Genomic DNA, 57,671 nt, shown 5'->3' on the forward strand with positions numbered 1-57,671 from the left:
GAGCATTGCTCCGAGGAGTTATTGACATACCATTCTTCCTCTTTAGGCTGACTAAAATTTATGCGTAATATTTTCTTTCCCCACTATTTATCGGGTGAGCCCAGATGGTTTTTATATCATCGTTGACCAATCATTTCACATCGTAAAACTGCATTCTCAGACTGTGTTGTTGCCTTATGACAATTTCAGTTCGCAGTTTAGTTTACAGCCATGCTTGCGCGGCCGTTCATGCTGACAGGTTCGTATATGTTATTTATACCGATTACAGGTTTTTCACATTAGTAGTTCGAATGCTGGCACCATTTAAGGTTAAGCTCGTTCGACATTTTTGTGCTAAAGTTCTTATTCCAAGCAGCATGTTTGTAAAAAACACACCTTATTTAAGGAATATTTATCTTAAAACTTTTCAATTGCAAAAATAACAATAAGTAATTACAAAGGACCCCTCTTAGCGTTAAAAATCATTAATCAGGCACTTTTTCTCAATAAAAAGTTTTGGTGTCAGAAATATACTTTTTTGCCTTAAATACAGGGAAATGCAGGCATCAGGCAAGAAAAAAATACTTACATACATCAAGCATAGCCAACAAAAATATATCATCACGCACATTTTCGGCTTGCGTAAGCATATGCAGCAACAGAATGACATAATGAAAGGATATTAGAACATACGCTTACAATGTGATTCAGGCTGACGTTCTCATACTGAAGTATTCAGAAATTAAAATCATCCGGCCGCAAAAACGGGCAGTTTTCGTGTGCAAGCGCAACGCCCTACGGCATAAGGCGTTACGCCGGATAAAGGCAATGTGTGCAATGTTTTTTGTCCCAATTAGGACAAAAAAGCCATTATTTCAATAAAAAAACAGGGTGGTTTCAGGGTCTGAAACGGCCTGTTTTTGACGCAAAAGTGGCCGAGTTATTCAGAAAAAGCTGCCCGTTTGGACATAAATGTAAATATTGTTTACCAAAACACGGCCATGCATGGCTCATCATTTTCTATTTCGTCAGAAAATCCGTACAAAAACGAAATGACACTTTGGCATGTAAAAGAGCAAATTATAAAGCAAGACAACACACACCACGAGCCCGAAGGGCTGCACCTCAGTAACCGTGGGTGGTACACCCACGGATGCAGCAACGCAAGAGGCATCACCCGAAGCGGTGATACTTAATTAAATGAATGAAGAGGCATGCAAGATGAAACCAGCCGGAACTGAACAGCCGGAACAAACGGGACAAACAAAACATATATGCATAATATAAAGTACACGCGGGCGCGCATACTTTCGCCCCGGCACATCGGACATGACATAATTTAACTTGCCGAGCTGAAAAATATAAGGCCATTTATTTTGCTTTACCGCTGATTTTAGGTAACTTTGCCAAAAGTTTAACCTGAATAAAGACATAATTTTTAATTTTTTCACCATGGCTTATACACGCATAACTGCTGCCGAAGCTGCGGCAATGATTAAGAACGGAGAGAACATAGGTCTGAGCGGATTTACGCCCGCAGGCACCGCCAAGGCCGTAACCAAGGAGCTGGCCAAGATAGCTCAGGCTGAGCACGAGGCCGGCAGAGAGTTTAAGGTAGGACTGTTCACCGGCGCCTCTACAGGACAGAGCACCGACGGCGACCTGTCTAACGCGCAGGCTATAAAATACCGCGCGCCCTACACCACCAACTCTGACTTCCGCAAGCACGTAAACGCAGGCGAGATAGCCTACAACGACATCCACCTGAGCCACATGGCACAGGAGCTGCGCTACGGCTTTATGGGAGAGGTTGACTGGGCGATAATTGAGGTGTGCGACATCGAGGAAGGCGCCGACACATGCAAGGCTTACCTGACAGCTGCCGGAGGCATCAGCCCCACAGTGGCACGCCTGGCAAAGCACGTGGTGCTGGAGCTTAACAGATTCCACAGCCCCGAGGCAAAATATCTGCACGACGTATACGAGCCGCTCGACCCGCCGTGCCGCCAGCCGATACCTATCACACACGTGAACGACCGCATAGGCACACCCTATGTAGAGATAGACGCCAAGAAGATTGTGGGCGTTGTAGAATGTAACATAGCCGACGAGGCAAGAGCCTTCAAGGATGCCGACCCGATAACTGACCAGATTGGACACAACGTGGCACAGTTCCTCATCAGCGACATGAAGAGGGGCATCATACCGCAGTCGTTCCTGCCGCTGCAGAGCGGCGTAGGCAGCACTGCCAACGCCATACTGGGCGCACTGGGACACGACGAGAGCGTGCCTAACTTCAACATCTACACCGAGGTGCTGCAGGACAGCGTGGTGGGCATGATGCTCGAGGGACGCATCAAGGACGCGTCTACATGCTCGCTGACAGTGTCTAACGAATGTCTGAAGCAAATCTACGACAACATGGACTACTTCAAGCAGCACCTGACGCTGCGTCCAAGCGAGATTTCAAACTCGCCTGAGGTTATCAGACGACTGGGCGTCATTGCCATCAACACTGCCATCGAGGTTGACATCTACGGCAACGCCAATTCTACACACATCAGCGGAACGAAGATGATGAACGGTATTGGCGGAAGCGGCGACTTTGAGCGCAACGCATACATAAGCATCTTCACCTGTCCGTCAACTGCCAAGGGCGGTCTTATCAGCTCTATCGTACCGATGGTAAGCCATCAGGATCACTCTGAGCACGATGTAAACATCATCGTTACAGAGCAGGGTGTGGCCGACCTGAGAGGCAAGAGCCCAATAGAGCGTGCACACCTCATCATAGAGAACTGTGCTCATCCTGACTACCGTCCGCTGCTGCGCGACTATCTGAAGATTGCCAAGATGGGACAGACACGCCACTGCCTGACAGCTGCCTTCGCCATGCACGACACTCTGATGCGCAAGGGCGACATGCATCTGACAGACTTTGCTGAGTATGTTAAGTAATTATTTTAGAAGTTAGAGGGAGTCAAGACATATGGTCTTGTGGGTATGCGGGCTATCATTCTTATCAGTCTCATTACTCCCATAAAATAAGGGGCTAAGGCGTTTCGCCTTAGCCCCTGTTTCATGGGATGGGAATTATGGGCGGAATGAGAGTGATAAGACTAATAAGGCTGATGAGCCCCATACAGGCCAGAACAATACCATAAAGGCATTTGTCTTAACTCCTTAACTCCCCAAACTCCTTAACTTCTAAAGATATCATTCAATAAACCTCACTTTAGCCTCATTTCTCGGCTTAGCCTCGGGAGCCTCGTCGGGATAGCCGAAGGCTATGCAGTAGAGCAGCTCGTAGCCCTTGCTGAACTCGAGTTTCTTAAGATATTCGGCAGCCTCGGGCGTGCGCATGAAGCGGGCCGGACCGCCAAGACAGCATGAGCCTATGCCCATCGACTGGGCTGCCAGAATCATGTTGCCGCCAAGCAGTCCGCAGTCTATCTGCGAGCAGTCATACGAAGGGTCGTTGGCTATGAACACCACGGTGGGCGCATTGCGGAACATATTCTTGAACGACGCATCTGCCGCTGCCTCCGGATTATACTTCTTGTAGATAGCCGTAATGCCGTCGATAAACTCAGGATTGTCAACCACGCGCACCTCCCACGACTGCTTGTTCATGCCGTTGGGCGCGTTGATGCCACACTTCAGTATCATCTGCATCGTGTCGCGGTTAACCGGCTGCGGCTTATACTTACGTATACTGCGGCGCTCCATTATCGTTGATATCACGGCCTCAGAGCGGTTTGCGACAGTGTCGGCTGCTGCTGCGACAGCATCGCTTTTGGGTGAATTGGCACTGCAGCCAAAGGCCGCACAGGCAAAGGCTATGCCCAGAAAAAGATTTAAAGGTTTCATAATCATTCGGTTTTAAATGTTTGTCGTTAATTTAAAATTATCGGCAACACAGACTGCACGCAATCTGCACAACCACTGACAAAACTAACGAAATATTTTAATAATACATGCTAACGCCTGTGTTTTTTCATGTTTTATAACATGCGGCGGCATGCCCAAACAGCCACAAAACTATGTTTTAAAGACTTTAATAACAACAACTTGCGCAATTGTGCCGGATTTTTTAGTAACTTTGTGGCCTGAAATCGAAGCAACATCCTATAAATGAAAAAAATACTCATAACGGGCGCAAGCGGATTCATAGGCAGCTTCATTGTCGAGGAGGCGCTGAAAAGAGGATTCGAGACATGGGCAGCCGTAAGGAAAAGCAGCTCAAGGAAGTATCTAAACGACAGCAGAATACATTTTATAGAGCTCGACCTGGGCAACCTGGACAAGCTGGAGAAGCAGCTAAGCGGACAGCAGTTTGACTATGTTGTGCATGCGGCAGGCGTAACAAAATGCCTGCACAGCAGCGACTTCTTCAAGGTGAACACCGAAGGCACGGCCAACCTGGCGCTGGCGCTGCGCAGACAGAACACGGGGCTGAGGCGCTTTGTCTATCTGAGCAGTCTGAGTGTGATGGGTCCGGCGCGCGAGCAGGAGCCTCACACCGAGATAACGGCAGCCGACGAGGCACGCCCCGACACGGCCTACGGCAAGAGCAAGCTGGAGAGCGAGCAAAGGCTCGAGGCCATAAAGGGATTTCCGTTTATAGTGCTGCGCCCCACGGGCGTCTACGGCCCGCGCGAGAAAGACTACTTCATGATGGCGCAGAGCATAAGCAGGCATGTTGACTTCGCCGTAGGCTACAGACCTCAGCATCTTACGTTCATATATGTCATGGACGTGGTGCAGGCCGTATTCCTTGCCCTCGACCACGGCACCGTAGGTTCAAGATACTTCATAAGCGACGGCCGCGTGTACTCGTCGCGCACGTTCAGCGACCTGATAAGCAACGAGCTAGGCAATCCCTGGCTGCTGCGCATAAAGGCGCCGCTGTGGCTGCTGCGCATAATATCCTTTGCCGGCGAATGGACAGCCCGCATTACGGGCAAGATATCGGCACTGAACAACGACAAGTATAACATAATGAAACAGCGCAACTGGATGTGCGACATCAAGCCGGCCGAGAACGAGCTCGGCTACAAGCCGCAATACGACCTGAAGCGCGGCGTGGCGGCAACAATAAAATGGTATAAAGACAACGGATGGCTGTAAAGGAAATTATAAGGATAATTGGAGAGATGAGACTAATGAGAAAAATGAGATTAATGAGACTGATGAGAGAAATGGGGCGCATGGCTCACATAAGTCCTATTAGTCCCACATCTCCAATCTCTCCCGTTCTCTCCCATCCCCTCTTCCACCACTAACAATCTCTTAAAATGATAAAATTCATCAAGCAGCTTTTCACAATAGAGAAGCAACCCAAGAAGGGGCTGTTTGCCCTCGAGTGGGTGGTGCTGGCATATCTCGTGCTCACACTGCTCATAGTGTTCTTCACATACACCAAGGCGGCCAACCCCGACGCCATGATATGGGGGCGCATACGCATTGCCGTCATCACGGTGGCGCTGTGGGGCGTCTACCGCATGCTGCCGTGCCGGCTTACACGCCTGGCACGCGTGGTGGTGCAGATGGCGCTGCTGGGCTGGTGGTATCCCGACACCTACGAGATCAACCGCATGCTGCCCAACCTCGACCACGTGTTTGCCCAATGGGAGCAGGACATGTTCGGCTGCCAGCCGGCCCTGCTGTTCTGCAAGGCCATGCCGTGGCCCGTGGTGAGCGAGCTTATGGACATGGGCTATGCCTCCTACTATCCGATGATAGCGCTCGTGGTGCTCTATTACTTCGTCTTCCGCTACCACGAGTTCGAGCGTGCCTCGTTCGTGGTGCTCACGGCCTTCTTCATCTATTATGTGGTGTTCGTTCTCGTGCCCGTAACAGGCCCTACGTTCTACTACAAGGCTGCCGGACTGACCAATATAGCCAACGGCGTGTTCCCCAACGTTCACGACTATTTCAACTATTATCAGGACTGTCTGCCCAGTCCCGGATACAAGGACGGCATATTCTATCACTTTGTTGAAGACGCCAAGGCGGCCGGCGAAAGGCCCACGGCAGCCTTCCCGAGCAGCCATGTGGGCATAAGCACCGTGCTGATGCTGCTTACATGGCACAGCGGCAACCGCCGCCTGCTCTATGTGCTGCTGCCCTTCTACGTCCTGCTGTGCCTCGCCACGGTCTACATACAGGCCCATTATGCCATAGACGCACTGGCCGGACTGGTGAGCGGCGCACTGCTCTACGTGGCGCTCATGGCTGTTTCAAAAAAGATGGTAACAAGACAATAAGACTGTCAGGGCAGGCATACCGCAGTAAAAGCGATATGTCTGCCCTGTTTTTTAACTGCCGGAAAACTTCTTTAACTAACATAACTTCGGCAACTTGCATAAAATAACTATTTTTGCAACCGTGACAAGACTTAGAATATTCATAACGGCTCTGATGGCACTGATGCTCGCGGCCACGGCTACGGCACAGGACAAGAAAGGCGACAATCCCGAGGACAACGAGGTTGACATGGACAACCCTACGTTTGTGCCTATGGTCAAGGTGGGCAAGGTGCTCATTGACGGCGACAGCATACAGTATGTTGAGCTAAACAACGTGTATGTATACCCGCAGCCGGTGTTCAAGAACGCCAGGCAGCGCGCCGCCTACAACCGTCTGGTGTATAACGTAAAGAAGGTGCTGCCCATAGCCAAGGAGGTGAACAGGGTTATCATCGAGACTTACGAATATCTGCAGACGCTGCCAAACAAGAAAGCGCGCGACGAGCACATGAAGCGCGTGGAGGAAGACATCAAGAAGAGATACACGCCAAGAATGAAAAAGCTGTCGTACTCGCAGGGCAAGCTGCTCATAAAGCTAGTCTACCGCGAGTGCAACTCATCGGCCTACGACCTTATACGCTCGTTCATCAGCCCCATAAGGGCAGGCTTCTATCAGGCCTTCGCCTGGGCTTTCGGCGCCAGTCTGACAAAGAAATATGACCCCGAAAAGACCGACCGCCTGACAGAGCGCGTTGTGCTGATGGTTGAGTCGGGACAGCTGTAATTAAGAATGCGACTAATGGGAAAAATGATACTTATAAAATTAATTGGAAGAACGGGAGCTATGGGACTTATGAGATTAATATGACTCATGGCTCTTATAAGTCTCATCTTTCCCATTATCCTCATCCCCACAATAAAATAGGCACAGCCGCATGGCCGTGCCTATTTTATTATTATATTACTGTCTTATGGTTTCTCTGAATAAAGCACCTGAATAACAGTCTGGCCTACGGCCTGAAGAGTGTTCTTGTCGATATATTCCATCGTGTCGTTAATCGTGTGCCATGTAGGACCGAAGCTGCTCTGCTGGCAGTCGGGATAATATGGAACGATGTCTATCGTAGGAATCTTTGCCACATCATTCACAGGCACATGGTCGTCGGTAACCATCACGCCGTCTGTCGACGGGAAATAGCTGCCAAAGCCCACTGCCTCTGCCGCAGCCCAAACCTTGTCGACAATACCCTGGGCATACTGCTTTGACAATCCTTCCTGAGAGAACTTCGAGCCTTGGCCTCCTACCATGTCGAGCAGGATGCCGAAACGTGCCTCATATCCCGGCTTATGCGGATTGGCAGCCCAATGCTGCGCACCCAAAGCCCACGAGTCGCCTTTGTCGGGAACTGTGCTCCAGCGCGGCACGCCGCGGTCTTCGGCGTCAAAGCACACAAAGTCGATGCCAAGATTAAGTTTCGTCGTGTCGCTTGCCAGCAGACGCGCTATCTCAAGCATCACAGCCACACCGCTGGCACCGTCGTTGGCACCCATCACAGGCTTGCGCCAGTTGGCCGAATCCGGGTCGTTGTCGGCCCACGGACGGCTGTCCCAGTGGGCACATAACAGGATGCGGGTGGTAAGCTCCGGACGGTAGCTCGCCACGATGTTGGTACATTTGAGCGGAGTGCCGTCGAAACCGGTGAGCGTAACGTTCTGCGGTATCACCGTAAGGCCATACTGACGGAACTTGCCAATAATCCACTCGCCGCACTTGTCGTGCGCCTCGCTGTTCATCGTGCGCGGTCCGAAATCACACTGAGCCTTGCAGTAAGCATAGGCCGAATCGGCATTAAACGAAGGACCAACCGGCTGCTGCGCAGCCATATCGGCATCAGAAGCCGCCTTCTTGTTGCCTCCGCAAGACGCCATAAGCATAAAAGCAGATAACAATAAAGAATATTTTAAAACATTCATCATATATATTTTTAATTAAAAAGAGACAGTTTCATATTTAGAAACCTTAAGGTTAAAACCTTCCTTCTTCGCCATACGTCTAACTTGCTCCATTGACCTCTGATAAGTTCTCAGCAGCTTGCCTTCTGATGTCACTACCCTAAAATCACCGGGTGTTTCAGCACTTGCTTTATGGCGCACACCATCCTTATAAGTTTCTTTTGCCTTCGACTCCCATTTGTCATACATTGTCTGATAATAGCTTCTGCTCTTTCCTGAAGGAACGTTGCCGTCTACAGCCTCATCGCCACCGACAGCGGAAGAAGCACCGCCACCCTTGATATCGTTGACCATAGTGGCAACGGTGAGGCCTGCCTGCGCAAAATTCTCTGCAGCAGCAAACAACTGTTCACGCATTATTCTGTTCTGTTCCTTGTTTGAAGCACGAAACGAAGCTATATCGGCATTTGCTGTCTGTGAATTCTTGAAGGCAGAAAACTTTCCTTCGCTCCAGCGTCCTACCTCCCATACATCAGGTGCATAGAAGATCATGCCTATACCCTGGCGCACACCGTCCTTCATAGAGCCATAGACAATCTCGCCGCTCTCGCTTAATGTCAGTCCGAAGCCGTCTTGGCTGTCGCCCGACATCTCTCCGAGATAAAGGTTATTGTCTATATCCTTAATAACAAACGAACGGCTTTTACTGTCGGCAGAAGACTTTTCTGAAGGCTTATCATTCACAAACTTACCGTTATAAACCACTTTTCCGGATGCATCATAACAAACTCCGCGGCCGCTTTTCTTTCCTTCGCGCCAGTTACCCACATAGACATAAGCACCATCAACGTTAGATATCTCCTTTTTCAGTGAGATAAGCATGCCACGACCGGAAATCTCATTCTCGACAAAATCGCCTACATAGACGGCTCCATTTTTATAACGTTCAATGCCAAAGCCGTTTTTACGCTTGCCATTGTAGTTATACTGGCCCATATAATCTTCTTTGTTATTCTGGCCAAAGAGGATGTCTGAAATTTCCTGAGCATTGGCCGCAGCACACATACTAAACAGCAGGGCTGCAATAACAAACAATCTACTTGCCATTATAGACAAAGTCTTCGTTCTTTGTATACTTATCATCCTTCAGCGCCTTTTTAAGAAGTTTAGCACCATCCTTCTCGTCAAGATTTTCAATATAGAAATTACGCTTTAATGAAGCGTTTACAATCACATAATATGTCTCGCCGTCCTCTAGATTCAGATTCATTTCCGCATGATAAGTTCCGCGGGCAGAAGGACAGTCAACGGCTACTACATAACTGTCGGGATTATTGAAGACAACCTTACGCATAACCTTGTTATACATCGTAGCCCCGCCCATGCCACTTACGGCTTTTCCTTCGGGAATCAGAGAGAAGGCTTCCTTTCCGTTAAGAGTGAACTTATATTCGCTGTTCCAGAACTTGAAGTCAATAAAGAAATAGACCGTACTTTCAGCCTTAACGTTTTGCACAGCAGCAAGAATCAATACAAATATCAATGCTGCTTTTTTAATAAATGTCTTCATAGCCTTTTGATATTTTGTGGTCTCCAGTCCCTAAAGACCGTTTAATATAAATGGAAGAAGTGTGGCACTGATATGCGAACCCCAAGCTGCCGCCATGCGGCTGTTGGTTCGGCATAACACTTCTTTTTTATAAACACTCTCTTATTTGCTCTGCACCTGAGCCATGACCCTGAGCCAGTTGCCGCCCCAGATGCGGGCGATGTCGCGCTCGCTGTACCTGCGGCGCAGAAGATGCAGGGTGAAGTTGATAAGCTCTGACGAGTCTGCCAAACCTCTTATGCCTCCGTCGCCGTCGAAGTCGGTGCCCAGTCCTACGTGCTCTATGCCCATAATGCTGATGGCATGCTCAAGATGAGCTATGGCATCCATGACCGTGGCCTCCTGGCTGTCGTTGCGCAGAAAGCCGTGATAGAGCGTGATGTGGGCCACTCCGCCATGCTTGGCAAGAGTCCTGAGCTGGTCGTCGGTAAGGTTGCGCGGCACGTCGCACAGCGCCTTGCAGTTGCTGTGGCTGCACACGATGGGCTTACTGCTTATGCTAAGCGCGTCGTAGAAGCTCTTTTCGCCGGCATGACTGAGGTCTACCATTATGCCGCATCGGTTCATTTCCTTGATTACCTGCTCGCCAAAGCGGCTCACTCCGCCATGAGTGTTGCAGCCGCGGGCACTGTCGCAGATGTCGTTGTCGCCGTTGTGACAGAGCGTGATGTAGACAACGCCGCGCCTTGCGAAATATCTTACGTTGGATATGTCGTGGTTAAGCGCCAGTCCGTTCTCTATGCCGAGCATTATGGAGCGGCGCCCCTTGCGCTTGTCTTCATACAGGTCGGAAGGCGTGCGCGCTATGCTCAGGTAGCGGTTGTTGGCGTTTACTATCTCCTCTATCTTGTCGAAGATAAGGTCGGCATACTGAAGCGGCCCGTCAACCTTAAATGCCACCTTCGACGAGAATGTCTCGCCGAGCTTGGGCTGTGGCAGATATGCCGCCATGATGACAGCGTCCTGATGTCCTTCGGCCATCTTGTGCATGTCGACGAGAATGCGCGGGTCGCGCTGGTCGAAGTGTATGCCCTGCGGAAAGAACATAGGCGTGTCGCAATGGGTGTCGAGCGTAAGCATGCGGCGGTGAAGGTCTTTGGCCGTATAGAAGTCGCGTGCACGGTCTACAAGCCATCTGAACAGCACCTGTCCGCTCTCGCCGAGCCACTCGGGATGCCACTGCACGCCGATAAACGGCTTGAACTCGCTGCTCTCTATGGCCTCAATCACGCCGTCGGGTGCCTTTGCGCTGACGCTGAAGCGCCTGCCTGAAGCCCTTACGGCCTGATGGTGTATGGAGTTGACAGCAAGCGTCTCCGTCTTATACAACGAATAGAGCACCGACTCGCGGCTTATCCTCACCGTATGGGTGGGCTCGCTCCGGTCGGCGTCCTGGCTGTGCTTTATCAGGCTGTGGCCTGCTGCCGCGGCAGCGCGGCCTGCCCCGTGTGCGGCGGCAAAGCTCTCGGCTATGTCCTGGTCAACCTCGCCGTCGAGGGCCGTAACGAGCGTCTGTATGCCACGGCATATTCCGAGCATAGGTATCTGGCGGTTGTATGCCAGCCTTACGGTCAGCAACTCGGCCTTGTCGCGCATGTGGTTGATGCCGTGCAGGCGCGGCGAAGGCTCCTCACCGGCCCACAGCGGATTGATGTCGCCGCCTCCGGTGAGCACCAGTCCGTCTATCTTGTCGAGCGTGTTGATTATCACGTCCTTGTCGGCAACGGGCGGAATTATCACCGGCGTGCCTCCGGCTCTCACCACGGACATGTAATACTGCTCGCACAGACGCGCGTCGCCGTCGGCAAAATTGCCTGTGAGGCCAATCACCGGCTGGCGAGTGGCCTCAGGATAACGGGCGTATATGTCGTCGAGACTGCTCTGAATATCAAACGATTTCATTGCTCCAGCCTCACACTATCTGCTTTCTCCCTGCGGAACGGGCACTTCTCTCTTGATGCTCTGCTCTAAAGAAATAAGGGTTTCGGTTGCAACTACGCCGGGGATGCCCTGCATCTGGTTGTTAAGCAGGTCCATGAGCTGTTCGTTGTCGCGTGCGTAGAGCTTTACGAGCATGGTGTAAGGACCAGTGGTGAAGTGGCACTCAACGATTTCGGGTATGTGGTCAAGGCGCTCAACTACCGACTTATACATGTTTCCGCGCTCAAGCGTTATGCCCACGTATGTGCATGTTGTGTAGCCAAGACTTTTGGGATTTACGTCGAATCCGCTGCCTGTGATGACGCCACCCTCGATAAGATGCTGTACACGCTGATGTATGGCTGCGCGCGATACGCCGCACTCTGCTGCTACATCCTTAAACGGAATTCTGGCATTCTTTGACAGAATGCTCAAAATCTTTTTATCAAGACTATCAATCTTTTCCATTTTATAATGTTATTAGTTTTATTTTTTAAGTTATATTCTCTTTTGGTTTCCAGTATGTTTGATGCGAGCAAATTTACATATTAAAAATGAGTTATACAACATTTTGACATAAAAAATAGCGCATTTTATGCAGAATGAAATAAAAAAAGGGAGACCTTGGCCGGTCTCCCATGCTTTTTTATGACAAATGAACACTATTTCTTTGTCTTGGCTGTTTTCTTTGCGGCAGTCTTCGCTGCTGTCTTCTTGCTGTCAGCACCCTTTGCGGCAGCCTCGGCCTCGGGCTTCTTAGCCTTCTCTACCGAAACCATCTCGACGGTGAATATCAGCGTGCTGTAAGGATTGATGGCTCCTGCCTTGCGGTCGCCGTAGGCCAGATTCTGCGGTATGTACAGTTCCCACTTGCTGCCAACAGGCATCATTGTGAGGGCCTCTGTCCATCCCTTGATAACCTGGTTGGGGCGGAACTTGGCTGTTTCGCCGGGACGCTTGTAGCTGCTGTCGAACACTGTGCCGTCTATCAGTCGTCCTTCATACTTCACGGTTACTTCGTCGTCTACTGAAGGAATCTCTCCGTTGCCCTTTACGAGCACCTTATACTGAAGTCCGCTGGGAAGCGCAACCACGCCTTCCTTGGTCTTGTTGGCAGCCAGGAAGTCTTCGCCGGCCTTGCGTGTTGCCTCGTTGCGCGCGTCGACAGCCTGCTTGAAGGCCTTGTCGAAATAGTCTTTTGCAGCAGAGTCTGTCATCAGCGTGTAGTCTTTCTTCAGCGCGCTGACAAATCCCTTGTTGAAGAGTGCCTCGCTGATAGAGTCGCTCTGGCCCTTGAACTCGTCCTTCAGGAAGGGCAGCATGCGCTGGCTTACCATCAGGGCTATCTGCTCTCCGGCGAAGTATGCCTTTGTCTTTTCGTCGATGCCCCTTGCCACGGCGTCTTCATATCCCTTGATGAAGTCGGCCATGTAGGCTGTGTCAACGCCGAAGCCCTGCTTAAGGTAGGGCACAAGGCCGTCGGTGCGCACCATGCCGGCTGAATAGCTGAGCGAGTCAGACTTGGTTATCAGACTAATCTTTGCAGGCTCCTCTACGGCCTTCTTGTCTTTCTTCTTCTTTGCGGCAGCGTCTGCCGTATTGAAAGAAGCACTCACCAGAATGGCGAGTGCTGCTAAAATTATTTTCTTCATTTAATTATTTGTTACCTAAACTGATAAGTTCTATTTTGAAGATAAGCACAGAGAAAGGCTTGATGTCTTTCTGCTCACGGTCGCCATAAGCGAGGTTCTGAGGTATTACAACCTCCCAAACGCTTCCGGCAGGCATGTGTGTCAGGGCTGTGGTCCATCCCGGGATTACCTGGTTGGCGCGCAGCGTTACAGGCTCCTTACGCTCGTAAGAGCTGTCGAACACCTTGCCGTCGATTGTCTTTCCTTCGTAGTGAACTTTTACGGTAGATGTATCTGTAGGCATCTCGCCCTTGCCTTCCTTGATAACTCTGTAGAGCACGCCGCCCTCGAGCTTCTTCACTCCGGCCTTCTTGGCATAGTCAGCAAGATATTTCTCGCCAGCCTTCTTGTTGGCGCCATACTGCTCCTCGATGGCCTTGCTTCTGATGGCCTGCATCTTGAGCTGAGCCACGCGCTGAGCCTGCTCAACGGTCATGAGTCCGTTCTTGCCGGTTGTACCGCTGATGAAGCCTGCCATGAAGTTCTTCAGAGATATAGTCTTTGTTGAGTCGCTGCCGAAGAGTTCGTGGTTGATGCCCTTAACCATCTGGTTAGATATCTGCTGGCCGATCTGTATACCTGCGTAGTAAGCGGCCTTCTTCTTGTCGTCGCCTGCGTTGGCTCCTTCGTTAAGTCCCTTGAAGAACTCGTCCATGTATGCTGTGTCTACTCCGAGTCCTCTTACCAGATAGTCCTTCAGGCCCTGTGTCTGTGCCATACCTATGGCATAGCTCACTGTGTCGACATCGTTTTTCAGGTCTGCCTTAGGTGTTGAATTGCCGCAAGAAACCAATGATGCGGCTGCTACAGCCCAAACGGCTGCGAATGTAAGCTTTTTCATCTTTGTTTTTATTCGTTATTGTTTTATTTATTCTTTACTTTAACGGCTCCTGCCGCCATGCCGGGCTGCCCGCTTAGAGCACCTCGAGCAGCTCAACGTCGAATATCAGCGCTGCGTATGGAGGTATTGAAGCTCCTGCGCCGCCCTCGCCGTAGCCGAGGATGTAGGGAATGAAGAAGCGGTACTTGGCGCCTTCCTGCATCAGCTGCAAGCCTTCTGTCCATCCTGCTATAACCTGGTTGAGGGGGAACACTGCCGGCTCGCCACGCTGTATGCTGCTGTCGAACACGGTGCCGTCGATGAGGAATCCCTCATAGTGGCACTTCACCTGGTCGGTAGCCTTCGGCTTCTTGCCGTTGCCTTCCTTCAGCACCATATATTGCAGTCCGCTGGGAAGCGTAACCACGCCTTCTTTCTTGGCGTTCTCGGCCAGATATTTCTCGCCTTCAGCCTTGGCAACCTTTCCTTTCTCGGCGCGCTCGGCGTTGAGTTTCTCTTCCTGCTTGCGGAAGTAATCCTGTACTATTGTTTGCGCTTCACGGTTAGATACCTTGAGCTCGTTGCCCGCGATAACGTCCTTGATCGCCGCAGCGAAATCATCAATATTCAGCTCTGACGCACCCATCTGTGCCAGCTGGCGGCCGATGCCCAATCCTAAAGCGTAACTTACTTTATCCATTTTCTTTGTCTATTTGTTTATGATTACTACCTTAATAAAATCGTGCAAAGGTAGCATTTTTATCTGATTACGGAATTATTATTGAAGAAAAATCACTAATTTTGTGCATTGTTAACAGTCTTTTGGCCGGGCGGCGGCGCGCTGATGTGCCAACTGCAGGCGCCAGCCGCATCAAGCCGCACCACTAATGGCGGCGGAACGGCCCGGGAAAGGACTGCCGGATAACCTTTTAACTATAGAAAAGTGATGAAGAAAATTGTTGTTCTTACTGGTGCCGGGATGTCGGTTGAGAGCGGGCTGAGCACGTTCAGGGACGCCGACGGACTGTGGGAGAACTATCCCGTGGCGCGCGTGGCCACACATGAGGCGTGGGAGACCGACCCCGTGTATGTAAATAACTTCTACAACATGCTGCGCAAGAAGCTGCAGGCTGCCAGGCCAAACGAGGGGCACAGGCTCGTGGCGGCGCTCGAAGAGAAGTATGACGTAACGGTGGTTACGCAGAACGTGGACAACCTGCACGAGGAGGCAGGCAGCTCGAAGGTGATACATCTGCACGGCGAGCTGATGAAGGTGTGCTCGAGCCGCGACGTAGACAACCCCCACTTCATCAAGACGCTCACGCCCGACAGCCTTGAGGTGAAGCCCGGCGAGAAGGCCGGCGACGGCTCGCTGCTGCGCCCCTACATAGTGTTCTTCGGCGAGGCGGTGCCCAACATCGAGAAGGCGGCCGAAGAGGCCATGGGCGCCGACATCTTCGTAATCATAGGTACGTCGCTCAACGTCTATCCGGCGGCAGGCCTCGTGCAGTATGTAAGGCCCGGCGTGCCCGTATATCTCATCGACCCCAAGCCCGTGATGGCTGCCGGACGCCACGACGTGAAGCAGATAACGGCAGGAGCATCTGAAGGCATGCGCCAGCTGTCGGACATACTCATGAAGTGATGCCGGGGGCACGGCGCCGTGTCCGTCAGGGGTAATCATATCGGCAAATGTAACGCGTTGTATTACAGACAGTTACATACACCCGTGCAAAACATGGCTTTTTAGGCTCTAAAAGGCCACGTTTTAGCGTGCAAAAGGCCACCTTTCGCAGTGTGAAAGGTGGCCTTTTGCAAACCTGCCCCGCAACGGCTGGCGGCAGAAGTGCCCGAAACCATGCGGAACTATTGCAAACAAAAACTAAACAAAAAGCATTTTTTGCTATGTTGTTGTCATATTTTAATTAAATTTGCAGCTGCAAACATCAGCGGACCTTGGCGCCGCCTGCACCTCACGCGCTCACAGGGCGCATGGCCGGCGCCGGCGCCGGGCTGAATCGTATATGAAAATTAACAACTACAAAAGTCTTATGAACATTTCAAAACTAACGCTGTGCGCACTCATGCTGCTCGCCGTTGGCACGGCCGCAAAGGCACAGATGTCGGCCCACGACTACAACAGTCCGGTGGGCTGGGGCACTGTCGGCGACACCATAACGGGCGGAAACGACGAGGGCGCCATCAAGGTGACCACCATGAGCGAGCTGAAAACGGCGCTCGTAGGCACCTACAAGCACACTATCTACATTGAGGGAGAGATTGACATAACAGGCCTTGTAAGCATGGAGAACGTGCAGAACAAGACCATCTACGGACTGCCGGGCTCGGCCCTGGTAAACAGCATCCACTCTACCGACGTCAAGAAGAGCGGCATACTGTCATTCAAGAACAGCAAGAACATAATAATACGCAACGTAACGTTCAAGAGTGCGGGCGCCTTCGACATCGACGGCAACGACAACCTTAACCTTACCAACTGCAGCTACGTGTGGGTTGACCACTGCGACTTTCAGGACGGAGTGGACGGCAACTTCGACTGCAACAACGGCTCCGACCATATCAGCATATCATGGTGCCGCTTCCGCTATCTGAAAGAGCCCTGGGAGGGAGGTTCAGGCGGATCGGACGACCACCGCTACAGCAATCTCTGGGGCGGAAGCGACAGCGAGACAGCAAGCGAGGGCAAGCTGCGCACCACATTCTACAGCTGCTGGTGGGACGAGGGATGCCGCGAGCGCATGCCTCGCATACGCTTCGGACAGGTGCATCTGCTCAACTGCCTCTACTCGTCGTCGCTCACCAACTACTGCATCGGAACAGGCTACAAGTGCAACGCATACGTTGAAAAGTGCGTGTTCGACGACGTTAAGAACCCATGGAAGAACTACGCCACAAGCGGAAAATACACCGACTACAACATAACGCTGACCGGAAACATCGGCGCTGAGGACGAGCAGAAGCGCTCGGGCAGCATAGAATACTTCATACCTGCTGACCACTATCAGCTCGAAGGCTACGACGCAAGCCTCGTGAAAGACGAGGTGAAGGCATACGCCGGAGCCACTCTCAACGTTGAATACGGCCAGGGCGTAACCACAGCAATAGCCAACCCGGGCGCAGCCGCAGCCGAGACGCTGTCGGTAACCTACTTCTCGCCGTCGGGCATGCAGCTGTCGCAGCCGCAAAAGGGCCTCAACATCGTTGTCAGAAAGACGGCCGACGGCAGGGTTATGACATCGAAAGTGATGATAAAATAAACCTTAAAAAAACAATAAAGCACAATGGAAAACGAAATTAAAGACAACATCAAGTTGCCCGACAACGCCTTCACCGAGTTGAAGGAGGGCGAGGAATACCAGCCCGTGATGAGCCCCGACAAGGCTTATCCCGAAGTTAACGGCTGGTCGGTTACGTGGGGCGTGCTCATGGCCATACTGTTCTCGGCCGCAGCCGCTTACCTTGGCCTGCGCGTAGGCCAGGTGTTCGAGGCCGCCATACCTATAGCCATCATAGCCGTGGGCGTGTCAACGGCAGCCAAGCGCCGCAACCCGCTGGGCGAGAACGTCATCATACAGAGCATCGGAGCATGCTCGGGTGCGGTGGTGGCAGGTGCCATATTCACCCTTCCCGCCATCTACATCCTCAAGGACAAGTATCCCGAGATGAGCGCCTCATTCATCAACATCCTGCTCAGCTCGCTGCTGGGAGGCATCCTGGGCATACTGTTCCTCATACCGTTCCGCAAATACTTCGTTAAGGACATGCACGGCAAGTATCCCTTCCCCGAGGCTACGGCCACCACACAGGTGCTCGTCAGCGGAGCCAAGGGCGGCAAGCAGGCCAAGCCGCTGCTGCTCGCCGGACTGGTGGGCGGTCTCTACGACTTCATCGTGGCAACGTTCGGATGGTGGAACGAGAACTTCACCACACGCGTGTTCGGCTGGGGCGAGATGCTCGCCGATAAGGCCAAGCTCGTGTTCAAGGTCAACACGGGAGCCGCCCTGCTGGGCCTCGGCTACATCGTCGGCCTCAAGTATGCCTTCATCATCTGCGTAGGCTCGCTGGCTGTGTGGTGGCTCATAGTGCCCGCCATGGCGCTCATGTATCCCGACACGGTGCTCAACCAGTGGGATCCGTCAATAAGCACAGCCGTAGGAGCAATGGCGCCTGAAGACATCTTCAACGCTTACGGCAAGTATATCGGCATCGGCGGCATAGCCATGGCCGGCATCATAGGCATCATCAAGTCGTGGGGCATCATCAAGCAGGCCGTAGGTCTTGCCGCAAAGGAGATGAAGGGCAACAAGACTGCAGCCGAGAAGCTGCCCCGCACACAGCGCGACATCCCTTTCAAGATTATCGCCATAGGCTCGATAGCCACGATAATAATCACCTTCATATTCTTCTGGGCCGGCGTAATGGAGGGCAACCTGCTCTTCGCCGTTGTGGGCATAGTGCTCGTTGCCGTAATAGCCTTCCTCTTCACCACGGTGGCTGCCAACGCCATCGCCATCGTAGGCTCTAACCCTGTGTCGGGCATGACGCTCATGACGCTCATCCTTGCCTCTGTGGTTATGGTGGCAGTAGGCCTTAAGGGCACGGGCGGCATGGTGGCTGCACTCATCATGGGCGGCGTGGTATGTACGGCGCTGTCGGTTGCAGGCTCGTTCATCACCGACCTTAAGATAGGCTACTGGCTCGGCTCTACGCCGCGCAAGCAGGAGACATGGAAGTTCCTCGGCACTCTGGTTTCGGCTGCAACCGTCGGCGGAGTGATGATTCTGCTCGACAAGACCTACGGATTTGCCAGCGGACAGCTTGCCGCTCCTCAGGCCAACGCAATGGCGGCAGTGATCGATCCGCTCATGAACGGTATCGACGCACCGTGGGTTCTCTATGCCATCGGAGCCGTCATAGCCATCGTGCTGACATGGCTCAAGGTGCCTGCACTGGCCTTCGCCCTCGGTATGTTTATCCCAATACAGCTCAACATACCGCTGCTCATCGGCGGAGCCATCAACTGGTATGTTACAACACGCTCTAAGAACGAGGAAGTAAACAGGGAGCGCGGCGAGAAGGGAACGCTCATTGCCAGCGGATTCATTGCCGGAGGAGCGCTCATGGGCGTTGTAAGCGCACTGCTGCGCTTTGCCGAAGTTGACGTGCTCAACACCGAATGGCTGGCCAACCCGCTGTCTGAGATATGCTCGCTCGTGGCTTATGCCCTGCTCATCGTTTATCTGATAAAGAGCACAAAGAAGGCTTAAAGCCGGGCTGAAGCACGATTTAAAGAAACAAAATGAGGCCTGCAACAGGGCCATGACATATAGATCCGGACTTATGCGACATCGTAAAGATGCATAAGTCCGGATTTTTTATTGCCCGCCGCAACGTCATCCGGCGCACATACTGCTGTAGGCATAAGGCCGTATGCAGCGCGGCCTCAACCCGTAAGGCTGTCTGAACGGAAATAAAATGAAGATAACGGCAAATTAAAGGGACGGCTAACGATGACGCGCAGAACAGAGAAGGCTGAACGGAAGACGGATTAAGACAAGATGGAAGGTGGATTAAGACAGAATGGAATGCAGACTAAAGCTGAATTAAATGCAGATTAAGGCAGAATAAGACGAACTTAAAAGACAGGCAGGAACAATAAAAAAGCAGGACGGCGGCTGCCGTCCTGCTGTGTATTTGTCATTGCTTGAACTCTCTGTAAGGATGATTCAGGTCTAGATAATGGAAGTTGTGCTGGCGCTGGGCGCTGTGTTTTGGTATGGTCATGTAGTCGCCATACTTGTTAGACAGATATGTGTCATAGTCTGCCACGCCCATCACCTTGGTGTCTTCAAAGGTGTATGGCACCGGCGTTCCCAGTATCTTCTTGTCCATTGCGCCCTTTGAGCCGTCGTCGTAGTCGGCCACCAGACGGCACTTGTCGTAGCTGTAGCGGTGGAGCAGGCGGCTGATGCGCTGCTGAACTCCTGCAAGCGTGTACATGCGGCGGCACAGCAGGGGCACCCACGAACTTGGTCCGTGGCCGTGCTTGTAGGGGTCGCGGAAGAGCAGATAGAGCACTCGCTTGTAATATTCGTAGCGTGCGAAGTGGAGCTTGCGTGCCACTGCGCCCTCGGGCACTCCGTCGATGGGGAACACGTCGAGATAAATGCCGCCCAGATACTTAAGGTGCATGCGCTCTATGAGCGTGGTGTCGGCATCCTGAATCTTGGCAAACGGCAGCGGATAGACGCCGTCGTTCTCGGCGCAGACCATCTCATAGGGCTTAGGCAGCCACTCTGCAGCATGCTCAATGAGGCGGTCGTAGTCAGGGCGCGGCATGGCAATGTCGAGGTCGTCGTCCCAAGGAATGAAGCCCTTGTGCCTCACAGCCCCTATCATTGTGCCTGCCCAGATGTAGTAGCGCAGGTTGTGCTCGCGGCAGACGTTGTCTACAGCCTTTAGCGTTTCGAGTATTCTGAGCTGCAGCTCACGTATGTTGTATTCAGCCATAACAGCTTTTTGTTTTATGTATGATGATTGTCGGCCTTCTGACGGCATGTGTCAGAACAGCTCACGGGGTATCAGTTGTGAAGCCTGATTAAAGTCTTCAACGGTGTCGAGCTCTATAGAGAAGAGGTCGGAGGTGTCCACCACGCTGAACTTGTGGCCCTGCGGGATGAGTCGCTCGAAGGCTCTCTCATAGAATATGTCCACAAGATGCTCGCCCTCAATCATGCGGTCGAGCTCGCTGAACAGCGCCTCTGAATAGTCGGCGCATATCTTCTCTATGCCGATAGACTCGCCTATGGCCTTGTCTATGCTGCATGTCTTGCTTATCTCGCTCACCTTTCCGTCTTCGTCGGTTATCACCTTAATCTCCTCTTCGCCCAGCTTGTGGCTGTTGAGCGCAAGGGTTGTGTCGGGCGCTGCAAGCACACGCTCCACTATGCGGCCGTCGAAGAGGATGTCGCTGTCGAGCAGCATAAACTCGCGTCCGGCGACATAGGGCTTTGTGAGCCACAGAGAATATATGTTGTTGGTGGTCTTGAAGTCGGCGTTCTCAATGAAGTGGAAGTCGATATCGGGATAGTTGCCCTCGAGAAACAGGCGTATCATGCCTCCGCGATAGCCCGTAACCACCACTATCTGCCTTATTCCGGCAGCCACAAGACTGTCTACCGTGCGCTGCAGTATGCACTTGCTGCCCACGCGCAGCAGGCACTTCGGGCGGTCGTCTGTGAGCGGACGCAGCCGCGACGCCATTCCGGCGGCTAATATTACGGCTATCATCGCTTTGCAACTTTTAGTATTATGTCGGCCACCATGCGGTTCTGCTCCCTGCGTCCGAGGGTTATTCGCATGTGCGAGTTGATGTCAGGCTCGTCCATAAACTTCACTTTATAGCTCTGTCCGGCAAATTCCTGCTGCAGGGCGGCCTTCAGTTCGATAGGATATTTAATGAGGATGAAGTTAGCCATCGACTTATACACCTTAAATCCGGGCAGCGAGCCTATCTCGTCGGTGTACATGCGGCGCGCCTCGTCCATCACGCGGGCTATCTCGCGGTAGTGAGCGTCCGACTTAAGGGCGGCAATGCCGATCTCCTCCGACAGGCGGTCGTATCCCAGATACTTGTTGGCATAGCGGCTGAAGCGCTCCATCGTCTCGCCCTTGCCTATGAACCCGAAGCCAAGGCGCAGGCCCGGCAGTCCGTAGAACTTAGACAGCGTGCGGCAGAATATTATGTTGGGATATTTTGCTATGAGGTTTCTTATGTAAGATATGTCTTCGGTTACATACGAAGCATAGGCCTCGTCGACGAGCACAACGGTAGTGGCAGGCACCATGCCCACCAGCTGCTCGAGCTCATCGGGCGTTAGTCCGTTGCCCGTAGGATTGTTGGGCGACGCCACGAGCAGTATCTTCGGGTTCTCCTCAGCTATCATGCGGCGCAGCCCGTCGAAGTCGTATGCAAACGAGTCTTCGGTCTCATACACAGGATATTGCAGCGTGCGGCCGTCAACCTCGTCGGCTATCGACTTGTAATACCACCACGAAAACTTGGGTATCAGCATGGTCTTGTTGCCGTCGCTGCCCGTAAGGAAGTAGTGAACGGCCATCTTCAGCAGGTCCTCTGCGCCGTAGCCCAGCACAATCTGCTTCTCGTCGATGCTGTATTGTTCTGAAAGGAATACCGAGAATATGCTCTTCTTCCCCTGATCATAGATACGTGTGTAAAAACAGAGCTTGTTAAGATCAAAATTCTTAATTGCGTCCTTTACCTCTTGAGAAGGCTCGAAATTAAATTCGTTCCTGTCAAGATAATTTAATTCTGTTTTCATATATATTTATATTTGATTGCAAAGGTAAATATATTTTATATAAAATTCTAATTTTAGCGCTAATTATTTGTCTTTCAGGAGTGTTTTATGGCGGTCGGTCTGAATTATAGACCATATCATCGGTTATAACGGCACAAACTGCCGACAGGCAGGCACGGCAGAGCGGCACCCGAGGAGGCGTTTTGCGAAAGCATACCTTTCGCCTTGCAAAAGGTATGCTTTCGGCACGTAAAAGGCCGTCTTTTAGCGTGTAAAAGACGGCCTTTTGCAATACGTTGAATGTCAGTATGTTACGAAGGCTTTGCCGACTGGCTTCATGACGGGGCTTAAACCTGACCTGAATGATATGCCTGAAGCCTTCGGACCAGCTTAATACGTGAGCAGCTATAGCGGCTTTCAGCCGGCTGCGTTGGCTGCGCGGTCGCTCTCGATGAGCTTCAGCAGCTTGTCAACGGCTTCGACCTCGGGTATGTTCTTCTCCACGCATTCCTTTCTGCGGTAGAGCGATATCTTGCCGCGTCCGGCGCCCACATATCCGTAGTCGGCATCGGCCATCTCGCCCGGACCGTTCACTATGCAGCCCATTATGCCTATCTTGAGGCCCTTCATATCCTTGGTGGCCTCCTTGATGCGGGCTATCGTAGAACGCAGGTCGTAGAGCGTGCGGCCGCATCCGGGACAGCTGATGTATTCGGTCTTCGACGTTCTCAGTCGTGCAGCCTGCAGTATGCCGAACGCCGTGGCGTCAATATCGGATGCCGAGAGCGTGCCGTCGTTCATGAGCCACAGTCCGTCGGTCAGTCCGTCGAACATCAGAGCGCCCATGTCGGCTGCCGCCTCAAGCTGGAAGTCGCCCTTCTCGTCCTGCGAGTGGCGGTACATCTGGCAGAATACAACGGGATTGGTGAGTCCTGCCGACATCATGTCGTGCAGCAGGGCGCGCTGCTCGCCGAGGCGGTTCTGATGGTTGCTGACGCATATCACCACCACTTCGGGGTGCGACTTGAGGCAGGCCGTGTATTCGTCGGTGTCGACGCCAAACTGGAGTACAAGGAATTTCAGCGGCGCGTCTACTGAAGATATCAGCGGCACGGCGTTATATGGGAATATGGGATATACGCCGGTCTTGTCTTCGAGGTCAGCATACACGCCGAAGTCTACGATGTAGCGCTGTCCGGCAACGCGCTCTGCGGGCAGAGTCTGACCTGTGTATATATAGTCGGGCGTCATGTCCTTGCCTGCAGCATCGGCCGGAGCGGCGTCGCTGCCGAGGCGTGATGATATCACAACGGGCACGTTATCGCCTCCGATATTCATCACGGCGCGTGTCTTGCGGCGCTCGGGCGATGTCCAGCAGAAGCCTTCAAAGGCCTTGCCCGGTATGAGCATGTGGCCCTGTTTCTTGCCGACATAGTCTACAAGATGGCGCGCCACGGGTATCTCAGCCTCCGGCTCCTCGCTCAGCGACACGCGTATGGTGTCGCCAATGCCGTCAGACAGCAGCGCTCCGATGCCCACGGCACTCTTTATGCGGCCGTCTTCGCCCTCGCCGGCCTCGGTTACTCCGAGGTGCAAGGGATACTTCATGCCTTCCTTGTCCATGGCCTCGACGAGCAGGCGAACCGACTGCACCATGACAACCGTGTTGCTGGCCTTTATCGAGATTACCACATCCGTGAAGTTCTCACGCTTGCATATACGCAGAAACTCCATGCAGCTCTCCACTATTCCGGCAGGAGTGTCGCCGTAGCGGCTCATTATGCGGTCGGAGAGCGAACCGTGGTTTACGCCTATGCGTATGGCCGTGTGGTTCTCGCGGCAGATGTTGAGGAAGGGCACAAACTGCTTCTCTATCTTCTGCAGCTCTGCGGCATATTCCTCGTCGGTATATTCAAGTTTCTTGAACGTGCGCGCCGGGTCGACATAGTTGCCCGGATTTATCCTCACCTTCTCGGCATACAGCGCTGCCACATCGGCCACGTGAGGATTAAAGTGGACGTCGGCCACGAGCGGAGTGTTATATCCCCTGCTCCTCAGTCCGGCATTGATGTTCTTCAGGTTTTCGGCCTCGCGCACGCCCTGCGTGGTGAGTCTCACATACTCTCCTCCGGCTTCAATTATGCGTATGGCCTGTTCCACGCTTCCCTCGGTGTCGTTGGTCGACGTGGTTGTCATCGACTGTATCCTCACCGGATTGTCTCCTCCCAGCGGAGTTGCGCCCACATTGACAACCGAACTATCCCTTCGGGTGTAATTAAAGATGTCCATGACTTGTACTTTTTTAGGAGTTAAAGTAGTTAAAGAAGTTATCGCTCACGGCGTGAGCTGAGTAGTTAAAGTCATATGTCATGATGATGTCTTCGTCAACGCCTGTCGTCCTGCACTAAAGCAGGGCCGTTAAAGAGAAACATCTTAACTGTCATATATCTCAGAATGCTGCATAGCAATGTTTGCCTACACAGATTTCCACTAAGCAAAGCACAGAAATGACATGCACTAACTTTGCCTGCCATAACAGACAAGGCATTTGACTTTAACTACTCAGCTCACGCCGTGAGCGATAACTTCTTTAACTACTTTAACTCCTGAATTATAAATCAGTTTGTCTTATACTCATACTTCACCTCAGCGAGGTCTTTGTTGGCCTTCTCGATTTTGGCTCCCAGTCCTGCCTTATAGTCAGCAAGGCGTGCGGCAACCTCTTCGTCGGCCAGCGCAATCATCTCTACGGCCAGTATGGCAGCGTTCATTGCGCCGTTTACGCCAACCGTAGCAACAGGTATTCCCGGGGGCATCTGTATGATGCTAAGCATGGCGTCGAGACCGTCGAGCATACCCTTGATGGGCACTCCGATAACCGGCAGAGTGGTAGACGCTGCTATCACGCCCGGCAGGGCGGCAGCCATTCCGGCTCCGGCTATTATCACCTTGATGCCGCGCTCCTTGGCTCCTTTGGCAAAAGCCTCAACAGCGTCGGGCGTGCGGTGGGCCGACAGGGCGTTAACCTCAAACGGGATGTGCATCTCGTCGAGAAACTTACATGCCTTCTCCATAACGGGCAGGTCGCTCGTGCTGCCCATGATGATACTTACTAATGGTTTCATATTAAGCTTGTTTTATTTTAAATATACATTATCTGGTCGAAACTTTTACGGCTTGCGGCCACAACACTGAGCGCCGCAGGCACAAAGACGCACTGCTCAGAACAGCAGCACAGACACAAACGAGCATGCCACGCCTGCCAGAAAGCCCAGCACCACCTGGCGCAGAGAATGCTGACGCAGAATCATGCGGCTCGTGCCTACCATGCCGGCGAGCAGCAGCACAATGCAGAGCCACCACACCGGATTGAACGAAAATATAACTGAAAAAGCCAGCAACGCACCGGTAACGCCGCCGATGGCTGCCGTATGGGTGGATATCTTGATGAAAAGATTTATGATGGCGCAGGCCACCTGTATCACAAGGGCTGCTATAAGGATGCTCCCCATGAAGTGGGGCACATGGGTGGCAGCCATTATGTAATAGCACAGAAGATAAGAAAAAATGGATATCACATAAGGAATGGCGCGTCTCTCGCGGCTGCCCAGCTCTATGAGCGTCCAGCCCTGATAGCGCCGGTAGAAACGGATAAGGGCCGTAGGAAGAAATACCGTGAACAGATAGAACATCAACAGCAGGAACAGCTTGTAGGTCAGGGGCAACAGGCTGAGGTAACTGAAGATGAAAAGAATCAAAAGGCCTAATATCGGAAGATAGAAAGGCGTGAACAGAACGCTCAGCACCTTGGCCGTAAAAATAATCTCTTTCTCTTTCATTTCTTTCTTAGTCGGGCGACGGGGATGCCCAGCTGCTCGCGATATTTTGCTATCGTGCGGCGTGCCACGGGGTATCCGCTCTCGTTCATCTTATCCTTTATGGCGTCGTCGCTTAGCGGGCGGCGCTTGTCTTCGTTGTCAATTATGTCCTTAAGGGCGGCCTTTATCTTGCGCGTCGACATCTCCTCGCCGCTTTCTGTCTTGACGCTGTCGCTGAAGAAGTGGCGCAATTTGAACGTGCCCCAGCGTGTCTGGGCATACTTCATGTTGCTTACGCGCGATATGGTGGATATGTCGAGGCCGGTCTTGTCGGCCACATCCTTGAGTATCATGGGCTTCAGGTCGCTCTCGTCGCCGTCCTGAAAGTATGCCTTCTGTATGTCTATTATGGCCTTCATGGTGACATACAGCGTGTGGCGGCGCTGCTTTATGGCGTCGATAAAGCCCTGGGCGCGCTCCACCTTCTCCTTGGCGTAGAGCAGGGCTTCCTTCTCGCTGCGGCTCATCTTGCTCTTGTTTTTCTGGTAACTCTTCACCATGTCGGTGAAGGAGTCTGACACATAGAGGTCGGGCACGTTGCCGCTGTTGATATAGAACGACACTGTGCCGTCGTCGGCCGTGTCTACTATAAAGTCGGGAGTTATCTGCTGGATGTTGCGTCCCTCGGTCTCGCCGAGCGAAGAGCCTGGCTTCGGGTTTAGCTTCAGCAGTTCGTTGTGAACCGTCTTCACGGTGTCGGTGTCGATGCCGAGCTGCGATGCTATCTTGTCCCAGCGCTTGTTCATGAACTCGTCGAAGCATTCTGTTATCACACGCTCCATCATCGAGCGCATCTCCGACTTGTCCCTGCGCCTTATCTGCAGCAGGAGACACTCGCGCAGGTTGCGTGCACCTATGCCGGCAGGGTCGAACGTCTGCAGCACATGCAGCACATGCTCTATCTCATGCTCGCTTGCATCTATGTTATGGTATATGGCCAGCTCGTCGCTCAGCGTGGCAATGTCCTTGCGCAGAAGTCCGTCGCCGTCGAGCGAACCGATGAGATACTCCATTATCTCGTGCTCGCGGGGCGTGAGCTCCACGTCTACCATCTGCTCCTTGAGCCTGTCGTAGAACGACACCTGGTCGCCGTAGGTTATCTCCTCATAGTCAGCATTCTGGTTGTTGCTTGCCACATACTGCGCGGCCTCAGGCATCTCGTCGTCCATTCCGATGCCCGAAAGGGCCTGGTCGAGCGCCGACTCGCGCTCCTCACGCTCGTTGACGGTGTCAAAGTCGTCGTCTTCGTCTGAACCGGAAACGCTCTCATGCATGTCGTCGGCAGGCTGAACGTCGTCTGGCCCGGCAACTTCAAGGGCTGGATTGTCGTCAATCTCGGCCGCCACGCTGTGCTCCAGTTCTGTCAACGGCATTTCAAGCAGATGCACCACGAGCATCTGCTGCTGAGTGAGGCGCTGTGTCTGAACCTGTTTCTGCGCCTGTGTCTGAATGAGATTTTGTGCCATAACGCTGCAAAATTAATATTTTTCCGTGAAGAAGAGTAATTAATACTGAATATTTTTCCTTACGGCCCCAAAAGGTTCTGCTCACCATAAGCGGTGTGCCGGCTGCGCTTATCACAGCCTGCCGCACGGCCATACGGGGCAGTCTGCCAAGGCCTGCGTAACACGCTGTTATCCAGCTATTTGCAATATGCCGTCTTTTAGGTTGTAAAAGATGGCATATCAGGAGCTAAAAGGTGGCCTTTTGCAACCTGAAAGGGCACATATTGCATCACCGCCACTAATTCTTATACGTGTCGAGCTTGTCAAGATAGTATTTCTTAAAGTCGCTCCAGCGATAATAAGGCGCGCAGTCGGTCTTTACGGGGAGCGTCGCCTCGTTCTCGTTGAGCAGCACCTTTACAAGCACGTCTTTGTCGTTGCGGTTGCGGCGATAGAACACCAGCTGTATGTTGGCGCCCATCGGGAACACTTTATAGTTGATCCATCCCTTGCTCTCAAGACTGTCGAGACTTGATATCTGACGGTCGTATCCGTTGATTCCCAACAGACATGTCAGCGGCAGCACCATCGTCTCGTGGCCGAAGCGCAGCGTTGCGCCGGGCCTGTCGAGGGCTATGCAGCTATCGGCCTGATGTATTATGTTGCGCAGGAGGTTGCGCTGCGAGAAGGGCTGAGTGGCTCCGTTGAGCGGACATGCGCCGTAGTTGATATACCACCACGTGTTCTCCATTTGCCAGTTGGCGTAGAGCTCGTCGTCGGTGAATATGTCGTAGAGCGTAATCTTGTGGCGAAGCTCCGAGCTCTGCAGGTTTGACGCTAGCGAGAAGAGCTTATAGTTGAGGTCGGAAGCGTCCACTTCATACTTTACATAGTCGCTGTCGCTGAACAGACTTAGCATAAGCCGCTCAGGATTTACGCGGCGGCTGCAATATTCTTTCCACATAACTTCGGCACGGCGGGGCATCTTCTGCGCATAAAGTTCAGGGTCGCTCTGGTTCATATAATACATGTCGTGCATGCTCGCGTCGTGCTTTATCGTCAGTTTGGGGTTCATCAGGAGCAGCTGCTGCATCTCGTTCTCCATCGACAGGATGCAACGTATCACCACGGTGCTCTTTGCATCTACCACGACATTGCCCTTGAACACCTCGGGAAAGCGCTCATACATGCGGCGGGCTATCTGCCTGTGCTGCTCGGCTCCAAGCTCGGTGAGCTCTCCCAGGCGGCCTGCTGCCTCGTCGCGGAGCATCTTCACGCGTCTGAGCACATCCTTTCCGAGCGGCGTAAGCTTTCCGAGGCTGTCGGCACGGGCAAGGACACGCACCGGGACATCATAGTCGTCAGGACTTATCAGATAGCGCGAGCCGTGGCGGCCGTAATGACTTATATAAAAAGGACTGTAACCTTTGGGGGCGGGCGTCAGCTTTTTCTGAGACGGACCGGGATAAGCCAGATAGTTGCTGGCCGAAAGACACACATTGTTTCTTATCTCATCACGGGCTGTCTGTGCTTCAAGCGGAGACTGAAAAAGTAAAAAAGACAGGACTAAAAGCAATAATTTATCCATAAAACAACTGTTTTTTTATTTCTTTACCGCAAAGATACTTAAAAAATGACGTTATTATTCATTATTCCAAAGAAAAATGATAATTTTGCAGCCCGAAATTATCTGAATGAAATGAAAATAGGCGTTGGCCTATAACAAACAACCTCCTGCATATTGACTATTATTTTAATTACACAGAAACTATTTTAGGATATTCTGTGCAAGGATTGTCTGTGCAATAAGATTTAGCATAATGAAATCGCTATCATGACATATCCTGAATTACGGCCGGAATGCCGGCAAGTTTTATAAGACGACATAGCATGTAATAAAAAATAATAATTAATAAAAGAAATGGGAAGAAACAAAAGACAAGACTATGACCACACAGACGAATCGGAGGTATTTAAGAAAAAGAGTCTGATGGCCGCCAAGAACCGCAAGAGAATGTCTAAGATCGTGTTTGCGGTAATGTGCCTGCTTGCAGCGTTCGTCGTTGCAGCATGTATGCTCAGCTATTTTTTCAACTTTGTCTGACCTGCAAGCGCCTTGAGGCAACGCTTCTGCTGCCGCCGGGGCCGTGTCTTGAAACAAGAAAAGCGCGGAAAGCCTTAACAGATGCTTTCCGCGCTTTTTATATCCGACTGTGAATTAATCGTCTTCTTCTACTGAGAATTCGTCCTTACCAACTCCGCATAGAGGGCAAACCCAATCTTCTGGAAGGTCCTCAAATGCTGTTCCGGGCTGTATGCCGTTATCAGGATCGCCTACTTCGGGGTCATATACATAACCGCAAGTGTCACAAATGTACTTTTTCATAATGCTTACTTTTTAATTAATAAATTAGATATTAACTGATAGTTTATTTTCTGCCGCACATCACGAACTCAGCCCTTGCAGCTATCTGTTCGGGCGAAATGTTCTTGAGGCACGAGTAGTCGCCTCTGATGCAGGGCTTGTTTCCGAATATGCTGCATGGCCGGCAGGGCAAGTCTATCTGCACCGCGTTCTCCATGCTCTGTCCCCAGCCCATGAATCCGGCAAAGGGATGCGTTGCGCCCCATACGCTGACCACCGGCGTGGCTGTAAGCGATGCCATGTGCATGTTGGCGCTGTCCATTGAAATCATGAGGTCGAGATGGCTCATCAGGACAAGTTCGAGACTTATGCCGTCGAGCTTTTCGGCCACGCTTTCACACTGTTTGTATTTTGAGCACCACTCACCGAAGTATTCTGTCTCGCGCTGTCCCTTGCCGAAGAGGAATATGCGGCAGTCGGGATGGCGCTCTGTCAGGAGCCTTATGACCTGCTCCATGAGCCGCGGAGGATACACTTTGCCCTCGTGGGCGGCAAACGGGGCTATGCCAATCCACTTCTCCGTGAACTCGCCGCTGCGCCTGATGCTCTCCGGCAGCAGGCTGATGTCGCCTCCGCCTTCGGGGAATATCGACTTGAAGTCGAGCTTTATGGGGTAGCCCAGGCGTGCAAGCACATCGGCATAGTTGCTGAACGGCGACGGCTGCTGCACGAGTTTCTTGTCCGACATGGCCACGAGCTGCCTGCGGCCGCTGCGGTGCTTGTCGATGTGAGCCACCTTATAGCGGTCTATGTTGAAGCGCATGCGCAGATAGTCGGAGCGCAGCACGCTGTGGAAGTCGGCTATGGCGGTGAAGTTCTTTGCCGTGAGTCGGCGGTAGAGAGCGTTGAGCCCTTTCACTCCGTCATACTCATCCTTGATGTCAGCCTCCATGAAGCTCACGTTGGACGGCATGCGCTCGAAGAACGGGCGCGCAAAGGGCTTGCTCAGCATGGTTATCCTCACGTCGGGATACTGCCTTGCGAGCGAATAGACCACGGGCACGGTCATGGCCACGTCTCCCATGGCCGAGAATCTCATTATGAGTATGTGCTCTGTCCTCATTTATTATTTTTGGCGTATAACACCGGGTTTGTGGCCGGGTCGTTATACATTTTCATCTGCTTGTAAACCTTCATGTACTTTCTGCCGGCCTCGATGTCGTCGAGCAGCTGGTCGATGGCTGTCCCGAGGTCAACCTGCTGCTGCATCAGCACATCCAGCTTGGCCCTGCACCTTTCGCGGTGTTCAGGGTCGGCGTCGGCGCGCTCTGTCTGCTCCTTCATGTGGTATATCTTCAGCGCGAGTATCGACAGGCGGTCGATGGCCCATGCCGGGCTCTCGGTGTTTATGCGTGCATCGGGCATTACCTTCACGTCCTTATACTTGTCCCTGAGCCAGCTGTCAATCTGCTCCACGAGGTCTGTGCGGTCCTGGTTGCTGCGGTCTATGCGGCGCTTCAGCAGCAGAGCCTCTGCCGGGTCAATCTGCGGGTCGCGTATGATATCCTCAAGGTGCCACTGCACGGTGTCTATCCAGCACTTCATATACAGGCTGTTCTCTATCGTGCCCTCTCCGTAGGGGTTGTTCACCTTGGTGTCAACGTCGTCGGCCTGGTGATAGTCATTTATCGCCCGGCTGAAAATCTCGTTACAAAGTTCGGTAAATGCCATTTGCTCTTGTTTTAGTTAATACTTCTGCTGACGTGCCGCAGGCATAGCCGGCATGTCCGGCCGGAGCGCTGACGGCGCTATTATATTAAATGCAAAGCTAATAAATTATTTTTAATCAGCCAACAAAACAGAATATTTTTCGTAACTTTGGACTTGTATTTGAACGCCGGCGGCTGCACAACGCTATGGCTGCGTGCACCGCGGAGCATAAATCATTGTTATTATGAAAATTGTGATTGACGACAAGATTCCCTACATACGCGACGCCATAAGCCGCATAACAGGCGACGCCGTGTATCTGAAGGGGAGCGAGATAGGACCCGGCGACGTGCGCGACGCCGACGCCCTGATTGTCAGGACGCGCACCCGATGCGACGAGCAGCTGCTCAGCGGCAGCCGCGTAAGGTTCGTGGCAACGGCCACCATAGGCTTCGACCACATAGACGCAGCCTACTTGGAGCGCGCCGGGATAGAATGGATGAGCTGTCCGGGATGCAACTCTGCCTCAGTGGCCCAGTATCTGCACTCGGTGCTGATACTGCTCAAAAGAGATAAGGGCATGCGCCCCGAAAGCTCAACGATAGGCATTGTGGGCTGCGGACACGTAGGGTCGAAGGTGGCGCAAGTGGCAGCCGGCATGGGCATGCGCGTGCTCGTGTGTGACCCGCCGCGGCAAGAACGGGGCGACGCAGGCACGTTTGTTGCGATGAAGGACATCGAGGAGCAGTGTGACGTGATAACGTTCCACGTGCCGCTCGTAAAGGACGGCCCCCACCCCACGCTGCACATGGCCGACGCCGACTTCTTCGGCCGGCTGCGGCGCAAGCCCGTCATAATAAACACGAGCCGCGGAGCCGTGGTAGACAACGACGCGCTGCTCGACGCCCTTATATATAATAAGGTGAAAGATGCCGTGATAGACACCTGGGAACACGAGCCGCAGATAAACCTCAGGCTCATGGACAGGGCATGGATAGCCACGCCTCACATAGCAGGCTACAGCGCCGACGGCAAGGCTAACGCCGACAACATGGTAATAAGCGGCCTATGCCGCCACTTCGGCATCAGCGTGCCGTGCATCATCAGTCCGCCCGAACTGCCTCAGGACTTCGTTGCTGCCGCCGACCCCGACGACCTGAGCCTGCAGCTCTACAATCCGCTCGACGACAGTTCGCGGCTGAAGGCATCGCCCGAAAGCTTCGAGGAGCTGCGCGGCAACTATCCGCTGCGGCGCGAGTCGGCCCCCGCAGGCAGGGCGTAATCATGCCTGCGGCACGTGCAAGCAGCACTGCATAAACGGAAAACGGTCAGCAGGCATCATCCGGCTTTATCCGTAGTGTGCATCCACGGCCCAGCCGTCTTTCCGTGCTATATCGGCATATCTCCGCCCGTTTCTTCCTGGCAAAGGCCTTTATGCCTGCGAAAAATCAAGCGGAAACAAGCCCGACATAAAGCCAAAAGCAGGCTGCATCACAACGCCCGATTTGCGGATAAGCGACGACTGCAGGCCGGCATGAAGACCGACCACTGCCCGCCTTGGCATACGCCCGGCAGGGCCGTCTTGCAAAACATGACCTTTTGCCTTCCAAAAGAGCACATTTCGTCCTCCAAAAGGGCACCTTTTAGCGTCTAAAAGGTGCCCTTTTGCAACCCTCTGTAATACAGGCATTTATGCCGCATGCCGCCGACTGGGCCGTAAGCAGTCTATATACAACATGCCCGCTGTGTGCGCACAAAATCCAACAAAACCGACAAAATCAACACAAAAACGGTGTAAAAAGACAACAAAACTTGCACACTATAACGGCATGTGTGCAACTTTGGGCTCTTTTTTTGCAAAAATATTTGCACACTTAAATAAAAATTCGTTCCTTTGCACCGATTTTTGGAATTGGAATTTATTTATAAACATTTTTAAAACATTACAATCATGTCAGAAATTGAATCAAAAGTAAAAGCTATTATCGTTGACAAACTTGGTGTTGATGAAACAGAAGTAAAGCCTGAAGCAAGCTTCACAAACGACCTTGGTGCAGATTCTCTTGACACTGTAGAGCTCATCATGGAATTCGAGAAAGAATTCAACATCTCTATTCCTGACGACAAAGCAGAAACAATTGCCACTGTAGGTGACGCTATCAGCTACATCGAGGCTAACACCAAATAATAATTTCCGATAATTATTTAAATGGAATTAAAAAGAGTAGTAGTAACAGGACTGGGCGCTGTAACCCCGGTAGGTCTTTCAGCCGAGGAAACTTGGAACAACCTGCTGGCCGGAGTCAGTGGCGCAGCTCCTATTACACTGTTTGACAGCTCCATGTACAAGACCCAGTTTGCATGCGAGGTGAAAGGCCTCAACATCAACGACTGGATCGACCGCAAGGAAGCGCGCAAGCTCGACCGCTACACACAGCTGGCCATGGTCAGCGCAATGCAGGCCGTTAAAGACAGCGCCATGGACCTGGAGACAGTAAACAAAAACCGCATCGGAGTAATCTTCGGCGTAGGCATCGGCGGTATCAAGACCTTCGAGGACGAAGTGTCTTACAACGCCCTGCACAAGGAGAACGGACCTAAGTTCAACCCGTTCTTCATCCCCAAGATGATCAGCGACATCGCTGCCGGCCAGATATCAATCCACTACGGATTCCACGGCCCCAACTATGCCACTACATCTGCCTGCGCATCTTCAACCAACGCCATCGCCGACGCCTTCAACCTTATCCGTCTGGGCAAGGCTGACGTCATCGTGAGCGGAGGTGCCGAAGCAGCTATCTGCGGATGCGGAGTTGGCGGTTTCAACGCCATGCACGCCCTTTCTACACGCAACGACGACCCGCAGAGGGCATCACGTCCGTTCAGCGCAAGCCGCGACGGATTCGTAATGGCCGAAGGCGCAGGATGCCTCATCCTCGAGGAACTTGAGCACGCAAAGGCTCGCGGAGCTAAGATTTATGCAGAAATGGTGGGCGAAGGCGAAAGCGCAGACGCATACCACATAACAGCATCTCACCCCGAAGGACTCGGAGCAAAGCTCGTTATGCAGGCAGCGCTCGACGACGCCGGCATGAAACCGGAGGACATAGACTATATCAACGTTCACGGAACATCTACACACGTGGGCGACATTTCAGAGGCTAAGGCCATTAAGGAGGTATTCGGCGATGCAGCTTACAAGCTCAACATCAGCTCTACCAAGTCAATGACCGGACACCTGCTCGGAGCAGCAGGAGCCGTTGAGGCAATGGTAAGCGTTCTGTCTGTTCAGAACGACATCATACCGCCTACAATCAACCACGAAGAAGACGACAAGGACGAAGAAATAGACTATAATCTCAATTTCACATTCAACAAGGCACAGAAGCGCACCGTGCGCGCCGCTATGAGCAACACTTTCGGCTTTGGCGGACACAATGCCTGTGTTATCTTCAAGAAATATGATGATTAACAACTTTATTGATAAAATGAAGCTCCCTTTCCGCAAGGAAAAGGAGCTTTATTCTTCTTTATTCAACGTCATCGGCTTTTATCCCCACGACATCAGTCTCTACAAGCAGGCACTGCTCCACAAGAGCATAGCCAAGCGCAACGAGAAGGGACGGCCCGTAAACAACGAGCGGCTTGAGTTCCTGGGCGACGCCATTCTCGACGCCATTGTGGGCGACATCGTGTTCAGACACTTCGAAGGCAAGCGCGAAGGATTCCTTACCAACACCCGAAGCAAGATTGTGCAGCGAGAAACTCTCAACAAACTGGCACAGGAGATTGGCATCAGCCAGCTCATAATGTCAAACGGACATTCCTCGTCACACAACAGCTACATGGACGGAAACGCCTTCGAGGCACTCGTGGGAGCCATCTATCTCGACCGCGGATACGAAGCATGCATGCGCTTCATGAAGAAACGCATACTCTCACAGCTTATCAATCTCGACAAGGTGGCCTACAAGGAGGTCAACTTCAAGAGCAAGCTCATTGAATGGTGCCAGAAGAACCGCGTAAAGCTCGACTTCAAGCTCATAGAGCAGAAACGCGACGAGAACAACAACCCGATATTCGTTTATCAGGCCATCGTTGAAGGACTCGAGGGCGGTTCGGGCAAGGGATACTCTAAGAAGGAGAGCCAGCAGCTGGCAAGCAAGCAGACCCTGCAGAGCCTGAGGCGCAAGCCGCAGTTCATCGACGCCGTGTTTGCTGCCAAGGCCGACCGCACAAAGATGGAGGAAGAACCCGTAGTGGTGGTTCCGGACATCGAGCAGAAGGAAGACTTCATCATCACCGCCGGCGACAGCAAGCAGCCCGAAAAGGCAAGAAGCAGCGAGCCCGTGAACGACGTAAAACCTGAACCTGAAGAGAAAAAGCAGGCCGGAAGCAGCGCTGACAGCGAGTTTGACCTGTCGGACATCACTGCCACTCCACGCCAGATGTCTAAAGAAGATATAATAGCGGCAGCCGAAGCAGCCGCGTTTTCAGAACAAAGATAAAAGCACCGGCACAGCTCCCGCGCAGGGACACGTGCCGATGCTTTTATCTTGTTTTATTGTTTACCACACCACATGCAGCCTCACCGAGGCATCATCCGTTGATTTTCAGGATGCCGCAAAGCTGCGAAAAATCATCAATCACAAACTCGGCGCCACACTCCTCGAGCTCTTCGCGGCTGCCGTTGCCGTAAGTAACGCCCACACCGCACACGCCGGCGCCATGAGCCATGCCTATGTCGAAGGCCGTATCGCCCACCACGACACACTCGTCGGGCCTCAGTCCGTGGTCTTCCATCGTGCGGACCACCATGTCGGGGGCAGGCTTGGCGTTGGGCACATCGCCCGCACCGAGCACGTAGGATATGTATCCGCCAAGCTCCATGTCGGCCACAAAGCCCAGCAGCGACGCCCTCGAGCGGCTGCTCGCCAGCGTTATCATCCTGCCGCTGCGGTGTATTGCGTCGAGCGTCTCGCGCACGTTGGGGAACAGGCTCACCACTCCCGGACGGTTGTTCTCCTTGAATATCTCTCTGTACACCTCGGCACAGCGGTCGCCCATGGCGTCGTCCATGTCGATAATCCTCGTGAATGTCTCCTTCAGCGGCAGCCCAATCATCGACGCACACTCTTCTTCGGTTCTCTCCGGCAGTCCCAGCCGCCTTATAGTCTGCTGCATTGTGCGCACTATAAGACCGCGCGAATTGCCCACGGTGCCGTCAAAATCAAGTATCACTGCCTTAATGTTATCACTCAAAAACTTTCTGTCGTTCATAAAAAACAAAATAAATATATCGTTATAAACATACTGATCTACACTCTCACACGCCCCGGCGGCTCTTCGCCCCATGTCAAGCCGCACTGCAAAAGGCCGTCTTTTACACCGCAAAAGGGCACATATCGCAGCATGAAAGCATAGCTTTTACAATGCAAAAGCATACATATTGCAACGCAAAAGCATAGCTTTTACAACGCGAAAGCATACGTATCGCAACGCAAAAACATACCTTTTACAACGTGAAAGCATACATACCGCTATGCGGAAGGATGCTTACAGAACTGTAAAACGGCTGACTCTGCCGCCCGGCAGGATGCATGCCACAGGCCTAACGGATGCGGCGCAGGTCGGCAGTGTCCACAGGCACAACCGCGGCAACAGTCTTAAGCCTTGCGTATGCCACAGACATGAACATCAGTCCGCCGTAAGGATTGCCTGTGCCCCACGAGTTTTTGCATATAAAATAGCGGTTTCCCTTCCTGTCGCGGGCTATCCCTATCAGCTCCATGCAGTGGTCGTCGGTGGTGCGGAAGGTCTCGAACGACCGCTGACGCTCATCCTGCGACGCCATGCTACGGTTGTCATGGAGACGTGCCACGCCACGTTCAAACGAGAATCCCGGTTCAGTTATGTCGCCCTCCCAGCACACGCTGTGGCCACGGCGCAGCGCACTCTCAATGCGGCTCATCATCGTGTCTATGGGCACATTGTAGAATTTGTCGCCGTAACGGTTGTCGGGCACGTCGAGCACCACGTCCTCATAAAACGGCATATGCGTAAAGCTGGTCAGCGCCTGATACTCATCGTCGCGGCACACGCTGCGCGCAAACTGCTGCGGAGTGTACTCAGCCCCGAGCATCCACACGTGCAGCGGCACGGGATTAATTACATCATCGAGCATGCTGTCCGTGCTCCTCATCAGTGCGTCGAGCCCCGTGCGCCTCCCTACGGCATTGCGGCAGAGCGAGTCGAGCTTGCGGCAGAGCACGTTGAAGTTGCATTCAGAGCGGTAAGAGTCGTATGGCATCAGGCCCGAGTCAAGTATCATGTGTATCAGCCTGGGCGCCACGCCGCGCGTGGTGAAGCCCGACCGGCCTTGCGTAAGATAGCATCTCTCAGCCTGCCGGCGCATAAGGTTGCGCGCAACATAGGCAGCCGACAGATTGACCGAGTCGCCCTTCATCAGGCACTCGCTCTCTATGGTGGCCAGCATGGCATATACCCAGCAGAGCGAACTGTTCCCCTGGTCTTTCACAGGCGTGATCTTGTTCATCACCTCCACCCTGAACGCCTCCTTGTCCTCACTCTTCCTGCCGCACGAAAGCAGCATGAACAGTACTGCCGACAGCAATATAATCTTGTTCATAAGCGCAAAGTTACTTAAAAACAACTATGCACGCAACCCTGCAACCATATTTTTTAACCTGCCTCAGTCACGACAATCCTATATCATCTACAGCCGCAAGCCATAAGACAGGCAACGGCATGCACATGATGACAACAGCAAAAACAGCGGAAAACAATCCCAAACAGCCATAATATCGGACCAAACAAGGCTACAATATACGATTATCCACCCTTTCAGTATTATTTTGAACCACCATGAAGGGCATTATATCTACCTTTGAGCACTAAAAAAATATAATCAAATCAAAAATCTATCATGAAGCTAAAAGCATTATTATTATTTCTGTTTGTGCCGCTGATATGCAGCGCCACAGACATCAATGTAGACCCTTCTACGTTCAAGGCAACGTATGAAGGAGCAAAAGACGGTGACGTTCTGCTCATGGAAGAGGGAACATACACCGGAGACATCAATCTTCCAGACGGCAAGACTGTCACCCTGAAGGCTGCAGAAGGAGCCGAGGTGGTGTTCGGAGAAAAGTTCCGCGGAAGCGATGCGTCTGTAACCGGAGGAGGAATTATTATGGAGGGGCTCGTTATCAAACCCAACGACAGCTACTTCATGGACCTCACCTATGGTGACATAAAGACCATCACACTGCGCAACTGTGACCTGTCGGCCATCAACAGATGCTTCCTGCGCACCAACAACGAGGGGCATGTGATAGACAAGATTGAGATGGACAGATGTATAATACACGACTGCGGCGACGGAGGATACAACTTTATCTACCCGAAACACGGCGTAAGAGAGGTGAGCGTAACCAACTCTACACTATATAACTATAAAGGCGGAGAGAGCTTCTTCTCGCCCAACTCAATGAATGTAGACATCGACATGCTGTTCACATTCAGCAACAACACAGTCTACAAATGGTCGAAAGCATCAAAATATGCCATCTGCAACACTGGGAACAAAGTGGGACTGTTCTCTGAATACACATTCAGAAACAACATTATATACAAAGCCGGCGTTGACGGACAGACGCCAAACATACTAAACACCACGGGCGGATATCTGCTGGCAGAGAAAAACCTGATAGCCGACTACGGAACATACAACCAGGCAAGCGCGGCCGACACAGAGATTTCGGACTATACGCTGGCCGACTTCGGACTGACGAACATACCTTTCCCTGACCCTGAAAACGGCGATTTCAGCATAACCTCAGAGTCGCCCATGGCTACGGCAGCTACAGACGGAGGCCCGATAGGCGACCCGAGATGGCTGAAGAACCTCACAAATGCCGTACACATGAACGTTACCAACAGCCCGGAAAACGCCGGAACGGTAACTCCGGCAAAGGCTGACTATGAGGCCGGAAGCGAAGTTACGATAACGGCAACGCCCAACTACGGATTCAGATTCAAACAGTGGCAGGACAAAGACGGACAGATATTGTCGACAGAGAACCCATACACGTTCAACATTGAGAAGGACATGGACATCACAGCCGTGTATTCTTCGGTTGAGACATACACCCTCAACATAAACAAAAGCGGCGACGGAGCCAAATGGGGCAACGTGTCGCTCACGCCGGAACCCGTTGACGGTAAGTATGAAAGCGGAACAAGCGTTACGATGAAGGTGGTGCCAAACTCTGTAACGTCTTTCCTCTACTGGAACGACGGCAGCAGCGACGCACAAAAGACTGTGGTGATGAACGGCGACAAGACGTTTACGGCTACGTTCGACGTGGTTCCGTTCATCGTAGGATGGGACTTCAGCGTAAGCGAGCCGCGCGGAAACCGCCCCGGCGACTACAGCTTCACGACAGACAACACAGGCAACCTTCAGCTGTATGAAGGCGACGGAAAGACAACCAACTGGGGCGCAAGCACACGCACCTTCGGCGGCATTGAGCGCAACTGCATACGCCGCTACACCGAAAGGGCCGACATGGACAACCCACGCTACCTTGTGGCTAAGTTTGTAGTGGATGGATATAAGAACATCAAGGTGCACTCACTGGCGGCTCTCGACAACGCCTGCGTGCACAAGATACAGAAGATGCAATACTCTACCGACGGCGTAAACTACACCGACCTCAGCTCTATCGACATGGGAAGCGGCACCGAGAGCAGCCAGTGGATGGTGCTTGAGGGCACACTGCCCGAAGGCCTCAGCGGACAGGTGTATGTGCGCTGGATAGGCGACACCGAAAGCGGACTGGCCGGCGAGCCGTCGGACAGCGACACAGAGGGATTCTATCTTGCCGACATAGTTGTATATGCCGACAACGAACAGAAGGACGACCATGAGGCACCGAAGCTTGTTGCCACATCGCCCGAGGCCGGCTCTGACGTTGCCTCAGCATCAGGCAACGTGGTGCTCCACTTCAACGAGAAGGTGAAAGCAGGCTCAGGCGACGTAACGATAAACGGAAAGGCCATGACACCTGTATTCGGAAGCAAGACAGCAACTTATGCCTATGCCGACATGGGATACGGCACTGAGTGTGAGGTGGTTGTACCCAAGGGCGCACTGACCGACCTCAACGGCAACGCCTTTGAAGGCACGACATTCAAGTTTACCACAATGCAGCGCCCGCAACCCGAGAAGAAAGTGTTCGACGCCGTGGTGGCTGCCGACGGCTCGGGCGACTTCACTTCGGTTCAGGAGGCCATCGACGCCGCTCCTGACAACAGCAGCGTGCCTTACCTCATATTTGTTGAGAACGGAGAGTATGACGAACTCGTGCTGATACCTGAGAGCAAGCCTTTCATACATCTTATAGGACAGGACAAGGAGAAGACCGTGATAAAGCATACCATCAACAACGGAGGAAGCTCTGACGTAGGATACGAATGGTCTACGAACAATCCGCAGTCAAACAACTACGGCTACAGCAGCGTGGTTGAGGTGAATGCAAGCGACTTCTACACTGAGAACATAACCTTCTATAACAGCTGGGGCGTTGACAACCAGTCGGGACCGATGGGTCTGGCCATGTATTCGCGCAACGACCGCATGACGTTCTACAACTGCAAGTTCCGCTCTTATCAGGACACATGGCAGACTTCTTCAAGAAACATGGCCGACCGCCACTACGTGAAAGACTGCTGGATTGAGGGTGCGGTAGACTACTTCTACGGCGGAGGCGACGTCCTGCTCGAAGGCTGCACGCTATACAACGTCAGAAGCGGATCAGTAATCGTGGCACCATGCCATAAGGAAGGAACAAAGTTCGGATACGTGTTCAGCAACTGCACAATAGACGGCAACGAGCTTGCCAACGACAACAAGACGGCGCTTGGACGCCCGTGGCACAACGCTCCAAAGACCGTATGGCTCAACACTACGATGAAGATAGGCATAAAGCCTGAGGGTTGGAACAACATGGGAGCCATTCCGGCTCTGTTTGCCGAATACAACAGCATGGATGCCGACGGCAATCCTGTTGACCTGAGCAACAGACGCACCGAATATGAATATACTGACGGCGACACCGGACAGAAGGTTACGGGCACATGCAAGGCTACACTTACCGACGAGGAGGCTGCCGCATACACATACGAGGCCATAACAAGAGGCACTGACGGATGGAACCCGCGCAAGCTGATGGAGGCCGTGAGCGCTCCTGCCAACATGAGATACGACGCGGCAAGCAGCACGCTGAGCTGGGACGAGTCGGCATATGCTATATGCTACGTGGTAACTGACGCCGACGACAAGGTGGTAAGCATATCTACAGACACAAGCTTCAAGCCTGCCGAAGGCACCTGCGGCAAATTCACCGTAAAGGCTGTCAACGAATACGGAAGCCTGAGCGAAGGCACTACATACGAGACCACTACAGGCATCAACGGAGCCGGAAGCGAGACAACCGTTAAGGAAGACATATACAACACATCGGGAATGAAGCTCGGATCGGCCGTAAAGGGCATCAACATCATACGCCGACAGATGGGCGACGGCACCGTGAAGGTGATAAAGATAATGAAATAACGCACTGAGCGCCGTAATAAAGCTGCGCCTATACTAAAACGGCCGGGGCATATCATCAATGAGATATGCTCCGGCTGTTTTTATTATCTTGACTTATGCATAACAAGGCTCTGACGTATCGTAGTCTGATATTCCGGCAATAACGGCACGCCTGCACGACGCATGATGCAGGGCCGCTCGGACGCAGCGGCTAACCAGCTGATTATCAGTATGATAAGGATGGCCTTACAAAAGGTGGTCTTTTAGCCGCCAAAAGGATACCTTTTACGATGCAAAAGGGCACATATTGCACGCTGAAAGGCCACCTTTTATCTCATCGGGAGAATTATGCTTTCAGCCGCAAGCATCAATCTGCCTGTAAGATTAAGACAGATGCGGCACTATGCCCTATCAGATTTTATAAGACCGGGGCATGCAACACGCCTTTCAGCCAGACGCTACGGCTCTGCCGTCTCGCCCCTCTTCATATATTCGGTAGGGCTGCAGCCCATTGTCTTCTTGAAGCAGCGGCTGAAGTATTTCGGGTCGGAGAATCCGCACTTGTAGGCCACTTCCGATATGCTCACGCCCGGATCTTTCATTAAAGCAAGAGCCTTCTTAATGCGTATCTCCTGTATAAAGTTGTTGGGCGACGAACCAAAAACCTTCTTCACCCTTACATAGAGCACAGTGCGGCTCATGCCCATGGCCTTGCAGAAGTCGTCTATCGACAGGTCAGAGTTGGCTATATTGTCATTGATAAATCCCATGGCCTTGTTTCTGAACAGGCTGTCTGTGGTTTCGGCGGCTGCTTCCTCACCTTCGGCCACGTCCATGTCGCGCCTTTCTGTCAGAAGCTCATGCACCTTGTTCTTAAGATATTCAATCTTCTCATTAGTAACCGTGGTTATCTCGTTCACCTCCTTGCGCAGCCGGCTGATATATCTTGCCACCTTATATATAACTATCAGGGCTGCAAGCAGCGCCCCGCCAAACAGCATCCATGCCAGGGGCGTCTCCGTAAGTTCCGGGGTACGGTGTATCGTCACGGTACGTTCATTGTCAGTCCAGATGCCGTCGCCGTTGGTTGAGCGCACCCTGAAGGTGTGCGTTCCCGGCGGAATGCCCGCATAGCTTACCGAATGCGACTTGGTGTATATCCACTCGCCGTCCACTCCGTCCATGCGGTAGGCATACCATATATCCTCATTCTTATTATAGTCGAGCGCCGAAAACTCTATCGTAAAGTTCTTCTTGTCGGCCGGAAGCTCAACATAGTCGTCGCATCCGAACACAATACGCGGCACAAAATTGCTCTTGCCGACGTCAGACGGGCTGAAGCCGAACACGCCCTGAGTGGTTCCGAAGAGCATGTAGCCGTTGTCAAGACACAGCGGCATGGTCTCCATGAAGGCAAAACCCTCCCTGAAGAAGCCTCTCATATAGTTAATCATAACATCGCGGTTAGTGTCAAACAGCGTCAGACCGGCCTCTGACACTATCCACAGCTTGTCGCCACGCCATGCTGCCAACGACACATTGACATCCGAGGCAAGACCCTGAGCCGTGGTATAAGCCTTGAAGCGTATGTTGTTGCTCAGCAGGTTGCGCGACAGAATCTTGTTGGTTCCGCCGCCATAAGTGGCCACATAAATCCTGCCCCTGCTGTCGCGTGCCAGCGCCATCACCTCATTGTTGCTCAGGCTCGACGGGTCATGAGGGTTTCTCACGTTTCGCCAGAACTTCAGCCGGCGCAGCGGCTTGCCGTCAATCATGCACGTATACAGCCCGCTGCCGGTTCCGGCAAGCATCACTCCGCTACGTGTCATCATCAGACACCTCACCTTGAGCGCCCCGCGCGGATAGCCTGAAAGCACATTGTCCTTATTGATAAAGCGCGGCATGTCGGCCTCCGGCCTCTCCACCACATTCAGTCCGCCGCCATAGGTGCCTATCCACAGGCGTCCGTATCTGTCCTCAGCCATGGCATACACAGAATTGCAGTTAATGCCAAAAGGCTTTCTGCCGCCGCTGACATAGCGGTCGAGCACCCATCCCTGCCCTTTTCTGCGCAGCCTGAACAGCCCGCCGGGCTTGGTGCCGAGCCATATCTGCCCGTGGCGGTCTTCATAAATACAATACACGTTATGGCCGAATACAGCCGCAGCAGGCGTAATCCTGCCATCGGCAGACAGATATCTGACATTGCCCAGGTTGCGGTCGACAATCCTCACAAAGCCGTTCTTGTCGGCAATCCACACCCGTCCGGCCCTGTCCTGATGCAAGGCCCTGACCACTTCTTCGCCAAAATTGCTGAACTTCGTGTTCTTCAGAGGCTCCTTCACAAACGTAACCCTGTCTATGCCGCGGTTGGTGCGCACCCAATAGCCTCCCTGCCTGTCCTCGCACATCACCCTTGTCTCCAGGCCTTCATACTCTTTCAGAGAAGATATGCGCCTCATCACATTCTCGTCGGCCACATAATATGAGCCTCCGGGCAGGTTCTTGCCCCTGTAAACCTCAAACTTGCCCGTCTTGCGGTTGAATACATAATACTTGCATCCCGCCAGGTTGAGGGTCCGGTGTCCCGACATGCAGAGTATATTATTGTCTGGCAACTCCCAAATCTGGTCAATACGGTTCGACTCAAGAGGACAGCCGTCACCTGGCTGAGCCTTGTAATTGACAAAGCTGTAGCCGTCGTAACGGCTCAGTCCGTCGCGCGAGCTCAGCCATATATACCCATCCCGGTCCTGAATAATACACGTAACAATGTTGTGGTCGAGCCCGTCGTCATTGTCAAAATGTACAATACGCACGTCGGAAGCCGCACACAATAACGTCATAAACAAAAAACAAAAGATTGCCAGACTTGCTTTTCTCATAATATCATTATTCTACTGCAAAAGTAAGAAAAAAACATAAAATCCCCGTTTACGTCGTGACAAAAAGACTATTTTGAACCTTTTTAAAATATTTGTCCACCATAAGCATTGCCACAAACAATACCTTTGCATCGAACAAACAATCTATTTTAAAATCTATCAATAATGAAAAAACTATTAACAATCATCACAACGCTGGCAATGGCGCTCGGCTCTTATGCCGGAGAACCGCTGGAGCTATGGTACGACAAGCCTGCCGGCAACTGGAACGAAGCCCTGCCGCTCGGCAACGGACGCATAGCGGCAATGGTATACGGCAATCCCGTATGCGAGGAATATCAGCTCAACGAGGAGACTATATCAAAAGGCTCGCCCTACAAAAACTACAACGCTGAGACACCTAAGTATCTTGATAACCTGCGACAGCTGGTCTTCAGCGGCAAGAGCGACGAGGCACAGGCGCTGGCCGAGACACAAATTCTGGCCGACAGAGACTACGGATTCGGTGCATCATACCAGCCGGCAGGAAGCCTGCGCATCGAATACGACGGCCATAAAGACTACTCTTCGCTGCGCAGACAGCTCAGCATAGACAACGCTGTGTCGACAGTAACCTACAGAGTGGGCGACGTAACTTACACGGAAGAGGCCTTCACGTCGTTCACCGACCAGATGCTCATCATCAGAGTCACGGCATCAAAGAAGGGCGCAATAAACCTGAAAGCAAGCCTGTTTTATCCTGACGGCGTGAAAGTTGACCGCTCTGTAAGCGGAAACACACTCGCACTGAGCGGAACCACGGCAAAAGCCGCAAACAACGTGCCCGGAAAACTGAACTTCATAGTCAATGCAAAAATTGACAACGAAGGCGGTGCAATGACACAGAACGACACCGCGCTGATTGTGAAAGACGCCGACGCCGTGACCTTCCACATAGCCATGGCAACCAACTTTGTGAACTATAAGGATATCTCGGCCGACCCTCAGAAGCGTATTGACGAATATATGAAGAATGCCGGACGCGACTATGAGACGGCAAAAGCCGAACATATAGAATACTATAAGGAACAGTTTGACAGAGTAAGCCTTGACCTAGGAGAGAACAGCAACCCGTCGAAGACTACAGACAAACGCATTGAAGACTTTGCTGAAGGCAACGACACACAGCTCGTAGAACTGTATTTCCAGTTCGGAAGATACCTGCTTATATGTTCATCACAGCCTGGATGCCAGCCCGCCAACCTGCAAGGCAAATGGAACGGCAGCACAAACCCTGCATGGAAATGCCGTTATACGGTGAACATTAACACAGAGATGAACTACTGGCCGGCCGAATCGACAAACCTGCCGGAACTTCACGAGCCGCTGATAAAGATGATAAAGGAACTCAGCGAGATAGGAGCCGAAACGGCAAAGAACATGTACGGATGCAACGGATGGATGCTTCATCACAACACAGACCTGTGGAGAATGACAGGAGCCGTGGACAAAGCCTACAGCGGAGTGTGGCCAACGGCCAACGCATGGTTCTGCCAGCACTTATGGAACAGATATCTTTACAGCGGAGACACCGACTATCTGAAAGAGGTTTATCCGCTAATGAAAGGAGCGTCAGAGTTCTTCCTCGACTTCATGGTAGAGGATCCCCGCGACAAATTCATGGTTGTCTGCCCGTCGGTTTCACCCGAAAACTCACCAAAAGCATATAAAGGACAGAACATCTTTGCTGGCATAACCATGGACAACGAGCTCGTAAGCGACCTGCTGACCAACACCGCAAGGGCTGCCGAGACGCTTGCCACTGACGAAGACTTCGCAAAATCGCTGCTGAGCCTGCGCGACAAGATGCTGCCACTGCGCATAGGACAATACGGACAGCTGCAGGAATGGCGCGACGACTGGGACAACCCTGACGACCATCACCGCCACGTGTCACACCTGTGGGCACTGTATCCCGGCACGGCAATATCTCCCTACCGCACACCGGCTGCGTTCAGAGCATCAAAGGTGTCGCTGATGTACCGCGGAGACGAGTCGACAGGATGGAGCATGGGATGGAAAGTTTGTCTTTGGGCAAGATGTCTTGACGGCAAGCATGCTTACAAGCTGATTAAAGACCAGCTGTCGCTTGTGCCGGCAGACAGGACCGAAGGACAGGACGGAGGCACTTATCCAAACATGTTCGATGCACATCCGCCATTCCAGATTGACGGCAACTTCGGCTGTACGGCGGGCATTGCAGAGATGCTTATGCAAAGCCACGACGGCTTTATAAACCTAATGCCGGCTGTTCCTGACGAATGGTCCGACGGCGAAATTAAGGGTCTGAGAGCCATAGGCGGCTTCGTGCTTGAGGACATGGTGTGGAAAGACGGCAAGCTGATGAGTGCCCGTCTGCGCTCAACGCTCGGCGGAAACCTCAGACTAAGGGTGCCCGTAAAGATCAAGTCGGACACACATGAGGTGAAAGAGGCTGAAGGCGAAAACCCCAATCCGCTGTTCTACACCTACTCTATGCCTGTAAAGAAGATATCAGGAGACGAATATGTTGACGTTGACAACTCGAGCGTGAACAACAGGCTGCCCGAGACTTGGCTCTATGACATAGAGACCAAGGCTGGAGACGTGGTCTACATAACAAACGAAAGCTCGGCTTCGGGCATTGACCAGACGTTGACCGACAACGGCAGCAACGGCAGCATATACGACATTTCGGGCAGAAAGGTTGACAGTCCGGAGCGTGGAATATTCATAAAAAACGGCAAGGCTTTTATTAAAAAGATAGCGGAGCTATAAATCACAGCAAGACATCCGCACTTGCTTCATCATTAATTCTGTTAAATTAAGCAAGAGAGGCTGTCAGGGATTACACCCGAGACAGCCTCTTCTGTTTATTTGTTACGCCAGCACGGCAGCCATGTGCCGCAGCCTGACAACAAGACGTATGCCTACATGATATCGTCCTTGAACGTTATCTGCGGGCTGTTCATCATGTAGCAGTCGTCGCTGCTGCCCTCAATACGCCTAATCTGAGTGACCGACCACGACTTTCTGCCCTTGTTCCATACCAGCAGTGCAGAGTATTTGTTATCGGTTCTGCCGCACTGATACTTTATCCTTACGCTGCCGTTTTCCTGTATCTGTGCGTCATAGATGAAGTCGTTGTCGATGTAGCTGCCCATGTTGTACGACAAGGTTATGCAGCCGTAGCCCAGCTTCACGTTGCCGTAGCCGTCGTCGTATGACTGCTTGAAGTAGAAGTTCAGGGGCACGGGCCTCACCTCGTTGCCCGTAGAGAACATGCCGTAATAGCGTGTGTCTATGGGATTCAGCTTATAGATGGCGGTGTTGGTCATCAGTTTGTATGACTGCGAACGCACTTCAACGCTTCCACAGAGATGGTAAGTGGAGGCACGGCCTGCGGGGCCAAGATGTATTTCAGAGTAGTGAATCTGCCTGACATCGGTGTCGAGCGGTATGCTGTAAAGGCCGACGCAGGTGTCAGAGTGCTTCACCACGGCGACGATTCCCTCGCTGATGTATCCCGGTCCTTCCATGGTTATAAATCCGTGATATGCGGCATTGGAATATCTGTATGACTTAATAATCGAGTTGAGCTTTATCATCAGTCCGCCATCGCCTATCCATCTGCCTGTCAGCGTGCCGCTGCTTGCCCTCGGCAGCATTATGTTTCCGTCGGCGTCGGTAGCGGGCTTGTAGGCAGGCGTGCCGTCGGTGGGCAGTGTGGTCTGTTCTTTATCCACGGCTGATGCCGACGTCTCTCCGCCCTTCGGGCCGTTGGCGGTCTGTCCTGTAGCGGGCTTGTCTGCGGCAGGCGTGCCGCCTCCTTGCTGCGGCTTGTCGCTTCCGGCTGCCAGATATGTCCTTGCTGCGGTCTGCCCGGGCTGCCTTACGAACACCAGCTTGTCGGGACCTATGCTCTTGTCGAAGGTGCCAAGGCCTGTGAACCACAGCGTGCCGTCGGCTGCAATGGTCATAGTGCAGGTGCCGGTCTTGCCCATGTCGCTTGCCCACTTAAGCCTGTAGCCGCCCTGCACGGGCTCGGGGTCGGTCAGCATCAGGGTTTCGGTGTTGCTGATAAGTATCTTGCTGCGATACTTGATGAAGCCCGTGGCTTTCTTTCCGGCAAAATAGCGTGAGGGCTTCTTCATGAAGTCTGAAGGCAAAAGACTGAAGTTGTGGGTGGCGCCCTTGACGAATGTCTGCGAAAAATCGGGCACGGCGGGCTCCTTTATGTTTATCTCCATGTAGCCTTGGCGGGTTAGCCCGTCCACCTTGTCGGCTGCCTCATACACTCCGCAGGGCTCCTGCACCTGCGCTCCTGCCGCAAGCACACACGCCACCTGCAGCATAACGTTGATCAACGTTGTCCTGATTGTCATTCTCATTTCTTCAATTAGTATTTATATCTGAATATTAGCGATTGCTCCGTATGCATCGTTTTCAGCCGAAATATGCCTTCAGCTGCGCTGCCAGCGACGACAGCTCTTCGGGGTTGCCGTTGCCGTAGCGCTGCCATACGCGGCGGCACTCGTCGGTGAGCGGCGACGGCTTGGCCTTGCTGCGGTTGAGATAAGGATCGAAGGTCTGAAACGTCTCCATCACCTCCACCACCACGTCGGCCTTTATGCCCATGAGCTTCGACAGCTCGGCTATCTCGGGCGTGTTGCGCACCATCGTGGCGGGCGTCAGTCGGAAGTACTGGTCGAGTATTATTATAAGCATCATCGGCATGAGCTGGCCGCATGAGGGCATGGGCCTGAAGTCGCGCTCGAACGACTCGTGCATGGCCACTCCGTCGTAGAACAGGGCTGCGTTGCTGAATCCTGCCATGCTCCTCAGCACTTTCACGTCGCGCGACAGGCGCCTGGGGTTATCGCCGTATGTGGCCCAGAGTCGCCCGAGCCGGGGCGTGGCGGCACGGCGCAGACTGAACATCTGCTCGTAAAGATAGTGTGGAGGTATGTGCAGCTCGAGGCTCAGCTCTACCATTCCGCGCGAGTAGAGGGGCTTTATGCCTGCCGGCTTGCGCTGATAGAGCTGCATGAGCAGCAGCCAGTATTCATCAGACCATAGTGGATGACTCATAAGTTATGCTTGTTATGTGTGTAAGGTATGTTTCTGCAAATATATGATTTTTTTCTGAAAACCAGCAATGTCGGGCCGTTTATTTTGCGCCGCGGCAGGGCAAGGGCTGCGCCGTGGCATGGGCATGGCATGGTTTTTGAGGCAGTTTCTGATGCCGTGCCGCCACTGCTTACGGTGCCTGTGCAGCCAAGGCGAAAGACGGCTTGTAACATACTGGCTGACAGGGCGTTATATCCAGCCATGCAAAAGGTGGCTTTTCGGGCTGCAAAAGGGCATGTTTCAGGCGGCGAAAGGTGGCCTTTTGCAAGGCGAAAGGGCATCTTTCATAAAACGGCCGGCGGCAGCACGCACGCCACACGGTCTGCAAGGCCCCGGCGTAAAGATGTGCGCGCGTGTTAAGAATATTAAAAATCTTATCGTATTACAAAAGTTTAGACTAACTTTGCAGCTTAAAAATACCTCTTAGAAGATGAGCATTACTAGCATAATTGGCAAGTTGTTTCTGCCGCGGCAGAAGGAGCTTGAGCGGCACATCAACGAGGCCGGGGCACTTCAGAACGAGGTGCTGGCATATCTGACGGGCCGTGCCAAGGACACCGAATACGGCAGAAAGCACATATTCGGCAATATGAAGTCATACGAGGACTTTGCGGCTAACGTGCCGCTGAACACTTATGAGGAACTGAAGAATGACATCGACCGCATGCGCCACGGCGAGAGCGACGTGCTCTGGCCCGGAACGGTAAAGTGGTATGCCAAGTCGTCGGGCACGACTAACGACAAGAGCAAGTTCATACCCGTAAGTCACGACGGTCTGCAGAACCTTCACTATCAGGGCGGCAAGGACGCCGTGGCCCTTTATCTGCGCAACAACCCCAAGAGCCGGCTGTTCGACGGCAAGAGCCTCATACTGGGCGGAAGCCACTCGCCCAACTATAACCTGCGCAACAGCCTTGTGGGCGACCTCAGCGCCATACTGATAGAGAACATCAGTCCGCTGGCAAACCTGGTCAGAGTGCCGTGCAAGCAGACGGCGCTGCTGTCTGACTTTGAGGTGAAGCGCGACCGCATAGCCCGCGAGACGATGAACAAGAACGTGACCAACCTGAGCGGCGTGCCCTCGTGGATGCTCTCCGTGCTGACACGCGTGATGGAGCTTACGGGCAAGACTCACCTCGAGGAGGTGTGGCCCAACCTTGAAGTGTTCTTCCACGGAGGCGTGGCCTTCACGCCCTACCGCAAGCAGTATGAGCAGCTCATCACCTCGCCCGGCATGCACTACATGGAGACCTACAACGCCAGCGAGGGCTTCTTCGGCCTGCAGAGCGACCCCTCTGACCCGTCGATGCTGCTGATGCTCGACTACGGAGTGTTCTACGAGTTCATCCCGATGGACGAGTTCGGAGCCGAAAATCCCACCGTAGTGCCCATAACAGGCGTAAAGACAGGCGTAAACTATGCCATGGTCATATCAACGTCGTGCGGACTGTGGCGCTACATCATAGGCGACACCGTCAAGTTTACGTCAACCAATCCCTACAAGTTCATAATCACCGGACGCACCAAGAGCTTCATCAACGCCTTCGGCGAGGAGCTAATCGTCGACAACGCCGAGCAGGGCCTTGCCCACGCCTGCCGCGAGACGGGTGCCGAGGTGCTCGAATACACAGCCGCCCCGGTGTTCATGGACGGCAACGCCAAGTGCCGCCACCAGTGGCTCATCGAGTTCTCAAGAGAGCCCGACGACCTCGGCCGCTTTGCATCACTGCTCGACAAGAAGCTGCAGGAGATAAACAGCGACTACGAGGCAAAGCGCTACAAGGACATAACCCTTCAGCACCTCGACATCGTGAAGGCGCGCACGGGCCTGTTCAACGACTGGCTCAAGTCGAAGGGCAAGCTGGGCGGACAGCACAAGGTGCCACGACTTAGCAACAGCCGCGACATCATAGAACAAATGCTGAGATTTAACACCGAAGACGATGAACACTGACACACAGCGCAACAGCAGACGGCGCAGCACCACAAACGGCAGCGCACACGCCGCCGAGGCACGCCACAGAGCAGCACGCCTGAAGAAAGGCGCACTGGCCCTGCTGACGTTCATGGCCGCCGTGATAATCACGTCGTGCGCCAGGATGGGACAGCCAGACGGCGGATGGTATGACGAGACGCCGCCGAGAATAACCGGCAGCTCGCCCGCCGACAAGAGCATAAACGTCAAGACGCGCAAGATAGGCATCAACTTCGACGAATATATCCAGGTGGACAACCCCACCGAGAAGGTCGTCATATCGCCTCCGCAGATCGAGACGCCCGAAATCAAGGCCGCCGGAAAGCGCATCGTGGTGGAGATTAAAGACTCGCTCAAGCCCAACACCACCTACACCGTCGACTTCTCCGACGCCATCAGCGACAACAACGAGAGCAATCCGCTGGGCAACTACACCTACACTTTCTCGACAGGCGACCACATCGACACGCTCGAAGTGGCAGGATACGTGCTCAACGCGCAGAACCTCGAGCCCATAAAAGGCATCCTCGTAGGCCTCTACAGCGACCTGAGCGACAGCATATTCACACGCCAGCCCATGCTCAGAGTGTCGAGAACCGACAGCCGCGGCAAGTTTATCATCAAAGGCATTGCCACCGGAAAATACCGCATATACGCGCTCTCTGACGCCGACAACAACTATATCTTCAATCAGAAGAGCGAACAGCTGGCATTCAATCACGACATAATAGAGCCAACCTTCAAGCCCGACATAAGGCAGGACACCATCTGGCGCGACTCGCTCCGCATCGACTCAATACGCCGGGTGCCCTACACCCACTTCCTGCCCGACGACATCGTGCTGCGAGCCTTCACCGAAGAGCAGACCGACCGATACCTGCTGAAGAGCGAAAGAGCCTATGCCAACCGCTTCACGCTCTACTTCAGCTACGGCAACAAGCAGCTGCCGGAGATCAAGGGACTCAACTTCAACGAGCAGGACGCCTTCATCATTGAGACGACAGAGAAGCAGGACACCATCACCTACTGGCTGAAGGACACCACGCTCGTCAACCAGGACACGCTCAGAATGGAGCTGAAATATCTCGCCACCGACACGCTTGGAGTGCTGCAGATGCAGACCGACACGCTCGACGTGCTGTCGAAGGAGCCTTACGAGAAGCGCATGAAGCAGAAGAAAGAGCAGTTTGAAGAGTGGCAGAAGGCACAGGAGAAAGCCAAGAAGCGCGGCAAGGAATACCAGACGGAGATGCCCGCCGAGGCGCTCGAGCCCAAATACAACGTGCAGTCAGAGCCTGCGCCCGACCAGAACATAACCATCGAGATGCCCACACCGCTGCAGAAAGTGGACACGGCTTGCATACATCTCTACTCGAAGCACGACACGCTGTGGTATAAATCGCCGTTCGTGCTGCGGCAGAAGGCAGGCACCAACCGCATCTACGAGCTGCTCGGAGAGTGGCGGCCGGGCACGGAATACAGTCTGGAGACCGACACCATGGCCTTCACCGACATCTACGGCAAAACCACCGCACCGTTCAAGACAGGCTTCAAGATACAGACCGAAGACGCCTTTGCCACGCTTATGTTCAACATAACGGGCATGGCCGACACCACGGTGGTGGTACAGATGCTCAACAACTCTGACGAAGTGGTGAAAGAAACGACCACAACCGACGGCAACGCGTCGTTCTTCTACGTAAAGCCGGGCACATATTACGCCAGGATGTTTATCGACTCGAACAAGAACGGCAAGTGGGACACGGGCGAATATGCCGCCGACCGCCAGGCCGAAACCACCTACTACTATCCCGAAAAGATAGAATGTAAGGCTAAATGGGACCTCAACCTGACGTGGAATCCAACGGCACGGAGCCTCGAAAAGCAAAAACCCATGGAGATAACAAAGCAGAAACCCGAACAGGAAAAGACCATAAAGAAGCGTAACCTCGACCGGGCCAAGAGCATGGGCATACCATATCCGGGCAACTGACGGCACGCACGACAGGCACGCTGACAGCAAGCCGCCGGCCGGCACGGAAAGAACAGGACACAAACAAAAATGCACATATCATGAAACATCTAAGAACACTCACACTGGCAATAATGCTGATTGCAACTGCCGTGGCAGCCATGGCGCAGTGTAGCTTCAGAAACACAGCCTTCAAGTCGGGCGAGTTCTTGTCATACAACCTGTACTACAACTGGAAGTTTGTATGGGTAAGAGTAGGCACCGCCTCGATGTCGATAGTGCAAAGCAAGTATAACGGGCAGCAGGCCTACCGCGCCAGCCTCACCACAAGGGGCAACAGCAAGATGGACAAGATGTTCGTGATGCGCGACACGCTGCTCTGCTATTCAACAACCAACCTCGCACCGCTCTACTACCGCAAGGGAGCGCTCGAAGGAAAACGCTACACCGTAGACCAAGTGTGGTACAGCTATCCGGGCGGAAAGTGCAAGATAACACAGAGCCGGCTGCACAAGGACGGCAAGGTGGAGAAGCGCACGGTGACTCCCGGCGAGTGTGTCTACGACATGATGAACATATTTCTCAGGGCGCGCAGCTTCGACCCGGCCAACTGGAAGAAGGGTTACGTGGTTGACTTCCCCATTGCCGACGGCAACGGACTTAACCCAGCGAAGCTGAAATTCATGGGACGCAAGACCGTGAAGGCCGACAACGGCGTGAAATACCGCTGCCTCGAACTGTCGTACACCGAGAAGGACAAGGGCGAATGGCGCGAGATAGCGCGCTTCTTCGTAACCGACGACGCCAACCACATACCCGTAAGGCTCGACATGTTCCTGAAGTTCGGTTCGGCAAAGGCTTTCCTCACCAACATGAGAGGCACGCGCAACAAGATAACTTCAGTAACGAAATAAGCGCCAAAGGCAGCCGGCTGCTGCACGCATTGGTGCATACGGCCGGAAAAGGCGACATAACATAGGATCAAAGACAATGCTTAAAGAGATAACGATGAGGGCAGCCGCAGCTGCGCTATGTCTTATGTGCTGCGCCGGAACGCAGGCTGCCTGCCGCGAAAGTGGCTGTGAAAGCACGGCGGAAGGCGCTGCCGTGACGGCTGAAATGCCGCAATACGAAGGGCAGAAGAAGCTTGCTGCCATAAAGAAACTCGCTGAAGGCAAGGATGCCGAGATAGGCGTGGCATGGATGGAAGGCAACGCCATGCACAGCATGAACAACGAAAGACTGTATCCGCTGATGAGCGTGTTCAAGCTCCACGTGGCCGTTGCCCTGCTGAAAGACATGGAGCGCAGGGGCGCAGCGGTGGACACGACGCTCAACATAACGCCTGAGCAGATGCGCAAGGACACATACAGTCCGCTGATGAAGCTGCATCCCGACGGCAGGTTCAGCATAACGCTGCCGCAGCTGATACGCTACGCCATAGCCGAGAGCGACAACAACGCCGCCGACATACTGATAGCCATGGCCGGAGGCATAGACAGCGTTGACCGCGAGATACACGCCATGGGCATAAAAGACTGCCATCTGTCGGAGACGGAGGCCACGATGTATGAAGCACCGATAAACAGCTATGCCAACTGGAGCAAGCCCGAGTCGGTGGTGTGGCTGCTCCGTAAGCTATACGACGGCAAGCTGCTCAGCGGCGAATACGACCGCTGCATAAAGCAGGCGCTGGCCGCAACCACCACGGGAGCCGACAAGATAAAGGCCGGACTGAGCCAAGGAATGACGCTGGCACACAAGACCGGCACGGGATTCCGCATGGCTGACGGCACCAAGATGGCCGACAACGACGCCGGAGTGGTGACCATGCCCGACGGCAGACAGGTGGCCATAGCCATACTGATAAAAGACTCGAAGATGAGCGACGCCGACAACGCGCGCCTCATGGCCGAGATAACAAAGATAATACTGGGCGATGAAAGAGAGTGAGCGGACGCCCGGCGACGACAGCCGCAAGCCCTGCGCGGCGGCATCAGCCGGCAAAGTATAATTCTCATACGTCCCATTGCTCCCATTACCCTAAAACACCAATAACAACGAAGATGAAGAAACTATTTATAGAAACCTACGGCTGCCAGATGAACGTGGCCGACAGCGAGGTTGTGGCCTCGGTGATGAAGATGGCCGGATATGAACTGTGCGAAAGCGTTGACGAAGCCGACGCCGTGTTTCTGAACACGTGCAGCGTGCGCGACAATGCCGAACAGAAAGTGCTCAACCGCCTCGACACCCTGCACGCCATGACGCGCAAGGGCAGAAGAATGATTATCGGAGTGCTGGGATGCATGGCCGAGAGAGTGAAGGAAGACCTGCTCGAGAACCATCATGCCGACCTCGTGGCCGGCCCCGACGCCTATCTCACCCTGCCCGACCTAATAGCTCAGGCCGAGACGGGACACAAGGCGATGAACATCGAGCTGTCTACCACAGAGACTTACCGCGACGTAATGCCGCAGAGAATATGCGGACCGCACGTGGGCGGATTCGTGAGCATCATGCGCGGATGCAACAACTTCTGCCACTACTGCATCGTGCCTTACACCCGCGGACGCGAACGCAGCCGCGACGTGGAGAGCATTCTGCGCGAGGTGCGCGACCTGCACGAACACGGATACAAGGAAGTTACGTTGCTCGGACAGAACGTTAACTCCTACTTAGGAGAATTAAAAAGTAAAAATGAAAAAGTAAACAGCGAGGGTAACGACGGCAAAGCCGACGCAAAGAGCGATAAAGTGGCGTTCCCGGCACTGCTGCGCATGGTGGCAGAGGCCGTGCCCGACATGCGCATACGCTTCACCACGAGCCACCCGAAGGACATGAGCGACGACACGCTGCGCGTGATAGCCGAGATGCCCAACATCTGCCATCACATACATCTGCCCGTGCAGAGCGGATCAGACCGCATACTGAAGCTGATGAACCGCAAATATACAAGAGAGTGGTATATGGACCGCGTGAGGGCCATTCGCCGCATAATACCCGACTGCGCCATATCTACCGACATATTCGTGGGCTACCACAGCGAGACTGAGGAAGACCACCAGATGTCGCTCTCGCTGATGCGCGAGGTGGGCTACGACTCTGCC

The 57,671-nt window shown here is 53.0% G+C and carries 46 protein-coding genes (1 of these 46 running past the window's edge); 21 read left to right on the top strand and 25 right to left on the bottom strand.

Going from position 1 to position 57,671, the window contains the following annotated elements; all coding sequences use genetic code 11:
* The first annotated feature begins 1,031 nt into the window (after positions 1-1,031).
* Both ACZMIG_RS06155 and ACZMIG_RS06160 read left to right on the top strand, forming a co-directional pair.
* Entirely contained in the window at positions 1,032-1,175 is a 144-nt protein-coding gene (locus ACZMIG_RS06155) for a hypothetical protein (RefSeq protein WP_487889276.1), read from the top strand.
* Between the two features lie 256 nt (positions 1,176-1,431).
* A complete protein-coding gene (locus ACZMIG_RS06160; protein ID WP_053397543.1) occupies positions 1,432-2,937 on the top strand; it encodes a butyryl-CoA:acetate CoA transferase in 1,506 nt (501 codons plus the stop codon).
* Positions 2,938-3,195: 258 nt separating this feature from the next.
* Here the strand turns inward: ACZMIG_RS06160 and ACZMIG_RS06165 are convergent, their stop codons facing one another.
* Positions 3,196-3,849: a nitroreductase family protein gene (locus tag ACZMIG_RS06165; RefSeq protein ID WP_487889277.1), complete on the bottom strand. Its 654-nt coding sequence runs from the start codon at positions 3,847-3,849 to the stop codon at positions 3,196-3,198.
* 264 nt (positions 3,850-4,113) lie between these two features.
* On the opposite strand from ACZMIG_RS06165, the gene ACZMIG_RS06170 reads away from it, so the two are divergent.
* The 4 genes from ACZMIG_RS06170 to ACZMIG_RS06185 all read left to right on the top strand — a co-directional run bounded on the left by ACZMIG_RS06170 (position 4,114) and on the right by ACZMIG_RS06185 (position 7,014).
* Positions 4,114-5,109, top strand: a complete 996-nt coding sequence (locus tag ACZMIG_RS06170) for an NAD-dependent epimerase/dehydratase family protein (RefSeq protein WP_125105200.1) — start codon at positions 4,114-4,116, stop codon at positions 5,107-5,109.
* On the top strand, positions 5,100-5,264 hold the full coding sequence (locus tag ACZMIG_RS06175; protein ID WP_487889278.1) for a hypothetical protein: 165 nt from the start codon (positions 5,100-5,102) through the stop codon (positions 5,262-5,264). The genes ACZMIG_RS06170 and ACZMIG_RS06175 overlap by 10 nt, the downstream gene beginning before the upstream one ends.
* A gap of 12 nt (positions 5,265-5,276) precedes the next feature.
* Positions 5,277-6,248: a phosphatase PAP2 family protein gene (locus ACZMIG_RS06180; protein ID WP_418874144.1), complete on the top strand. Its 972-nt coding sequence runs from the start codon at positions 5,277-5,279 to the stop codon at positions 6,246-6,248.
* A 154-nt stretch (positions 6,249-6,402) separates the two neighbouring features.
* Complete coding sequence (locus tag ACZMIG_RS06185; RefSeq protein ID WP_288172665.1) at positions 6,403-7,014, top strand: DUF4294 domain-containing protein; 612 nt, start codon at positions 6,403-6,405, stop codon at positions 7,012-7,014.
* 185 nt (positions 7,015-7,199) lie between these two features.
* Here the strand turns inward: ACZMIG_RS06185 and ACZMIG_RS06190 are convergent, their stop codons facing one another.
* The 8 genes from ACZMIG_RS06190 to bamJ (ACZMIG_RS06225) form a co-directional block, all read right to left on the bottom strand.
* Complete coding sequence (locus tag ACZMIG_RS06190) at positions 7,200-8,159, bottom strand: M28 family peptidase (protein WP_418874160.1); 960 nt, start codon at positions 8,157-8,159, stop codon at positions 7,200-7,202.
* Positions 8,160-8,219: 60 nt separating this feature from the next.
* Positions 8,220-9,290, bottom strand: a complete 1,071-nt coding sequence (locus ACZMIG_RS06195; protein ID WP_487889279.1) for an MORN repeat-containing protein — start codon at positions 9,288-9,290, stop codon at positions 8,220-8,222.
* Positions 9,280-9,753: a hypothetical protein gene (locus ACZMIG_RS06200; RefSeq protein WP_021854472.1), complete on the bottom strand. Its 474-nt coding sequence runs from the start codon at positions 9,751-9,753 to the stop codon at positions 9,280-9,282. The genes ACZMIG_RS06195 and ACZMIG_RS06200 overlap by 11 nt, the downstream gene beginning before the upstream one ends.
* A gap of 141 nt (positions 9,754-9,894) precedes the next feature.
* On the bottom strand, positions 9,895-11,694 hold the full coding sequence (locus ACZMIG_RS06205) for a membrane dipeptidase (protein ID WP_418874146.1): 1,800 nt from the start codon (positions 11,692-11,694) through the stop codon (positions 9,895-9,897).
* Positions 11,695-11,709: 15 nt separating this feature from the next.
* Entirely contained in the window at positions 11,710-12,180 is a 471-nt protein-coding gene (locus tag ACZMIG_RS06210; RefSeq protein ID WP_021854474.1) for an Lrp/AsnC family transcriptional regulator, read from the bottom strand.
* 194 nt (positions 12,181-12,374) lie between these two features.
* Positions 12,375-13,364, bottom strand: coding sequence for a BamJ family beta-barrel-assembly machinery protein (gene bamJ, locus ACZMIG_RS06215; protein WP_125105197.1), 990 nt, complete (start codon positions 13,362-13,364; stop codon positions 12,375-12,377).
* Between the two features lie 4 nt (positions 13,365-13,368).
* Positions 13,369-14,244, bottom strand: a complete 876-nt coding sequence (gene bamJ / locus ACZMIG_RS06220; protein ID WP_021854476.1) for a BamJ family beta-barrel-assembly machinery protein — start codon at positions 14,242-14,244, stop codon at positions 13,369-13,371.
* Positions 14,245-14,317: 73 nt separating this feature from the next.
* Positions 14,318-14,923 (bottom strand): BamJ family beta-barrel-assembly machinery protein, encoded by a 606-nt coding sequence (gene bamJ / locus ACZMIG_RS06225; RefSeq protein WP_021854477.1) that lies wholly within the window; start codon positions 14,921-14,923, stop codon positions 14,318-14,320.
* A gap of 246 nt (positions 14,924-15,169) precedes the next feature.
* On the opposite strand from bamJ (ACZMIG_RS06225), the gene ACZMIG_RS06230 reads away from it, so the two are divergent.
* From ACZMIG_RS06230 to ACZMIG_RS06240, 3 genes are all read left to right on the top strand, one after another.
* The gene (locus tag ACZMIG_RS06230; RefSeq protein ID WP_302352405.1) at positions 15,170-15,868 is read left to right on the top strand and encodes an SIR2 family NAD-dependent protein deacylase; all 699 of its coding nucleotides are present in this window, start codon (positions 15,170-15,172) and stop codon (positions 15,866-15,868) included.
* 406 nt (positions 15,869-16,274) lie between these two features.
* Entirely contained in the window at positions 16,275-17,501 is a 1,227-nt protein-coding gene (locus ACZMIG_RS06235; RefSeq protein ID WP_487889280.1) for a pectate lyase family protein, read from the top strand.
* A gap of 24 nt (positions 17,502-17,525) precedes the next feature.
* Positions 17,526-19,511 (top strand): OPT family oligopeptide transporter, encoded by a 1,986-nt coding sequence (locus ACZMIG_RS06240; RefSeq protein WP_487889281.1) that lies wholly within the window; start codon positions 17,526-17,528, stop codon positions 19,509-19,511.
* Positions 19,512-19,941: 430 nt separating this feature from the next.
* Here ACZMIG_RS06240 and ACZMIG_RS06245 read toward each other — a convergent pair whose 3' ends face one another.
* The 8 genes from ACZMIG_RS06245 to ACZMIG_RS06280 form a co-directional block, all read right to left on the bottom strand.
* On the bottom strand, positions 19,942-20,754 hold the full coding sequence (locus tag ACZMIG_RS06245) for a LicD family protein (protein WP_302698251.1): 813 nt from the start codon (positions 20,752-20,754) through the stop codon (positions 19,942-19,944).
* Positions 20,755-20,805: 51 nt separating this feature from the next.
* Complete coding sequence (locus ACZMIG_RS06250; protein ID WP_053397553.1) at positions 20,806-21,534, bottom strand: phosphocholine cytidylyltransferase family protein; 729 nt, start codon at positions 21,532-21,534, stop codon at positions 20,806-20,808.
* Entirely contained in the window at positions 21,531-22,586 is a 1,056-nt protein-coding gene (locus tag ACZMIG_RS06255; RefSeq protein ID WP_053397554.1) for a pyridoxal phosphate-dependent aminotransferase, read from the bottom strand. The genes ACZMIG_RS06250 and ACZMIG_RS06255 overlap by 4 nt, the downstream gene beginning before the upstream one ends.
* A gap of 396 nt (positions 22,587-22,982) precedes the next feature.
* Complete coding sequence (locus tag ACZMIG_RS06260) at positions 22,983-24,854, bottom strand: 4-hydroxy-3-methylbut-2-en-1-yl diphosphate synthase (RefSeq protein WP_487889282.1); 1,872 nt, start codon at positions 24,852-24,854, stop codon at positions 22,983-22,985.
* Between the two features lie 329 nt (positions 24,855-25,183).
* On the bottom strand, positions 25,184-25,690 hold the full coding sequence (purE, locus tag ACZMIG_RS06265; RefSeq protein ID WP_021854485.1) for a 5-(carboxyamino)imidazole ribonucleotide mutase: 507 nt from the start codon (positions 25,688-25,690) through the stop codon (positions 25,184-25,186).
* A gap of 96 nt (positions 25,691-25,786) precedes the next feature.
* Positions 25,787-26,404, bottom strand: coding sequence for a phosphatase PAP2 family protein (locus ACZMIG_RS06270; RefSeq protein WP_288948628.1), 618 nt, complete (start codon positions 26,402-26,404; stop codon positions 25,787-25,789).
* Positions 26,401-27,909 (bottom strand): RNA polymerase factor sigma-54, encoded by a 1,509-nt coding sequence (rpoN, locus tag ACZMIG_RS06275; protein WP_021854487.1) that lies wholly within the window; start codon positions 27,907-27,909, stop codon positions 26,401-26,403. The genes ACZMIG_RS06270 and rpoN overlap by 4 nt, the downstream gene beginning before the upstream one ends.
* Positions 27,910-28,186: 277 nt before the next feature.
* Positions 28,187-29,476 carry a histidine-type phosphatase gene (locus ACZMIG_RS06280; RefSeq protein WP_487889283.1) on the bottom strand — a complete coding sequence of 430 codons (1,290 nt, stop codon included), beginning with the start codon at positions 29,474-29,476 and terminating at the stop codon, positions 28,187-28,189.
* A 333-nt stretch (positions 29,477-29,809) separates the two neighbouring features.
* Between ACZMIG_RS06280 and ACZMIG_RS06285 the strand changes: the two genes are divergently transcribed.
* Positions 29,810-29,992: a hypothetical protein gene (locus ACZMIG_RS06285; protein ID WP_021854489.1), complete on the top strand. Its 183-nt coding sequence runs from the start codon at positions 29,810-29,812 to the stop codon at positions 29,990-29,992.
* Positions 29,993-30,106: 114 nt separating this feature from the next.
* Here the strand turns inward: ACZMIG_RS06285 and rd are convergent, their stop codons facing one another.
* From rd to ACZMIG_RS06300, 3 genes are read right to left on the bottom strand one after another with little or no spacing between them, the layout of a single operon-like run.
* A complete protein-coding gene (gene rd / locus ACZMIG_RS06290) occupies positions 30,107-30,274 on the bottom strand; it encodes a rubredoxin (RefSeq protein ID WP_021854490.1) in 168 nt (55 codons plus the stop codon).
* A gap of 43 nt (positions 30,275-30,317) precedes the next feature.
* Positions 30,318-31,376, bottom strand: a complete 1,059-nt coding sequence (locus tag ACZMIG_RS06295; protein WP_053397560.1) for a glycosyltransferase family 9 protein — start codon at positions 31,374-31,376, stop codon at positions 30,318-30,320.
* Positions 31,373-31,984 (bottom strand): DUF4254 domain-containing protein, encoded by a 612-nt coding sequence (locus tag ACZMIG_RS06300; protein ID WP_021854492.1) that lies wholly within the window; start codon positions 31,982-31,984, stop codon positions 31,373-31,375. Before ACZMIG_RS06300 ends, ACZMIG_RS06295 begins: the two co-directional genes overlap by 4 nt.
* 223 nt (positions 31,985-32,207) lie before the next feature.
* Between ACZMIG_RS06300 and pdxB the strand changes: the two genes are divergently transcribed.
* From pdxB to rnc, 4 genes are all read left to right on the top strand, one after another.
* On the top strand, positions 32,208-33,245 hold the full coding sequence (gene pdxB / locus ACZMIG_RS06305) for a 4-phosphoerythronate dehydrogenase PdxB (protein WP_487889284.1): 1,038 nt from the start codon (positions 32,208-32,210) through the stop codon (positions 33,243-33,245).
* A 669-nt stretch (positions 33,246-33,914) separates the two neighbouring features.
* Complete coding sequence (locus ACZMIG_RS06310; protein WP_021854495.1) at positions 33,915-34,151, top strand: acyl carrier protein; 237 nt, start codon at positions 33,915-33,917, stop codon at positions 34,149-34,151.
* A 21-nt stretch (positions 34,152-34,172) separates the two neighbouring features.
* On the top strand, positions 34,173-35,435 hold the full coding sequence (gene fabF, locus ACZMIG_RS06315) for a beta-ketoacyl-ACP synthase II (RefSeq protein ID WP_021854496.1): 1,263 nt from the start codon (positions 34,173-34,175) through the stop codon (positions 35,433-35,435).
* A complete protein-coding gene (gene rnc, locus ACZMIG_RS06320) occupies positions 35,428-36,471 on the top strand; it encodes a ribonuclease III (RefSeq protein WP_302024576.1) in 1,044 nt (347 codons plus the stop codon). The genes fabF and rnc overlap by 8 nt, the downstream gene beginning before the upstream one ends.
* 91 nt (positions 36,472-36,562) lie before the next feature.
* Here rnc and ACZMIG_RS06325 read toward each other — a convergent pair whose 3' ends face one another.
* Complete coding sequence (locus ACZMIG_RS06325) at positions 36,563-37,225, bottom strand: HAD family hydrolase (protein WP_487889285.1); 663 nt, start codon at positions 37,223-37,225, stop codon at positions 36,563-36,565.
* A gap of 349 nt (positions 37,226-37,574) precedes the next feature.
* Complete coding sequence (locus ACZMIG_RS06330) at positions 37,575-38,612, bottom strand: C1 family peptidase (protein ID WP_487889286.1); 1,038 nt, start codon at positions 38,610-38,612, stop codon at positions 37,575-37,577.
* A 297-nt stretch (positions 38,613-38,909) separates the two neighbouring features.
* Here ACZMIG_RS06330 and ACZMIG_RS06335 point away from each other — a divergent pair, with 297 nt between their 5' ends.
* Entirely contained in the window at positions 38,910-42,602 is a 3,693-nt protein-coding gene (locus ACZMIG_RS06335; RefSeq protein ID WP_487889287.1) for a pectinesterase family protein, read from the top strand.
* A 437-nt stretch (positions 42,603-43,039) separates the two neighbouring features.
* On the opposite strand, the gene ACZMIG_RS06340 is transcribed toward ACZMIG_RS06335, so the two are convergent.
* Positions 43,040-45,466: a two-component regulator propeller domain-containing protein gene (locus tag ACZMIG_RS06340; protein WP_487889288.1), complete on the bottom strand. Its 2,427-nt coding sequence runs from the start codon at positions 45,464-45,466 to the stop codon at positions 43,040-43,042.
* Positions 45,467-45,631: 165 nt separating this feature from the next.
* Between ACZMIG_RS06340 and ACZMIG_RS06345 the strand changes: the two genes are divergently transcribed.
* On the top strand, positions 45,632-48,262 hold the full coding sequence (locus tag ACZMIG_RS06345) for a glycoside hydrolase family 95 protein (protein ID WP_487889289.1): 2,631 nt from the start codon (positions 45,632-45,634) through the stop codon (positions 48,260-48,262).
* Positions 48,263-48,414: 152 nt separating this feature from the next.
* Here the strand turns inward: ACZMIG_RS06345 and ACZMIG_RS06350 are convergent, their stop codons facing one another.
* Complete coding sequence (locus ACZMIG_RS06350; RefSeq protein ID WP_487889290.1) at positions 48,415-49,875, bottom strand: hypothetical protein; 1,461 nt, start codon at positions 49,873-49,875, stop codon at positions 48,415-48,417.
* A 55-nt stretch (positions 49,876-49,930) separates the two neighbouring features.
* Positions 49,931-50,575 (bottom strand): hypothetical protein, encoded by a 645-nt coding sequence (locus ACZMIG_RS06355; protein WP_487889291.1) that lies wholly within the window; start codon positions 50,573-50,575, stop codon positions 49,931-49,933.
* A gap of 469 nt (positions 50,576-51,044) precedes the next feature.
* On the opposite strand from ACZMIG_RS06355, the gene ACZMIG_RS06360 reads away from it, so the two are divergent.
* From ACZMIG_RS06360 to miaB, 5 genes are all read left to right on the top strand, one after another.
* The gene (locus ACZMIG_RS06360; protein WP_021854507.1) at positions 51,045-52,568 is read left to right on the top strand and encodes a GH3 auxin-responsive promoter family protein; all 1,524 of its coding nucleotides are present in this window, start codon (positions 51,045-51,047) and stop codon (positions 52,566-52,568) included.
* The gene (locus tag ACZMIG_RS06365) at positions 52,558-54,582 is read left to right on the top strand and encodes an Ig-like domain-containing domain (protein WP_125105184.1); all 2,025 of its coding nucleotides are present in this window, start codon (positions 52,558-52,560) and stop codon (positions 54,580-54,582) included. Before ACZMIG_RS06360 ends, ACZMIG_RS06365 begins: the two co-directional genes overlap by 11 nt.
* Positions 54,583-54,662: 80 nt before the next feature.
* Positions 54,663-55,475: a DUF3108 domain-containing protein gene (locus ACZMIG_RS06370; protein WP_021854509.1), complete on the top strand. Its 813-nt coding sequence runs from the start codon at positions 54,663-54,665 to the stop codon at positions 55,473-55,475.
* Between the two features lie 76 nt (positions 55,476-55,551).
* On the top strand, positions 55,552-56,514 hold the full coding sequence (bla, locus tag ACZMIG_RS06375) for a class A beta-lactamase (RefSeq protein ID WP_487889292.1): 963 nt from the start codon (positions 55,552-55,554) through the stop codon (positions 56,512-56,514).
* Positions 56,515-56,627: 113 nt separating this feature from the next.
* Positions 56,628-57,671, top strand: the 5' portion of a protein-coding gene (gene miaB / locus ACZMIG_RS06380; protein WP_487889293.1) for a tRNA (N6-isopentenyl adenosine(37)-C2)-methylthiotransferase MiaB. Its footprint extends 342 nt past the window's final position; 1,044 of the gene's 1,386 nt are visible here — the first part of the coding sequence; its start codon is at positions 56,628-56,630; the stop codon falls past the right edge of the window.

This window comes from Xylanibacter sp. (assembly GCF_057607445.1).

Bases quoted from the DNA above. Each gene is read 5' to 3' on its own strand.
- ACZMIG_RS06155 (WP_487889276.1), top strand. From the start codon at position 1,032: ATGACACTTTGGCATGTAAAAGAGCAAATTATAAAGCAAGACAACACA.
- ACZMIG_RS06160 (WP_053397543.1), top strand. From the start codon at position 1,432: ATGGCTTATACACGCATAACTGCTGCCGAAGCTGCGGCAATGATTAAG.
- ACZMIG_RS06165 (WP_487889277.1), bottom strand. From the start codon at position 3,849: ATGAAACCTTTAAATCTTTTTCTGGGCATAGCCTTTGCCTGTGCGGCC.
- ACZMIG_RS06170 (WP_125105200.1), top strand. From the start codon at position 4,114: ATGAAAAAAATACTCATAACGGGCGCAAGCGGATTCATAGGCAGCTTC.
- ACZMIG_RS06175 (WP_487889278.1), top strand. From the start codon at position 5,100: ATGGCTGTAAAGGAAATTATAAGGATAATTGGAGAGATGAGACTAATG.
- ACZMIG_RS06180 (WP_418874144.1), top strand. From the start codon at position 5,277: ATGATAAAATTCATCAAGCAGCTTTTCACAATAGAGAAGCAACCCAAG.
- ACZMIG_RS06185 (WP_288172665.1), top strand. From the start codon at position 6,403: ATGGCACTGATGCTCGCGGCCACGGCTACGGCACAGGACAAGAAAGGC.
- ACZMIG_RS06190 (WP_418874160.1), bottom strand. From the start codon at position 8,159: ATGGCGTCTTGCGGAGGCAACAAGAAGGCGGCTTCTGATGCCGATATG.
- ACZMIG_RS06195 (WP_487889279.1), bottom strand. From the start codon at position 9,290: ATGGCAAGTAGATTGTTTGTTATTGCAGCCCTGCTGTTTAGTATGTGT.
- ACZMIG_RS06200 (WP_021854472.1), bottom strand. From the start codon at position 9,753: ATGAAGACATTTATTAAAAAAGCAGCATTGATATTTGTATTGATTCTT.
- ACZMIG_RS06205 (WP_418874146.1), bottom strand. From the start codon at position 11,694: ATGAAATCGTTTGATATTCAGAGCAGTCTCGACGACATATACGCCCGT.
- ACZMIG_RS06210 (WP_021854474.1), bottom strand. From the start codon at position 12,180: ATGGAAAAGATTGATAGTCTTGATAAAAAGATTTTGAGCATTCTGTCA.
- bamJ (WP_125105197.1), bottom strand. From the start codon at position 13,364: ATGAAGAAAATAATTTTAGCAGCACTCGCCATTCTGGTGAGTGCTTCT.
- bamJ (WP_021854476.1), bottom strand. From the start codon at position 14,244: ATGAAAAAGCTTACATTCGCAGCCGTTTGGGCTGTAGCAGCCGCATCA.
- bamJ (WP_021854477.1), bottom strand. From the start codon at position 14,923: ATGGATAAAGTAAGTTACGCTTTAGGATTGGGCATCGGCCGCCAGCTG.
- ACZMIG_RS06230 (WP_302352405.1), top strand. From the start codon at position 15,170: ATGAAGAAAATTGTTGTTCTTACTGGTGCCGGGATGTCGGTTGAGAGC.
- ACZMIG_RS06235 (WP_487889280.1), top strand. From the start codon at position 16,275: ATGAACATTTCAAAACTAACGCTGTGCGCACTCATGCTGCTCGCCGTT.
- ACZMIG_RS06240 (WP_487889281.1), top strand. From the start codon at position 17,526: ATGGAAAACGAAATTAAAGACAACATCAAGTTGCCCGACAACGCCTTC.
- ACZMIG_RS06245 (WP_302698251.1), bottom strand. From the start codon at position 20,754: ATGGCTGAATACAACATACGTGAGCTGCAGCTCAGAATACTCGAAACG.
- ACZMIG_RS06250 (WP_053397553.1), bottom strand. From the start codon at position 21,534: ATGATAGCCGTAATATTAGCCGCCGGAATGGCGTCGCGGCTGCGTCCG.
- ACZMIG_RS06255 (WP_053397554.1), bottom strand. From the start codon at position 22,586: ATGAAAACAGAATTAAATTATCTTGACAGGAACGAATTTAATTTCGAG.
- ACZMIG_RS06260 (WP_487889282.1), bottom strand. From the start codon at position 24,854: ATGGACATCTTTAATTACACCCGAAGGGATAGTTCGGTTGTCAATGTG.
- purE (WP_021854485.1), bottom strand. From the start codon at position 25,690: ATGAAACCATTAGTAAGTATCATCATGGGCAGCACGAGCGACCTGCCC.
- ACZMIG_RS06270 (WP_288948628.1), bottom strand. From the start codon at position 26,404: ATGAAAGAGAAAGAGATTATTTTTACGGCCAAGGTGCTGAGCGTTCTG.
- rpoN (WP_021854487.1), bottom strand. From the start codon at position 27,909: ATGGCACAAAATCTCATTCAGACACAGGCGCAGAAACAGGTTCAGACA.
- ACZMIG_RS06280 (WP_487889283.1), bottom strand. From the start codon at position 29,476: ATGGATAAATTATTGCTTTTAGTCCTGTCTTTTTTACTTTTTCAGTCT.
- ACZMIG_RS06285 (WP_021854489.1), top strand. From the start codon at position 29,810: ATGGGAAGAAACAAAAGACAAGACTATGACCACACAGACGAATCGGAG.
- rd (WP_021854490.1), bottom strand. From the start codon at position 30,274: ATGAAAAAGTACATTTGTGACACTTGCGGTTATGTATATGACCCCGAA.
- ACZMIG_RS06295 (WP_053397560.1), bottom strand. From the start codon at position 31,376: ATGAGGACAGAGCACATACTCATAATGAGATTCTCGGCCATGGGAGAC.
- ACZMIG_RS06300 (WP_021854492.1), bottom strand. From the start codon at position 31,984: ATGGCATTTACCGAACTTTGTAACGAGATTTTCAGCCGGGCGATAAAT.
- pdxB (WP_487889284.1), top strand. From the start codon at position 32,208: ATGAAAATTGTGATTGACGACAAGATTCCCTACATACGCGACGCCATA.
- ACZMIG_RS06310 (WP_021854495.1), top strand. From the start codon at position 33,915: ATGTCAGAAATTGAATCAAAAGTAAAAGCTATTATCGTTGACAAACTT.
- fabF (WP_021854496.1), top strand. From the start codon at position 34,173: ATGGAATTAAAAAGAGTAGTAGTAACAGGACTGGGCGCTGTAACCCCG.
- rnc (WP_302024576.1), top strand. From the start codon at position 35,428: ATGATTAACAACTTTATTGATAAAATGAAGCTCCCTTTCCGCAAGGAA.
- ACZMIG_RS06330 (WP_487889286.1), bottom strand. From the start codon at position 38,612: ATGAACAAGATTATATTGCTGTCGGCAGTACTGTTCATGCTGCTTTCG.
- ACZMIG_RS06335 (WP_487889287.1), top strand. From the start codon at position 38,910: ATGAAGCTAAAAGCATTATTATTATTTCTGTTTGTGCCGCTGATATGC.
- ACZMIG_RS06340 (WP_487889288.1), bottom strand. From the start codon at position 45,466: ATGAGAAAAGCAAGTCTGGCAATCTTTTGTTTTTTGTTTATGACGTTA.
- ACZMIG_RS06345 (WP_487889289.1), top strand. From the start codon at position 45,632: ATGAAAAAACTATTAACAATCATCACAACGCTGGCAATGGCGCTCGGC.
- ACZMIG_RS06350 (WP_487889290.1), bottom strand. From the start codon at position 49,875: ATGAGAATGACAATCAGGACAACGTTGATCAACGTTATGCTGCAGGTG.
- ACZMIG_RS06355 (WP_487889291.1), bottom strand. From the start codon at position 50,575: ATGAGTCATCCACTATGGTCTGATGAATACTGGCTGCTGCTCATGCAG.
- ACZMIG_RS06360 (WP_021854507.1), top strand. From the start codon at position 51,045: ATGAGCATTACTAGCATAATTGGCAAGTTGTTTCTGCCGCGGCAGAAG.
- ACZMIG_RS06365 (WP_125105184.1), top strand. From the start codon at position 52,558: ATGAACACTGACACACAGCGCAACAGCAGACGGCGCAGCACCACAAAC.
- ACZMIG_RS06370 (WP_021854509.1), top strand. From the start codon at position 54,663: ATGAAACATCTAAGAACACTCACACTGGCAATAATGCTGATTGCAACT.
- bla (WP_487889292.1), top strand. From the start codon at position 55,552: ATGCTTAAAGAGATAACGATGAGGGCAGCCGCAGCTGCGCTATGTCTT.